This is a genomic window from Belliella filtrata, from assembly GCF_022549775.1.
GTDB lineage: Bacteria > Bacteroidota > Bacteroidia > Cytophagales > Cyclobacteriaceae > Belliella > Belliella filtrata.
In genome coordinates this window covers 1-55,040 of record NZ_JAKZGP010000031.1, presented here as the reverse complement: position 1 = coordinate 55,040, position 55,040 = coordinate 1, and the positions used below count along the sequence as shown (strand labels likewise).

Sequence of the window (55,040 nt, the reverse complement as noted above, 5' to 3'; positions counted from 1 at the left end):
ACATCATTGAAGTTCAGACACCTAAGAGGTATGTGGGCTTGACCATTTCAGAGACAAAAATTAGACAAGATTATAATATCAATATCTTGAGCTTGATTAAAATGGAAGAGAAGTTGAATATTTTCGGAGTAAAATCAAAATCTAAGAAGGTTACTGGAGTAGTCACAGCCAATACCGTGATTGAAGAAGGGGACATTCTGCTACTTTTTGGGCATATCAAGGATATCAATACGATATTGAATTTGACAGATTAGAAGCATCTATATTAGAAATAAGGTTTACTAAAGACCATTTCTACAGAATATATAACTTTTTAAGTGTGTTTAAATAATTAGATGGATAGTGATAGTTTATATTAGTTTTTCATTTAAGTTCAATAAATTAGCGCATCACCCAAAGCAAATCTTATGAAAAAAAATCTATCTAGTCCTAAATTACTTAGTAGTAAATTTTGGGACGTAAATAAGATTCTTAGCGTTTCAGCTATATTTATTTCTTTTATGACTTTTTTAGTGTTGATCTATCAGACTAAGATTCTTAGGGAGCAACAGTTATTGTCTTCCATGCCTTATATAAGTGTTTCTAATAGGGGATCTTATACCCCAAATTACAAAGTCGTATTGGCAAATCATGGAATAGGCCCTGCAATATTAGAAGAGGTCAATATTTTCTATGCTGGAGAGAAATCCAATTTTAAGGATTTGGTTGGTTTTGTTTTTGATAAGAGTGATACTATTCGTGAGTTAAATTATTTGCTTCATTCAAATATTTATCCTGGTATGTTAGTTCCAGCTGGTGAAGCTATTTCTATTTTTGAAATAGAAGACGATGTAGAAGAGTCAATTTTACTTCGATCAGAAATGAACCGACTCTATGAAACTGGTTTGACGTGGGAACTGGTATACTCCTCTGTGTATAAGGAAAAATGGAGGATTACACAGGAATCTCTTGCGCCAGAGAAGTTATAGAAGTCTATAATTGAGTGGAGCTAGAATAAATAGTAGATTTTTTTATTCTTATTGAGCTTCTTAGAATCCACGATTTCACGATGCTTCAAATGATTTTGATTGCATCAATAAGAGGATCAAACTGCTCAAAATAAACAATTTGAAAAGGAATATAGGGTCTTATAGATTCAGTCATTCCTGCACTATGCTGAGCAAATTTTTGCAATGACCCTTATAAAAATAGTCATCATATCGACTTTTAAGGGCGTATGTGTAGTAAACATCATTCATGTTTGTTGAAAAAATACTTTGAAACAATAGTAGTAGCCGCGCTAGGGCTACAATGAAGCCTTATGTTATCCAAAATAGCCCTTATTTGGCTAAAAAGGGGTGTACGTGTTGTATAATTTTGTTTTTAAATGTTGTACATTTGTATAAATCATAAACTATGGCATGGACAATTAGCTTATTTCGGCACAAAAGAAAAAAAAAGGATGGTACTTTTCAGATAAAATTGAAAATTCGTAACCGTGATTTAAAATTTCAATATGATTTTCCTATAGAATATAAAGTTGCGGGTAAAAAAAAGAAGCTTTCATTATCCTTAGATTTTTGGAATAATTTGTCGAAAAACAATAAGAAAATTATATATGTGGCAGAACACAGATACAAAGAGATTCTCTTTTTTTTGGAAAACAACAATGTTCCTATTACACCCAAATCAATTCGAAATCTTTACATTCAGGAGCCATTTGATATAACTAAAGAAAACGAAATAGAAAAAATCAAACATTTGCTTTCATATGAATTATCTGAAAAGGAAATAAGTGAATATAGTGGCGATCAATTAATTGGTATAGCAAATAGCCTTGATGATTTGCAAATTGGTAATGATGAGATACTTCAAGAAGATCAAGTTGGAACCCTCCTTATACTAGCTGAGGAACATAATCGAAAAAAAGAAGAATTAAATAAAGCTCGTAATATCGAAAATAACTTAGATCGCTGTGATGCTCAATACAAAATCACTGGTTATTATGATTACACAAGAATTATAGATGCATTTGGGTATTATTGGACTCTCAAAAGAATTAATGATAGTCGTTACTTGACAAAATATGATGGAAAGATAGTCTTGCGAGTTGCCCAATTTATCTTTCTGACTGGAGCTTCAAATAGAGTAGAAGACCTCAATCACGAATGGGTTAAATCTTATTTTTTGCATCTGAAAAATTATGGTTTTTTAGATACTAGAAAAATAAGAAATTATACTCCCTTAGAATTGTACGATTATAAAGATTTAATAATCGAAAATCAACATAGGAACAAGATTTATAGTTTGGAAAGTTACGTTGACCAAATTAAAAAATTTAAAAAATATTTTAGAACGCTTAGAAAGAAAACCACTTTTTTTGACTCCATACCCAAATTGGATTTAGACGATTTTGACATTAATTCTCTTAAAAATATTGAAGCGGATTATGAGCAAGTTAAGACTCAAAAAGATCATTATTTAAATGTAGAAGAGCTTGAAATAATGAGCGGTTTTAAAAGTGATAATGAAGAATTAAACTTAACTAGAGATCTTTTTTTTATTCAAACATTCTCTAGTGGCAATCGAAGTATAGAAAAAGACCTTGTGGCTATTAAGGTTCATAAGGGAATAACCTATTTTGAAGTCAAGCATAGTAAAACAAAATCAAAGAATGTTAATGGTCAATTTAAATATTTGAGAGAAGTTCTAACGAGGTACAATTATATATTACCAGAGATTAAGATGAATTCTCGTCAGTACAATGAAAATTTGAAGAAAATTGCAGAAGAATTAAATTTTAATCGAAAGATTGAACACGTTGTGAATAAAATCAATTCCAAAGCGACAGTTTATAATTATATACCTCTAAAAAAATGTATTTCTCAGTATTATTCGAGACACACATTAGTTAATTATCTTGTTGATGGTGGAACTAAAGATACTGACATAATTAAAATCACAGGACATGTAAACACTGATATTCTTGATCACTATAAGAAAAATGTGACCGTTCAGGAAAAACAAAAAATTATTGATATTGCTGATAAAAATAATCAGAGTAAATCTTAAAAGGGGAATAGTATTTTTTTCAAATGTTACACAATTAGAGTATACTCTAAATAGTAACAAAATCTTTATTCCTAAATATCTAATATCCTTGTTTAATCAAATTATTGTTACTAATTTAGGGTATAAATTATACACCTATGAATAGTAACAAAAAAGTGAATGTTTTTTATTCAAGAGTATCGACATTAGATCAGAATGACGCAAGGCAGTTAGATAATTTAAGTGGATTTGATTTCGTATTTGCTGATAAATGTTCTGGATCTATACCAATTTTTGACAGGCCTAAAGGGAAACAGATTCGGAAGCTTATTGATAATGGGCAATTAGAATCCCTAACAATTCATTCAATTGATAGGCTTGGAAGGGACACACTTAGTGTTTTGGATGTCTGGAAGCAATTGACTGAATATGGTATTAAAATAATATGTAGAAATCCTAGTTTTCAAAACTTGAATGAAGATGGTAGTATCAACATATTTTCAGATTTGATGTTATCCATTTTATCAATTATGGGTGACTTTGAAAAGAAATTGATAAAAGAGAGGCAAATAGAAGGAATTGAAAAAGCAAAACTTGAAGGTAAGTATACAGGACGAGTCGTGAATTCAAAAGAATCAGTTGAACAATTTTTAAAAAAGCCAAAAATCAAAAGAATAATAAGAGATATCAATAGCGGTTATACAGTTCGTGAGATAGCGGAAAATGCTAACTGTAGTAATACAACAATTTTGAAAGTAAAAAAACTCTTACTGACAAAGCCCAAATTGTGATTATTATATAATCTACAAGGTATCCCGCCCATGCACCCACCTGTGGGGAGAGGGTTTACAGTGCATATAGTGCATTCATTCATATTATTTTTTAACTATAAAAATTTTAGATTAAAAAAGAATTTGGCAAAAATATTTTTATAAAATTTTATAGTTTTTTGTAATAATTCCTAATATTTAAACTGGGTCTTTTAACTATTTCTGTTCCCTATTAATCAACTTAACAATTGTAGAATCACTTATGTAGTTTAAATAAATTACATAATTTATTTATAGAATAATATTTTTAAATATAGTAAAAAAACAGAATATTAATTAAGTTAAATAGTATAAATAACTTTTTAGTAATTATATATGGATTAATTTTCAGAATAAAATTTTTTTAAATAATTTTGAGAAATATAATTTAAATTAAAAAAAAATGGAAAAAATCAAATTACACCATAATGAGCTTGAACTAATTGGACAAACCAGAATAAGCGGAAATATGTATTCACTTTATCATTATGAGCTTAATGAAAATGACCAATTTGATTCTGGCTTATATTATCCAAATAGTTTACATGACGACGAAATTAATAGGGAAGTTTTGAATTCAACGTTTAGTTTATTACTTGAAACCTTAGGAACACACCAACTTCAGGTTGATTATGACTACTCAACTACATATTATAGTGGCGCTTTTGGAACTAAATATTTCACCTATGATTGTCCTGAGCTTCCTTTTATGTTGATTGATTGGATTCATGATAAAAGGCATTCAATTTTGATACATTTAGAAGAGTGTGATGATGAAGACTTTACATTAATAGAAGTTGAAAATTCTATATTAAATGAGTGTTTTGAAAATTTTCTTCAAAATGAAGTTTTTAAAATAAATGATGTAGATTAAAAGTAGTTGGGATTTTCAATATTCAAAATTAGCCGATTCTATTTTGTTTCGGCTAATTTCGTTATATCTATACTTTAGACCTTATTAAAACTCTAAAATTCATTATAATGTAGTCAATAAGTTCCTCCTAGTTTACAGATTTTTTATTGTTTTATCAGATCCACTATGCTATGTATTGTTCATTTTTGATTGAAGTGATTTTACCCTATTTGTAACTTCCCTTATTTACAAGATCAAAAAAATTTTTTGCTAAACACTCAGACGAAATGTTTTGATGAACAACTCAAAAAGTGGAAGTCAATGAATTTCATCCTTAATTATCACAAAAAAAATTCCAAATTTTATATTGTTTTTGGATTTTTATATTTTAACTAATTTACTTCACTTTTTTTCTACCTATTTTTAGTTTTTTAAAAGAAATTAAAATGTGAAATGAGTAAAGGAAATATTTAATGAGTGAAGACCAGAAAAAGATACTAGAACAACAACTTTGGAATATAGCCAATACGCTGAGAGGCAAAATGAATGCGGACGAGTTCCGTGACTATATTTTGGGCTTCATTTTCTACAAATACCTGAGCGAGAAAATGGAAATTTTCGCTAATGTTATTTTGAAGCAAGACAAAATCAAGTTTCGAGAAATAACGCCAAAAACAGCACAAGCCAACGACTTTTTGGAAGCAATCAAAGAAGAAGCACTTGAAAAATTGGGTTACTTCCTTAGACCCGAAGAACTTTTTACCGAAGTGGCTAAAAGAGGAATGGGCAACAATGAAGACATTGACCAGTTTGACGAAAGCAAAACAAATTTCATACTTGAAGACCTTCAAAAAATACTGACCAACATACAGCTGAGTACAATGGGTACTGACAGCGAAGAGGACTTTGACAACCTCTTTGAAGATATGGATTTGAACAGTACCAAACTTGGTAAAACACCCGAGGCAAGAAATACAATTATTGCAAAGGTGCTAACGCACCTTGACAAGATTGATTTCAAATTGGAGAACACGGAATTAGATGTTTTAGGTGATGCTTATGAATATTTGATTGGACAATTCGCCAGCGGTGCAGGGAAAAAAGCGGGTGAATTTTATACACCACAAGAGGTTTCTAAAATATTGGCAAAGATTGTTACCACAGGAAAGCAAAAACTAAAATCGGTTTACGACCCTACTTGCGGTTCAGGCTCTTTGTTGTTGCGTGTAGCCCGAGAAGTTAAAGACGTGGCAATGTTTTACGGACAAGAAATGAACCGTACAACTTACAACCTTGCCCGAATGAATATGATTCTGCACGGTGTGCATTATCGCCAGTTTGACATTAAGCAAGAAGACACTTTAGAATATCCGCAACATATAGAAGACTTGCCTTTTGAAGCCATTGTTGCCAATCCGCCTTTTTCTGCCAAATGGAGTGCGAACCCTATTTTCACAAGTGATGACCGTTTTAGCCAATACGGAAAATTAGCTCCTGCAAGTAAAGCAGATTTTGCCTTTGTGCAACATATGATTTACCATTTGGCTGAAAATGGAACTATGGCAATTGTATTGCCACACGGTGCATTGTTTAGAGGTGGAGCAGAACAACACATTCGTAAATTCTTGATTGAAAACAAAAACTACTTAGATACAGTAATTGGCTTACCTGCCAATATATTTTATGGTACAAGTATTCCCACTTGTATAATGGTTTTTAAAAAATGTCGTGAAAATCCTGAAGATGTTTTATTTATTGATGCAAGTAGCGATTTTGAAAAAGTTAAAACGCAAAATGTATTGCGTGACGAACACATTGATAAAATTATTGACACGTTCAGAAACAGAACCGAAACGGAGAAATACAGCAAAAGAGCCTTATTAACAGAAATTGCCACAAACGATTATAATCTGAATATTCCTAGGTATGTAGACACTTTTGAAGCAGAAGCGGAGATTGATATTGAAGCCATTGCCAATGAAATTAAAGCCATTGATGAAAGCATAAAGGAAACAGATAAATCCATTGCCGATTTTTGTAAAGAATTAAATATTTCAACGCCTTTCTAATGAAGCAAATTAAAGACATACCACTATTTGTTGGCGTAAAAGAACAATACACCATTGCCAAAAACAAAGGAATGAAAATCGTTTGTGCCTTGAATAGAGCCAATGGTTTTGTTACACATCAATCTATGGTGGGTTGGCAAGGAAGAGGTTGCGACCCAAGACACCCACATTATTTATTTAGACGTGATGAAGATGCCATTTACTTGAATATGATTGATGGTGACGACCCTAAATATGTTAATGATGCAATGATTAATCCTGCATTGGATTTTATACATCAAAATTTGAGCAATGGCAACGAAGTTTTCGTGTATTGTAGTTTGGGTGAGTCACGAAGTCCATCCATTGCCTTGATGTACTTATTGGAATACAACTTGATTGAAAAATCTGCGAATACTTTTAGAATTTTCCAAAACGAATGTTACCCGAACTACCAACCGAAGAACGGAAACTTACTTTACATAAAAAGAAGATGGGGAATTTAAAAAATATACCAAAATTACGTTTCCCTGAATTCAAAAAAGTTTGGGCTGAAAAAAGTTTGGGCGAACTCTTGGAATTCAAAAATGGGATAAACGCATCCAAAGAGCAATATGGAAAAGGCGTTAAGTTTATCAATGTTTTAGACATTCTTAATAATGATTTTATTATCCACGATAGAATTATTGGAAGTGTAGATGTAGAAAAAAATATTGTTGACAAATACCCTGTTAATTATGGAGATATTTTATTTCAGAGAAGTTCTGAAACTAGAGAAGAAGTCGGTTCCGCTTCTGTTTATCTTGATAAAGAACATACCGCAACATTTGGTGGCTTTGTAATACGTGGAAGAAAAATTGGTGAATATGACCCAATGTTTTTAAACAAGTTACTCAAAACTGATGCATCAAGAGATTCTATTACCTCTAAATCAGGAGGAAGTACAAGGTATAATGTTGGACAAGAAACATTATCGTCTGTAAAATTGCTTTTCCCTGAAATTTCCGAGCAAACCAAAATCGCCAATTTCTTCACAGCAGTAGATGAAAAACTCCAAGCCCTCAAAAAGAAAAAAGCTCTTTTGGAGCAATAAAAAAAGGCGTAATGCAAAAACTCTTTTCGCAGGAGTTACGCTTTAAAGATGAAAATGGAAATGAATTTCCTGATTGGGAGGTGAAAACGTTGGGAGATGTTTTGATTGAATCAAATGAAAGAACTAATAAATCTAATCAATATAGAATTTTGTCATCAACGGCCAAAGGACTTTTTAATCAAGATGAATATTTTACTAGAGATATTGCAAGCAAGAACAATAAGGGCTACAAAATTTTAAGAAAAGGACAATTAGTATTTAGTCCTCAAAATCTATGGCTAGGTAATATTAATGTAAATTTGGAATTTGAAATAGGAATTGTTTCTCCTTCTTATAAAATATTTTCATTTTCGAGAAATGAAGCAATTCCAGACTTTTGCCAATATTTTCTTTTAACTCCTAATATGTTGTTTGAATATGAGCAGGCATCAGTTCAAGGAGCAAGTGTGGTTAGGAGAAATTTAGATATGGATAGATTTTTAAACATAGAGGTTATTCTTCCCTCTATTAAAGAACAGGAATTAATTTCAAAATTTATCCAAGCAATTGACGAAAAAATCAATAACATTCAAGCACAGATTTCAAAAGTTGAAACTTGGAAAAAAGGACTTTTACAAAAAATGTTCTGCTAGTTAAATGACTGATATGGCAACAAATAGAAAAAATAGTTTGAAAATGTTTACAGAATTCAAAAATAGTTGTACCTTTGCACCAACAGTACCCGTTCAGCATACCGTAAGATCTGCTAGCGGGTCATTCTTTTTTTATAGCTATGGCAAATAAAGTTCCACACTCCATAGCTGACCAAATTGCCTTGCTCAAACAGCGAGGAATGCTCTTCAAGGATGAGCCTACTGCACACCATTTTTTAGAAAACATCAGCTACTACCGTCTCAAAGGTTATTGGTGGGATATGCAAGCCGATTATACGCTTCATACATTAAAACCCAACACCTACTTTGAAGATATATTAGACCGCTATACTTTTGACAGGCACCTGCGTTTGATTCTATTTGATGCTATTGAACGCATAGAAATTGCCCTACGCACCAAAATGATTTACCACCTTTCAATGTCGTATGGTGGTTTATGGTATTTGAACCCAAATCTATTTGAAACTACGCCTCTACCATCAGACCCAAACATAACAATTTATCAAAACACCATCCTTGAACTCAAAAAGGAATTTTTCAGAAGTCAGGAAATTTTTATCAAAGACCAAAGACGAAGATATCCCAATCAGGATGCAGATGCTTGGAAAATAATGGAAGTAGCTTCTATGGGTACATTATCAAAGCTTTACAAAAATTTGAAACACCAATTGCCCGAAAAAGCAACGATTGCAAATGAAATGGGATTGAACCTTCATAACGAACTTTCAAGTTGGTTAGAAGCTATTACTTATGTCAGAAACATTATTGCCCATCATTCCAGGTTGTGGAGTAGAAATATGGTAAAAGTACCAATTGCCAATTTGAATAACCCACTTTCCATTTGGTTAGACAAACCGCTAAACCCAGTTCAAAGCAAGAAACCTTTTCTAATTATAAGCACAATGGTTTACTTATGTAACGAAGTAACGCCCAATCATCAAATAAAAAGCAAAATATTAACCCTTTTTGCCAACAACCCCAATATACCTATCTACAAATTAGGATTTTTGAACAATTGGCAGAACCAAGGTTTATGGAAATAAAATGAGTAAACAAAGCGAACAAATATTAGAAGAACAATTGATTGCCCAGTTACAAAAATTGGGTTATGCTTACCTGCCTATTGCAGACGAAAAAGCACTGATAGCAAACCTTAAAAGTCAATTAGAAAAACACAATCAAATTTCCCTTTCAGATGCTGAATTTGACAAGGTAATTAATCTCTTAAACAAAGGTTCAATTTTTGAAAAATCAAAAACGCTTCGCCAAAAACAACACATTGTAAGAGATAACGGAGATAACCTCTATTTTGAATTTCTGAATACCGAACATTGGTGTCAAAATCAATATCAGGTAACCAACCAAGTAAACCAAGAAGGAAAATACAAAAACCGCTATGATGTTACGATTTTAATCAACGGTTTGCCATTGGTTCAAATAGAACTTAAACGCAGAGGTTTAGAACTCAAAGAAGCCTTTAATCAAGTAAACCGCTATCAACGCCATTCATTTGGTGCAAATTCGGCTTTGTATCAGTACGTTCAAATTTTCATCATCAGCAACGGATTAAACACAAAGTATTACGCCAACAACCGCAACCAAAGTTTTAAGCAAACTTTTTATTGGACAGATTTTGAAAACAAGCGATTGACCAATATTCTCAACGGTTTTACAGATGCTTTTTTAGAGCCTTGCCACATCAGTAAAATGATTTGCAAGTACATTGTACTCAATGAAGCCTATAAAATTCCAATGGTACTCCGTCCTTATCAATTTTATGCGGTAGAAGCATTGATTGACCGAGTAAAAAACTCCAACAAAAACGGTTATATATGGCATACGACAGGTTCGGGCAAGACCTTAACCAGTTTTAAAGCCAGTCAAATTTTGATGAATTTCCCAGAAGTTCACAAAGTTGTTTTTGTGGTGGACAGAAAAGATTTGGATTACCAAACCACCAAAGAGTTCAACAGTTTTAGTGATGGTTGCATTGACGGCACAGATAACACAGCCAATTTGGTAAAACAGTTTATTGGCACATACAAAGACAAAAAAGGCGAAGCCAAAAACACCAAACTGATTGTTACTACCATTCAGAAACTCAATACAGCCATCAGCAAATTGAAGTATGAAAAGAGAATGGCAGACTTGAAAGACAAGCGAATCATTTTCATTTTTGACGAGTGCCACCGAAGCCAATTTGGAGAAACACACAACAGAATAAAAGAGTATTTCAACAATGCTCAAATGTTTGGCTTTACAGGCACACCCATTTTTGCCGACAATGCCAACAAAAACGAATTGGGCAAACGAACAACCAAAGACCTTTTTGAAGACTGTTTGCACAAATACGTCATAACAGATGCCATCAAAGACGAAAACGTATTGAAATTTTCGGTTGAATATGTAGGCAGATACAAGCAAAAAGACACAGCAACCGAAATTGATATTGAAGTTGAAGACATTGACACGCAGGAATTGATGGAAGATGAAAAGCGATTAGAAAAAATTGCCGATTATATCATCAACAATCACAACCGAAAAACACACAGCAAGGATTTTTCGGCAATGTTTTGCGTGGACAGCGTAAAGTCATTGATTCGCTATTACGATATTTTTAAACGAAAAAAATTAGCAGGAGAACACAATCTAAATATTGCAACCATTTTCAGCTATGCAGCCAACGAAGATGATGCAGATGCCAATGGCTTTATTCCCGAAGAAGTTTCTGTAGTTGAAGAACCGAGAGCTTTGTATGGCTTGCAAGCCCACAGTCGTGAAAAATTGGACGAGTACATTGAAGATTACAATCAATTGTATGATGTAAAATATTCCACCAAAACCAGTGAGGATTTTTACAACTACTACAACGATATTTCAAAGAAACTGAAAGACCGAGAACGCCAACCCGAAAATGTAAACAATCGGATAGATGTTTTATTGGTGGTGAATATGTTCCTTACAGGTTTTGATGCCAAAAAAGTGAATACGCTTTATGTGGACAAAAACCTTAAATATCACGGACTGATTCAAGCTTTCAGCCGAACCAATCGAATTTTAAATGAGCAGAAATCACAAGGTAATATTGTCGTTTTCAGAAATCTGAAAAACAGAACAGACGAAGCCATTACCCTATTCAGCAACAAAGAAGCGATTGAGGTTATCATAATGAAACCTTATGAAGATTATGTCGCCAAGTTTGATGAAGCCTTTGAAAAGTTGTTGGAAGTTACACCAACAACAGACGCAGTTAACGACCTTGAAAGCGAAGATGATGAACTGAATTTCATAAAGGCATTTCGTGACTTGATGAGAATTAAAAACATTCTCACAGCCTTTTCAGACTTCAAATGGGAAGATTTGAAAATGAACGAGCAATTGTTTGAGGACTTCAAAAGCAAATACCTTGACCTTTACGACAAAGTAAAAAGCAACCACCAAAAAGAGAAAGTTTCCATCTTAGAAGATGTTGACTTTGAATTGGAGTTGATTCACCGTGACGAAATCAATGTTTCTTATATCATTCAGCTTTTAATCAAACTGAAATCTCAAACACAAAAAGACACGACAAAAGCAGAAAAGGAAATTTTCAATTTATTGAGTACAGAAGCTACGCTAAGAAGCAAACGAGAGCTAATAGAGAAATTCATTTTAGAGAATCTTCCAGTCATAAGCGACCCCGACAACATTACAACTGCCTTTGAGGAGTTTTGGAACGAAGAACAACAAAAGGAATTTTCTAAAATCGTACAAGAAGAAAATCTATCAGCCGAAAGAACAGAAAAACTCATTGAAGATTATCTGTTTGCTGAAAGAGATCCACTCCGTGATGAAGTTTTAGAACTCATTGAAGGAGAAAAACCAAATTTACTTCAACGCAAAAAATTAGGCGACAGAATTTTAAAGCGAATAGTGGATTTCGTGGATACATTTATTAACGGAATGAATTTGGACTAAACGATGTTTTCAAATCCAAAAATCTAGATTTTGTGTAATTGAAATCTAAGGCTCTAAGATAAATTATCCTGATCATAAGGTGTTAATATTGTGATTTATGTGCTTACAAGAAATGGAATAAATCTGATTTTTTATCATTTAAAATTTCCATCTAAACATAGAAACTCGTGAGACACTTAAAAAAGTATTATTTCTTTTGGTCGTGCGACATTTAAAGATTCTGTATTCGTGCGACATAAGGTAATATATATTATTTATTATATATTACATATAATATTTTATATATTAGGATTGTACTACCAAAGAGATTTCCTTTTGATCCATTCCTGAAAATGCTTTTTAGAAATTCACCAATTCTTATTTAAAATAGGTTAATTGATTTATTAATTTTTAGTTATAAAATAAAATTATCTATTAATTTTTATATTAAAAAATTATATCAATTATTGAAAATATTATAATTGTAAATAAAAATGTGTATATTTGAAAATATTCATTTAATAATTTAAACTGGATAGAGAGGAATTAGTATCTTCTTGTTCTTTTATATTTTAATAATGGGTATAAAATTATATTTAGTTTAACCACTTACTTTAAAGTGAAAAAAAATGAAAATTCAATTGAATTATTCTCCACTATTTCTCCAGAAAATCTAAATCAAAGACTTCTAGAAATAGGTGTTAAAGAGAATTTTATCAAAAACCACTTTGTTAAATATTTTTATATCATCCATAGGATTTATTCCCATGATGTATTCAATAAAAATGAAAATGAATGTAGGTTACATTCAGAAATATTAAGAAGTCTTTTGGGGAGTTATTATTCTTCTATCTTAAATCACTTAATTACTATTGGTATTGTTCAGTTATCTTCTAACTATTTGGCAGGTGGAAGGAGTAATGGATATTCTCTAGTGGAGGACAAGGGCGCTATACTTTATCAATTTGAAAATAAGCATAGGTTCGTAAAAAAAATACTAAAGATAGATCAACCTAATGTACAGAATGGTACACAAACATTAAGTAGATTATACAGATCCCTATCAAATCTTGAATACGACCATATTGATAAAGATTCACTATCAGAGTCTGAAAAGAAATTTATTCATTTTTTGGAAAACGATCTTTTTCAAACTGTTGGAGAAAGGGGAAAAAGAATTTACAATAATTTCTGCAATCTACCTAAAACCCTAAGAAGTAAATTAATGCTCAATAATGAAGAGCTCACATTTGTAGATATTGTTAATAGTCAGATGATATTTTTAGGTTCTGTGATCAAAGAAACATTAGAAAAGCAAGGTAAAAATATTGATAGTTCAACAAGTGTATTCATAAAAAATGCAAGTACTGGAAAGCTTTATGAACTTCTGATGCATGAATGCGAAGTTGTAAATCGTTCAGAGTTAAAAGATCAGATATTCAAGATTATTTTCGGTAAAAATTCTTTTTCAAAAATAATAAGCAAAAAATTTAATAAATTATTTCCGCAGGTAATTGAGGTCATCAAATACCTAAAACAAGAAGACTATAGGATCCTTTCACATCAGATGCAACAGATGGAAGCTAAGGTGGTTTTTAGAGCCCTAGATTCAATAGATTTCGAAAAAGACATACTGACTGTCCACGATTCACTATATGCCCCCAAAAGCGAAAAAAATACCATTCTAGAAGCTTTGGTCAATTCATTTAAATGTGAAGGATTAGAGGCAGTAATAAATGTCAATGACGAATATTCAACAAGGGTATTTGAGTATGATGATTTTGCCAATAAAATTGACAAGATTTTATCTGGTACACCAAGAATGAATGATGAAACAGAAAATAGAACAATAATGGTCGATTTTGGCTCCGATGAATATGACGCAGTGGAGGATGAGATGAAATTTCTAAAGCATTGTTCTGTAAAGGAGATCAATTTTTATTTAGAATTTTATAAGTTTAGTGAACGAATCACTTCAAGAAGCGATATTGATATAATACGAAAGCTTGCTCGAAAGAAGGTGATGGCATTATTAGATACCTCCATTAATTCACTAGGTTCAGATGATGATTTTGATGACTTACCTTTCTGATTGCAAAATTCATTTAGTTCAATTATAGACTAAAGACTAGATTAATTTATGGAAACTGTTATTGGATTGCTTGCATTTTTAATAGGTGTACTACTTGTTTATTGGAGGGAAAATAAGAAAACCTTTCAAGAAAAAATTTTTGAATACAAGTTTGAGGCATATCGAGAAATTCTTGAAGCAATAGGAACATACTATCAAGATGTATATAATTTTTTAGAACGTTTTCAAAATTTTGATGGTAGTGAAAAGGAGTGGGAGCTAATCTTTTTAAAAGAGTCTGGAACTTATACTTCAAAAGCTATGAGACTCGAATTATTATTTTATAAATATTTAAGTACTTTACCTCAAAAACAACTAGAATTGTTTAGAGAGATAACTTTATTGGCTCAGGGTCATATTACGAATCATTTTCATTGTAGATCATCTTTCCCTCACGATAGTTATGATAGGCTTTGGGATTTGTTTATTGACTTTTCGGAAGAAGCTAGAAAAGATCTAGGGTATGATATTTTAAACTCATCATTAAATAAGAGACTAAGCCAACAATTCTATCCAGTAGAAATTCCAAGGAAAAAATCATGATAATAACCAAACATGGAAAATGTATTTAAATAGGCTAATAAAAATACTTGGTAATCTAAATTTAGCTTATGATTACTATACTATATTAAATGAGCTTTTTAGAAAAAATGGTCATTTGCCATTTATGGTTACTAATTATGGTCAAGGAAAATCTTTAATGCGGGCAAGACCCATGTATCCAAATGAACCTAGATTTAAAAATGTTAGTGACTTCTCCTTCAAGCCACAAAAACTAAATCATACCTACCAAAGAGCAAGTACACCTTATCAATCTATGTTTTATGCAACTACCACTAGAGAAAGCCCGTCTGATGGTGAATTTGATTCTGCTAGATTAATTAGTGTTGAAGAATCAATGCCTTGGGTTCGAGATGAAAATAGTGTAGGTGTTAGGAAAATAGCTTTTGCAAGGTGGCTTGCTAAAGAATCATTAAATTTAATTACAATAGTTCATAATAGTGAGTATCATAAAGTTAATTCATATACAAAAGAGGTGTATGAAGACTTTAATAAAACAATTTCTGCAAGTCCCAAAGATTATCAAGATGCGGTAATGAATTTTCATAAGGCATTGGCATACGAGTTTTCAAAAGAAGTAAATAATCATTTAGAATATCAAATTTCAGCAATTTTTTCTGAGATTATGTGTGGAAGGTCTGATATTGATGGTATTTTATATCCAAGTTTTAGAATGGAAGGAAATGGATTAAATGTCGCAATTAAACCTCAGTCTATGTATAAACTAGGTCTTTATGTAGCAGGTGAATCAATTATTTATAAAAATAAAAAAGAATTAGTACTTGGAAATACTGCAATAGTTCAACTTGAAGAGGGGACTGAAGCATTTGAAATGATTGATATAGAAAACCATGAAGAAGAGTGTTTAAATAAAATAGGGGTTAGTTCAATCGAAGAGCTTTTGTTATAATGTTTAATTTTGAAAGCCAATAAAAATGTTATGTTCTAAATATGGAATATTAAATTTTATGATTATTCGCAATGACACCAGTATGGATTTTTCTCTATGTCAATAATTGAACAAAGTCAAATTAAAAGAGATATTGATTTATGTTAAGCTAGGGTTACATATAGTGATATAATCATGGTTGAATGTCAAAATTGATATTTAGATTTTTTTGGTGAAAATGACGTCATAAACTAATTATTTGATATAAGAATAAGAATTAAACTAATTTTTAGTTATTAATTAATAGTAAAAAATTATAGCTTTTTACAAGCTATTTTTGTTGTACATTTATTTGTAAATTTGTTGTACAATTTTACAAAAATCCCTTTTAAACGTCTTAAATAAAGATAAAAGTAGCCGCGCTAGGAATCGAACCTAGATCTAGCGTTTAGGAAACGCTTGTTCTTGACTATATATTCAATCTATTGAAAAACAACGTTTTAAAATTTTTATTTGCAGTAAATACATCCGATATAATACCCCAACTGCAAAGTTTACTGCAATGGAGTTCTCTATTTCTAAAAATAAATTACACTTAAAACTAATTGCAAATACAATTTCTCCAAACGTAGATCCTATAAAAAAAAGCAAGTTAAATTAATATTTTACTTTCAGGTTATTTATGAAAAGGTCAATTTTATTGGTCATTTCAATGACATCGTTCGCTTTCGATGGTGATGTATTCTCAGGTAATTCTTTTACTGTTAGCTTCAATGTACGAACAGTTTTAGGTTCGATATCAATGTAAATGTATGCTACATCATAGTTCTGGTAAGCTTTTTTGGATTGTTTGATTAAGTTTTGTCCAGATGTTGGTTTTATCAATTTGTTCTCGCTGTCCCATTTCCCATTTTTAGTGAAAATTTTATAGTTCAAATCTTCAAAAATTTCAAGAACATCAACATCATTAACATTAAAATCAAAATACTTTTTAAATACCAATTCAAGGGTTGATGATATGTAATCTATTTCATTGCCAGAGTTCTTCCTTTCATTCCCTCTAATTGGAAGAAAATGTTCTATAAATGATTTTAATATTTGATATTCTGTATCCTTTAATTTTGACCTTTTCACATGCAATATTTTATCAACCTAACTAATTTTAACTAAAAGTAACGAAAGTATCTGAGTCCTTATAATGTCAAAACTTCATTTAGCCTTTTTGACCTCAAGTAAAGTGTTACAAAAGTCTATATCAATAATATTCTTAAGAGTGTTTTCCCAAATGCTATCATTAACAAGAAACGTAAATCTATTATTTTCAAAAATTTCTTTAAATTCGGAGAATTGAAGACAATCATATTTTTTAGTAAAACATTCATCACTTACTCTGTCTGATTCTGAAAACTGTAAAAAATCTTTTGACTTCAAATTGCGAGTTGTTACCTCACTCCAATATAGAAATGATGTGTAGTTCCTTATTTGAATTTCTTTCTCAAAATCAAGCGGTATAATAATATCTAAATAATCTTGTTCATCATATTCTACTGGATCAAATCCTGTCCCTTCCACCCTGCCGATGTATAGGTTTCTAAACCCATAATTATACTTAGCCCTTAACTTACTGTTCCATCTAATATTTTTATTATATGACAATCCAAAGCTTGAGTAAAAAACAGATTCAATATCAGAAATAAATACTGAGTAATGAGCAGATCCATGTTCAAGTAATTCCCAATTTTCAATTAAATAACTGTAATCAAAAGGATAATGAATCGAAATATATTGAATAGCTAAGTCTATGTTATTCAAAAAAATTGTCTTGTAGTTGTTGTAAATTTCCGAAGTAAAACTATCAAGTAAATTATAGGGTAAAATGTTATCATTTTTACTATTCCATATTTCAGTGAAAGGTTCTGAATTGTAATTCTCTGATTTAAATTTCCTTGCAAAAATTCGATATACAATTGTTTTAAAAAACGCTAATTCGTCTTTAATTTCTTTTCCACTTAGGTATTCTCTCTCAAAGATTCTTTTAAAATATTTCCCAGGATATTTTACCCAATCATACCCTCGTACTTCTCCATTTGTAAATTCGACGACTATGTCTGTGCCACCTGGTTCAAAAGACAATATATTCAACCTATATTCTCTATCTATCCAAGAAATTTTGGATTTTAATTTTTCAGGGATACCAATATTGACTCTTTCTACTTTCATTTAAATTAATTTTGTTTTAGAATCTTCTTGGTTATCATATAAAATTCAATAATTACTAAATAAATACCAAAAAACCTTATTCTTTATTTTTTTAAAACTAATAATACCATTGGACATTATTAGTTTTAAAAGTAAATTAATCTATATTTAATTCTTTTACTCTTTGGAAGATATATACCTATTCCTTTAAGCCTTTCACTTTTTCAATAAACAACTTCAATTAGTAAAGGGAGCTTTAAAATATTTAAAGGGTTAAATCTATATTTTTCGGCAAAGTTAAACTAATGAAGAATTCACCTTAACAAAATAACTTCTTAGCGAACTAGGAATATCTACTTTTTTTGAGTGTTTATAAATGTTTATAATAAATAAAGTATTTCTCTAATTTTCTTATTCCAGGATTTTGTTTAAACAAAAAATAAACTGAAATTAGAGGTTAATAATCAGGTAGTTGTGAGTTAAAAATGTTAAGTAGAAACGTTAAAATATATTATTAAGATAATTTTTGTAATCAAGTTCGAAAAAAAATATTTTGGTGAAACACATAAAATTTTACTTAATTAAATTAAAATGGAAAAAATCAAACATGATTTATTATTAGCAGTCGAAATATTTATATTGAATTGTACAAAAAAACGACAAATGCTATTGCAGAATGCAATATCAAAAGCCAAAGTAAGAAAAAGATTAGCAGTAACTTCAGGTATATTAGCTTTACTATCTGCAGGTGCAATTACGTCAGTCCTTATTAAATTTCTCGGTAATGAAATACTTCAAATTGTCGGAGCTTTTTCAGCAGCTCTTTCTGGGTTTATTTCATTATTAATTACCTCAAATTACAAGGAGGAAGAAACATCAATAATATTTGAAGGCTCTTCAAAATATTTATTATTAAGAGATAAAGCATATCGAATTCTTATTAATCCAAATATTTCTCAGAAATTAATATTTAATAACTTAGATGCTCTTCAAACCGAGTATGGAAATCTTGATGGGATATACTCAAAATATTTTATTCTTACTGGTAAGTACGATAGATTAAGGTCTGGAGGTTTTCCAATCCCAAAATTTGAAAAGGATATAGATGATGCACTGGAAATTGAAATGACAAAGTTTGATGAAAAATTTGATATAAAAGAAGACAGAGCTTGGCAAGAAAAAAAAATGATTTTAAGAAGATTTCTCTTATTGGTCAAATGATTTTTTTTTATTCACTTTTAGTGCTTTATAGACCTTTTGACTTAAGTGGACTTCCTACAAAAATGTTAATAAATTGTGTAAAGCCAGATAGATCATTGTTCAACGGCCAATGTTTTATTAATGTAACCTTTGACTAATTTGAAACGTGTTAGATATGTTAATATAAATACCATGTTAAATCGTCTTTTTTCAAAGAACAATCCTTTGAAAGAGGATTAAAAAATTAACCTATTGGAAAGATGTTTTTTCAATAGGCGGTTAGCTGATAAAAATTAGCAATCCGGTTTAAAATTAAATTCATTATCATGAATTTAGACATTTTTTTCTTGGTTCTAGCAATTTATTTCGTTTCAAGAATTAAGAAGATTAAACTAAAATAATTCCTTACGAGGATTATAACGAGTCAATTGAATTGACTCGTTTTTTAATTTAAAAAAACTTTTATTTTTAAATATGAACACCTCTAGGAACAAATGAAAACCTGTTCCTCCAATTGTCTACTGAATTCTTTTTCTAAATCTCTTCGTGGTTTAATCTTTCTTTTATTTAATGATAAAAATTGAAAGTTACTTTTGCAAATCTTGGTTATTATTGAGAACCCTATTTCCCATAAAAAATTTCCCAAAAAATTTTTCCCCCACCATCGTCCCCCCTCCTAGAACACCAAGATTTGCCCCAGGGGAGGGGGGATACTTATACATCTCCCTCAAGACTTCAGGAGCCCAGGGGACCGCTTACTTGAGAAATCTTACCGGCAATTGAACACCTCCTCTCAAAAAAAGTAGGTCAGAAAAAATGTCGACTCAGGTCCACACCGGTGGACCTTCAGACCATATTCTTACTGGCAACAATAAATAGCTGGGAGGAATGTTAACTTCAGTCAACATCGGGAGGTCCACGAGTGAGAATTCAACTGGCAATAGGATATGACTTTTGCCAGTAATATTTATTGTAGCGAATGCGCCCGGAGCATTTTTTAGCGCAATTCAGCATGCTGGTGTAGCAATTTTCACTTTTGATTTGTTATCATGTTTTCATTTATATCAATATATAAATAAACGCTGATTTTAAGCTAATTAGATACTGAAACAGGAGGCAGATTGAGGATTTGGCTGTATTTTTATTCTTACATTTTAATTAAAACAAAATGAAGGTAAAGTATAATCGGGTTTCGACCTTAAATCAAACAGGTGACCGCTTTCAAGCAGACACCGACCAGTACGACTTAACTTTGATGGACAGGGTATCAGGAACAGTGAAGTTCGAAGAACGTCCAAAAGCCAAAGAACTAATATCACTTGTTGAATCTGGAAAACTAAAAATTTTGGTAATAGAGGAGCTTTCAAGACTTGGAAGAAGTATGGGAAATGCGATCCAAACTTTGGAGTGGTTAGAAAAACATGAGGTTAATGTAGTGGTCAGAAACCTAGGAATCCAATCAAGACCTCAGGGAAAAAAGAATCCAATTTGGAAGATGATTTCGGCAGTGATGTCAAGTTTATATGAACTTGAATTGGAGAATATTAAAGAGAGGACAAAAACAGGAAGGATGATTTATGTTCAAAAAGGAGGAGTACTAGGAAGGCCTACAGGTACAAATGAGACTGAAAAGGACTTTTTACAAAAAGAAGGGAGTGCTTCGATTTTAAAATATCTAAGCAGAGGTATGACAATTCGAGAAATATCAAAACTCACCAGCTCATCAACCCGAACAGTAATCAAAGTGAAAAAACTAGCCACCAAACATCAATTGTTAAATTAATAACAAATGGATTCTATTAAATTCATCGCAAACTATAATTATTACCTAGATGAACTCTCGGATGTCATACGGGAAGAATATCAACATGTCTTAGAGGTACTTCGAAATAAAGACCCACATGATATAGTTACCCCTGACAGGTGGTTTTCAAACGAAATCGAGGCAAGAGGATTGGTTTGGGTGATGTTTTTAAACCAATTGAAAAAATCAAAGACTATTTCAGCCAAGTGACAATCCCTTAGAAAGAATTATGGAATACACTTTCACTAGAAAAACACCCTCAGAGGTGTTTTCTTTGATGGATTTGACAATATTGAGAGTTTTCATTTGTATCATGTTCGGTACGACAAAAAATGTCAAAAAATCAACAAAATATTACGACAAAAATTCAAATAATTGTTTAATATTCAGATTGGCATAGACTTCAATTTCAGGTAATACATCATGTTTCATTTTAATACAAATTAAATCCTCAACTTCCTTTCTTTGTAGTAACAAATTACCAAAATGAATCATTGGAAGTGGTTCTTCATTAATAGAATTCCTAAGGATTGCCAGTTGATTTTCAATTAAATATTTCCGGGAGTAGAAATCCTGAAGAGAATTTCCATTGATTTCATTCATTAGGTTGTGGTAAAAATCAATTACCGAATTTAATCTCGCTTTAGTCGATTCTTGACCAAGTCGAGCATAAAAACTTTTATCCTCTTTACCAACTATGTTGTTGTAGTACAAGTATTGATATATAATCCATTCTAGACTTCTTTCATTTTTAAAGTTTTGTCCGAAAATATACTGGTATCTTTCTATATCCATGATTTCATTTTTGGCTAATATCTAGCCATTTATGAAACCTTGCTGCATAGGTTAGACAATATTTACACCCTTCGTGACTCTGTTATTATTCTAGCGAGAAAGCCAAGAAATTCATTGGTTGTACAGTGAATAATAACTTCATTATCCTCTTCTGGATCTATGTAAAGGTCATCTAGTATCTTAAGTCCGATCTTTCGCTCTATATTATTGATAGGTTCTGCCTTATCTCCATAATCCTTAATGTCTAGGTAATAAGTATCTCTATTTGTCTCTTCCATTATTTACTTTTTTAGTAATGTAATAGTTTATTGATTTTCGCACTAGGTCCGATTTGGTGGTATTCTCCTTTTTTATGTAATCATGAATCATTTTTTCTTGTCGAGTAGTGATTCTTATTCTCAAAGGAATTTCTTTCATGTGCTTCTTCATATTTAATAAATATCTGATGTATTCCAAAAAGTCATATTGTATAAAAATAAAAATGTTATATTGTTAAAAATCATTACATGAAATTAAATTCTGTATAAATTTCTTTTTACGACTTTTTTTTGATATATTATTTAAACCCCGAAATCTGAAAAATCACCAAAGGATGGGGTTCACTTTGGTTAACTTAAAATCATATTTATCATGAAACAAAATTCTAAGAGAAAAGGAATTTGGATTCCGCTTGAAATCCTTGGGAACAATAATCTGGACCCAACAAACAAAATCTTACTAGCAGAAATACTCTCACTCACAGAATTACCAGAGGGTTGTTTTGCGTCCAATCAGTACTTTGCAGAATTGTTGGGGCTGACCAAGTCTTCTGTATCTAAACGAATATCATCCCTTCAAATATTGGGATATATCAACACTGACAACATCTACAAAAACAACCAATGTCTTGGAAGGATAATCACTAAAGGGCATGTAGTATCTCAGAAGACGACTACCAGTTCCACAAAGAAAAAGGGTAGTTCACTGAAAGATAGGGAGGTTGTTCCTCAACGAATTGGAGGTAGTTCTTCATTGGATAGGGGGGTAGTTCTTGAAGAGATAGGGGGTATTTCCGAGGGGAAGCCAATTAATACAACTACTAATTCAAATAAAATAAATACAAATATTAATAGAATTACTAATACAACTAATAATACAGAAAATGAATTAAATATAGAATGTAATAGCAATAATTTAAAGAATGCTAATACTATTGCAAATATTAAAATTAATGAAAATGATAATTCACAAAAAGATGCTTTTGCTTCAGAGCAAGAAACTGATAAAATGTCTTTATATCAATATTACATTAAAACACGTGAATACGATAAGGCAAGAGAACTCTTGTAATGTTTTTGTTTCTTATAATCAGAGGAAGTGGAAATAACTTAAAAATAGAGTCCCCTCAACTTATGTGGACGTAGTCCAGCTTATGCCGAGGGGAACCCACACCCCCCAGTTGCGCTCACCCCCCTCTCCCGAAATCTTTTGGGAATATCTGAAATTGATGTTGATATTAATGATTTTAATAAAGTTTACTCAATTTTTGCTTAACTTATTATTTACTACTTTTACCCTTAGAATATTCCAAAATTTAAAGAAGTACATGTCCATCCAATTCCATATATCTGATTTTTTCAGCAAACTATTTCCTGAAGTTGATGCTACCAATCATGATATCGTCAAACAGAAGTTGAAAGAATTTTACAAGCCCTTTAATGTCAATATTGAAATCCAAGGAGATAAAATTCATGTGGAGTTTACAGATGATTTGAAGGATACCAAATCGAATGATTTTTATAAGGCGACTGATTTCTGCACCAAAAAAAGATATCAAGAAGCTATTCCTATTTTCATCAAACTGATAGAAGAGAACCCAACTGACTCAGAAGTTCATAGAAATCTAGCTCAGGCGTACGAGGAGTCTGGAGATTATGAAACCGCCATCAATCATATAATAGATGCCTTGAAATGGAATCCTTCAAACCCTTGGGCGTTGATTTTAATGGGAAATATCTACATCCGGTATTATAATGATGTAAATAGCGCCATGACTTATTTTGACCAGGTGATGGAAACCGACCCGAATAATTATGTGGCCTTGAATAATATTGGAGGAACATTTCTACAATTGGGTAAACTGACCTTAGCAGAAAGATTTCTATCCAAGGCTTACAAGGCGAATCCTAAATTTTCCCATATTACCCTAGGTTTGGGTTTGGTGAATTTCGAAAAAGGAGAATTCAGAACAGCTTTTGATTTCGCCATCGATACTTTTAAAAACGAAGAGCATGTTGGTAGTCCAGTATACCAAAAGTCCTTACAACTTGCCTTGGAATCAGCCAAATCTCTTGTCAAACAACAGGTGGGAAAAGAAACATTGGTAGACTATATCCAAGAGATTGAAAACCTAACTGGCAAGGAAGTTAGAATCGAAGAAGACTCAACCATTGCCACAGCGGCCAAGGTAGAGTTTGCGGAGAATTATGGAAGGGATTTCCACTTGGTCAAAACCAATCCAAAGTACCCGAATACCGACCACTTGATTGCACATGAACTTACCCACCTCAGACTGGCAGAAGATGCCCGTAAAGAAGGGGTAAACAAGTTGTTTATTGGTAAAGACAGTAAAATAGAACAATTCAAAAAATCTATTCAATCTTCATTAAATAAATTAGAAAAAAGACGGATTCCACAGACTAGCATAGAGAAATATTCCCATGATTTGTTTCATGGAATCCTTGGACAAGTCTTCAATACTCCAATCGATCTTTTCATTGAAGATTATCTTTTTAACCATTTTCCTGAGCTGAGATACGTTCAATTCATTTCATTATATCAACTGAATGTAGAAGCACATAAAGCGGTCAATGATCCTAAAATCATTGAATTGTCACCTCCTGATATTTTGACAAAAAGTAAAATTTTCAATATGGTTTCAGCCAGACATTTCGAGTCCTTGTTTGGGTTGAAAATGGAAAAAACCTACACTATCAAGCCTTTTGAATTGGAGCAGGTTGATGCTTTTTGGGAGGAGTTCAATGAATATCGGAACGATAAGAAACCTGGAGAGGAATACGAACTGATTCAACACTGGGGAGAAGACTTGGAACTGGATACATACTTTAAGCTAGAGGAAGAGAAATCCTATAAGTCAACTAATAGTCCTTCATCCAAGTCTCCTGAGGATGTTCTGGAGGAGATAGAAAATGACCCATTCCAACAAGATGGTTTGGATGATGAAGAGTCAGAGGAATTGAAAAAATTCAAGGAACAACATTCAGGAAAGGATATCAATATGGCCGTAGCCATGTATATGGTGGGTGCCTTGGATTATTTCAAAAACATGTCCAAGGAGAAGATAAAAGAAATCGCCTTTGAAATCGCTATGTTGGGTAGAACTGGTATCAATCCACAGAAAAAAGGATATAAACTCAATCTAATTCCCAATACCTCCTTCTCAGGCTACAATCTCCTTGCCTATTACTATGTCAGCTGGGCTATCGCCATGCCTGAGGTATTGCCGGACCTTCAGATTCCTTTTGATAAGGAATTTGAACTGGCAAGACAGATTTCGGGAATATAATACTCCGCCAACTACTGTCAATAATCCAATCAACTGAAAGTTTATCCGAATTATTTATTAAGTTTATTAATCATTGGAAAATCCATCAATTTATAAATTCTCTTTTACGGCATTGTCTCTAAAAGTAAGAGAGACCATTTCGCTTGCCCAAAAACTGAAGGATGAAAATCTCACCTTGGAGGATTTGTCACCAAAGGATTTACCAGACCAGAGGGGAGCAACGAGTAAAAGGAAATTTCAGGAGTTGATTAGAAGATTGAACCAATTATCAAAAGAAGAATTGAACTTATTGGCTGAAGGAAATCCATCTGAACAAAAACAACTTTGTTTATTGGGATTTGCTCGCTATTATAGGTTTTTCTATGAGTTTGTAACGGAATCTATGGTGGACAAAATCATGTTATTCGATTACGAATTAACCGATAGGGATATCAATTCCTTCATTAGTAGGAAATCCATAGATCATCCTGAACTGGAATCTTTGGCGGAGACAACAAGGAAAAAGGTGGTTCAGGTATTATGGAAAGTCTTGGAGCAATCGGAGTTGATTAATTCGGTAACTGATAGAAAAATCACTCCTCCTTTTTTGGAAAAAAGGTTGGAGAATTTAATTGTTAAAAACAACCCAAATGACCTAAAGGTCTTTATGTATACAGAGGACAAAATCAAGTCAAATGACAGAAACTGAACAGATACATCATAAATTCTCTCACATATTTCAGGTAGTCAGTTCGGAGAGTTTTTTGAAAATGGATGCACTGGGTGGTGAAATTCCATTTTGGATTGCCCCTTTTGAAGTGAGTGCTACCAACCTGGTCGAAATAGAAATCAAAAATTTACAAAAAAAACTACTGGCAAAAGGTATAAAACCTTTGGTAGTAGACTTATTTGAATTGTCTGTTCAAATACTAGATGACCATGTGGGACTGGACGATGTCTTTTTCATTGAAGAGGATAGTGATAAGGATTACTTCAAGGAAACACTTCAGTCCATGTTGAATATCCATGAAAGATTTATTCCCAAGATGATTGAACTTAAAAATAGTAAAAAACCCCAAGTCTTCATGATTAAGGGAGTTGGATCGGTGTATCCATTTATCAGGTCACATAATATACTGAATAACATTCAGGTAGCCATGAATGATATCCCAACCCTGATGTTCTTCCCTGGAGTGTACAATGGCAAATCATTGAATCTATTTGGGCAACTTATGGATGACAATTACTACAGAGCATTTAACATTGATAATTTTAAAATATGACAGCATTTAAAGACCTTTTTCGAAAAAATTTTTCAAGACCAATCGAGACTGTTATTAAGGCAGATGATACTGACCATGTATATCAAGAGGTAGATGAATATGTAGTAACTAGGGAGGTAGCCAAAAAACTAGCGGATTTTTTTGAGTCTTACAATGATTCCGACAACATCAACGGGGTTTGGATTTCAGGTTTCTTTGGTTCAGGTAAATCCCATTTACTTAAAATATTGAGCTATGTATTGGAAAACAAATCCTTAAATGGAGATCACTTAGGGGAATTATTTGCCAGCAAAATTTCTGATGAACCTAAACTCAAGGGTGATATCTTGAGTAGTACAAAGAAGTATAAATCGGAAAGTATTCTTTTCAATATTGATCAACAAGCTCAGATTACAAATAAAACCGAATCCAATGCTATTCTTCAAGTTTTTTATAAGGTTTTCTATGACCATTTAGGTTATTATGGTTTCAGACCCTTCATCGCCAACTTTGAAATGTATTTGGATAAGGAAGGAAAATATGAGCTTTTCAAAGAAAAATTTGAATCAGCTTATGGTAAACCTTGGAAAGAGGGTAGAATGGACTATCCATCTAGAAGAGTCAATGATGCGGTTGCCAATTCATGTGGAATAATTTTTTCTGAACCAGAATCTAAATTCGAAACACTTCTGAAAGAGTACAGAGAAACTCAAGTGTTTTCAATTGAAGATTTTGCTTTGAAAGTGAATGCTTATATCAAAGATAAAGGGCCAAATTTCAGGTTGAACTTCTTTGTTGATGAAGTAGGTCAGTACATCGCTGAGAATACTAAATTGATGTTGAACCTTCAGACTATTGCAGAATCTCTCAATACCAAGTGTAATGGGAATGCGTGGGTAGTTGTGACTTCTCAGGAAGATTTGGAAAATTTAGTAGGTGATGACAGTGGGATACAATCCGATGACTTCTCAAAAATTCAAGGGCGATTTCGGGTTAGAATGCCACTTACTTCTGCAAACGTAGATGAAGTAATCGAAAAAAGACTACTTGAAAAAGATGATTCAGGTACTGAGACTCTTGTACAACTTTTTAGAAAAGAAGGTGAAAATCTAAAAACTTTACTCTCTTTTTCCGAAACTGGAATGCAATTCAAAGGATATAGAGACGAGAATGACTTTGTCAATAAATACCCTTTCATACCCTATCAGTTTGATCTATTCCAACAATGTATCAAAGCACTTTCAAGACATAATGCCTTCCAAGGGAAGCATCAGTCAGTAGGTGAGAGATCTATGTTAGGTGTATTCCAAGAGGTTTTGAAAAACACCTCTTTTCAAGGTCTAGATGGGATAGTTTCATTCGATAAGATGTTTGAGGGGATTCGTGCTACTTTGAGAACAGAAGCACAAAATGCGATCATTGTTGCAGAGAATCAACTCAGTGATTATCCATTTGCTCTCAAAGTTCTGAAAGTTTTATTCTTGGTGAAGTATTATGATAATTTCAAGACGACTTCAAGAAATGTCAGTGTACTACTTCTTGACTCGATGGAGGTCAATCCTGCCAAGCATCACGAAGAAATAGAAAAAGCACTTAACCTTCTTGAGCAGCAGACCTATATCCAAAGAAAAGGAGAAGAGTATGAGTTCTTAACTGATACAGAAAAGGATATAGAAGAGGAAATTAAGAACACTCAAATTGATGAAATAAAAGTATCTGAATTGCTGGGGGATTTGATTTTTGATGGGATTATTAAAGACTCTAAAATAAAATATACCGCCAATAAGCAGGAGTTTGAATTTGCCAGAAAGATTGATGGTGACTCGTTTGGAAGGGATAAGGAATTGAAGATTGAAATCATCACTCCTAATGCCAGTAATTACAATGATTACAGTCAGCTGTCAAGTTCCACTCTTGCAGACCCTGGATTGATGGTGGTGAAACTCCCTGAGGACAAGCGTTTGATTATTGAAATCAGGATGTCTCTAAAGACAGACAAATACATCATGCAGAATAGATCCCTGTCCAATGATGATAACATTATCAGAATATTGGCAGAGAAAGGGCAACAGAATAGTGAAAGGAAAAGGCTACTTGAGAACAACTTGAATGGATTACTGGCCAAAGCGACATTCTTCTTAGCAGGTAAGGAACATGCAGTCGGAACGAGTTCTGATGGAAGGTATAAAGTTTTGGAGGTAGCTCAGGATATGATAAAAGTTGCCTATTCTAAATTGGAGTTACTGGGTTCTGCCAATTTGGATGAAAGTCAACTACGTCTGATCATGAGAAGTGGTCAATACGGTTTGTTTGATGGAAATGAAGCAACATTATCTGCACCTGAAAAGGAAATATCCAACTTCATCGAAAGGAGAAAATTACAACACGATAGAACCACTTTAACTGACTTGAGAGAACACTTCTCAAAGAGGCCTTATGGTTGGACACAAATGGCGGTTTGGTGTATTGTGGCTCAATTATTCAAGAGAGGAAAGTTAGAAGCCAAACAGGATTCTAATTCACTAGAAGAGAGTGATTTTCTAGAAACACTCAACAACAATAGACTTTGGAGTAATACGCTTCTTGAACCTCAGATTGAATTCAGTGGTGTTCAGATAAAACGTCTTAAGGATATCCATGTAGAGATGTTTGATGAAACCAATGTCGCTACAGAAGCCAAGGATGTGGCTAGACTTTTTAAGGAAAAAGCAAAATCACTTGAGTCAGAAATCAGAGGATACTTGTCTCAAGCTAATCAATATCCATTCTTATCATCAATGGGTAATCTGGCCATATTACTCAGAAAGTTGGGGAATATGGACTATGCTGATTTACTAACCAAGTCAAGTGACTTTGAAGATGATTTGCTTGATGATAAAGAGCATTTTCTGGATCCAATACGTCAATTTTGGAATGGAGAGCAGAAAAAGATCTTTGATAGACTACTTCAATTTCTACAGGGTAATCAGGCAAACTTCGATTATATAGATCATCAAGAACGAGGTTTTCTATCTGAACTAAGGGAAGAAAAAGCTCCCTACAAAGGAGATTTAATCAAGAAAGCTAAGGAGTCTATGGATGCCCTAGAGGCTAGATTGATTAATAAAATCAAGGAAGAGAAAGATTTTACAACTGCTTTTGCAAATGAAAGAATAACCCAAATTCAAGTACAAGAGGATTTTGCGGAGCTTAAACTTCAACAACAAGAAGAAATATTGGCTCCTTTTAGAGAGATTGTTTCGAGAGCGAAAAGTCAAAATTATATCGCCAACCTCAAAGTAGATAGAGAAAGATTAAGTGATCTCTACACGGAACAACTGAATAAAATAGGCAATTTTTTAGCTGAATCTAATCCACCTGCAACTGGGGAACAAGAAACCGCCCCTGTAGATCATTTTATCAATATAAAAGAGGTAGAGAAAAAGATAAGAACTACCAAAGGTCAATTGAAGTCAGCTGAGGATGTAGAAGATTACATCAATTCTCTTAAAAAAGCGATGATGGATGAAATTCATTTAAATAGAAAGATTACTTTGAATTGAGTTTTAAATTAACAGTTGGTTATGGGATCTATAAAAGACCTTATTTATTTTGATTTTGAGAAGGCACGTTCTCTGATTAGTCAGCTTAATGGCGGATTAGTCAGTGAGATTTCAAGAGCTATTGAAAATGAGGGAGAATTGAAATCTAATGTAGGGTTTAACCTTTTTTTAAAGGGAGGGATTGAAGGAAGAGATAAAGAAAAAAATATAAAAGTTGAAAAAATCGATCTTTATCACGAGTTGTTAAATCAGATTGAAAAAGAGCTTCAAGAGAAAAAACTTTTAATAGATATAAATGAATATTTTATGTCTGCTAAAGGGAGTTTTAATGATTTTATTGAAAAATTACCATCATTCAGTTTTATAAAATCGAATGGTTGGTCTCAATTTGAGGATTTCGAGAGATTCAAAAACATTTTTTCAAACTTTAATGAAATTCAAAGAATGGTTTATTCATCAGGGTTACTGGATAATCCTGAAATAAAAAAAATTCAAGAACAAATAAGTGACGAAAGAAAGAATATACAGTTAATGGGAGATAGAAATGTTAAAAACAAAGAATTTGGAAAACTTAAAGCCTATGAAAAAAAATTTGACGAATTATTGAAGAGCCATACTGAAATTGGTACGCTTGATGAAGTTTTTATTGAAAGGATTAAGATGTTTATGGATACCTTTTCTCCCAATAGATTAAATTTCAGACAAATTCCGTTTGATGATTTTAATGATTTTCAAATTCTTGCAAGTCTCAAAGAGAAGTATCTTGTCGATAGTAGTTTAGAAAACATTATTTATACATATGGTACTAGACCAAATATAAAATTATCTGTTTTCGGAATTATAACTTCTTGTCCAAGGAAAGAAGAAAATAGAGTTGATTTGAGTGACGAATATCTGGCTTTTGATGATAAAGAACTTGATGAAGTAAAATCATTTGATAAAGCATTAAGAAACGTTTTTAAATCATTTGAAGAATTTGAAAAATTCTTTTTTGTTCCAACATACCCAAAATTCGCTATAAGTCCAATTGCAATTTATAGAGAAGTTATTTACAAATAATAGGCAGTAAAATTTAAAATTTAATTTTTATACTAAATCCCAATGAACACCAATAACCTCAAGAGATTCGCTCAGGATGCGAGAAGAAAACTTTTAGAACAGGTATCTTCCAAATTGGATTATGTCTTATCACATGATTCATCAACTTTAAGAACTAAGGCTGAAACACTCAAAAGATTAAATGATGAAATAGAAGCCACTGGACGAGATACAGTAGTAGATAAGGTGGCCTATACTTGGTTTAATAGATTGGTGGCTCTCAGGTTTATGGATGCTAACAGTTTCCAGCCTATGGGGATCAATGTCCTTACACCTGTATCCGGTATAAGTCCTCAGATTCTGGATGAATCTCATGCTGGTCATATTCCTGAAGAACTTCCTATCCGCAAAGAGGAAGTAATGGATATTTTGGATGGCAGGGTAGCTTCTGTTAATCCAGACAATGATGCTTACAGGATCTTATTAGTGGCTTCATGTAATCAAATCAGTACTGTATTTCCATTCTTATTCGAAAGGATAAACGATTACACCGAATTGCTTTTGCCTGATGACCTTACCTCCTCCTTTAGTATCATCAAGGATATCCTCAATGGAATGTCTGATGAAGATTGTCAAGAGGTGGAGATAATTGGATGGTTGTACCAGTTTTATATTTCTGAGAAGAAAGACGAAGTTTTTGCCTCGGGAGAAAAGGTCAAAAAAGAAGATATCCCAGCTGCCACTCAACTTTTCACACCAAGGTGGATAGTTGAATATATGGTGCAGAATACCCTTGGTAAATTGTGGTTACAGAACAGACCAAATTCCAAATTGAGGGACTTTATGCCCTATTACATAGAGAGTCCTTCCTCACAATCAGATGATTATCTTAAGGTGGGTTCCGTAGAAGAAATTACTCTCCTAGACCAAGCTTCTGGGAGTGGTCATATCTTGGTGTATGGGTTTGAACTCTTTTCCAAGATTTATGAGGAGGAAGGATATACTAGCAGTGAGATTCCGCAACTGATAATTGAGAAGAACCTATTCGGGTTTGAAATCGATGAAAGAGCGGCTCAATTGGCAGGATTTGCTCTTATGATGAAGGCAAGGTCTTATCATAGAAGGTTCTTCAAAAAAGAAGTTAAACCCAATATCCTGTGTTTCCAAGACCTCAAAATTGCCGAAGAAGAAATCAAACCACTTTTCAAAGATTTAGGGATAGCCATTTCTGATATTTTGTTTCATGACCTCAAAACAATGAAACAGGCTACTAATTTTGGGTCCTTGATTCAACCCCATACCGATATCAAAAGCTTAGAGAAAACCAGAAATTCTCTTCAATCCAAAGTTCATGGGGCTGATATATTCTCTAGACCGAAGATTGAAAATTTGATTCAGACCTTGAACCAATTATTTCTACTTAATATGAAATACCATTGTGTAGTGGATAATCCTCCTTACATGGGCGGAGGTAATATGAACAAGGAACTTTCGGAATTTGTCAAAACCAACTTCCCAAGAGGTAAGGCAGATTTGATGGCCTGTTTTATGGAGGCAGGATTGAATTCACTTATTCCTAAAGGTTTTTTAGGGATGATTAACCAACATTCTTGGATGTTCCTGAGTAGCTATGAAGAATTAAGGAAAGATCTAATTAAATCCATCTCATTTGATACTCTGCTTCACTTGGGACCAAGGACATTTCCCGAGATTGGAGGAGAAGTTGTTCAAAATTCAGGATTTAGTTTTTGGAAAACCCAATCAAATTCCAAAGGATCTTATATAAGGTTGCTGGATTATGATCGATCAGATCTTAAAAAAGATAAAACGATTGAAGCCATAAAAAATCCTGCATGCGGATGGATTTTCTATTCTGACCAAAAAGACTTTGAAAAGATCCCAGGAAGTCCGCTTGGGTATTGGTTGAGTGATAATTTTATCAAAAACTTTGAAACAGATATTGTTTTTGAAGATTTAGGTGTTCCAAGACAAGGCCTTGGAACAACAAACAATACACGTTTTGTAAAAAGTTGGAATGAAGTAGAATTTGATAAAATTAAATTTGATAGTCAGAATGCTAATATTGCAAAAGAAAGTGGGTATAAATGGTTCCCCTATATAAAGGGCGGTGGATTTAGAAGATGGTATGGAAATTATAATGATGTTGTTAATTGGCAAAATGATGGAGAAGAAATTAAATCAGCATTAATAGGAAAAAATCCAAATATTCCTAGGTCTGAAAAATTATATTTTAAGACCGGAATTACTTGGGGATTAATATCTAGCTTTGGATTTAGCTGTAGGAGAGTAGATTACAATTGTATTTTTGATGTGGGAGGATCCATGGCATTTCCTAATGATAAGTATATTAATTTCTTAATTGCATTTTTGAATAGTAATCTAACAGTAGAAATATTAAAGGTATTTAGCCCAACTTTGAATTTTCAAGTAGGAGACTTAAAACAATTACCTATAAAATTTTCAGAAGAAATAAACAGGTTGGTGGAACCTATTGCTACAAAGTCAATTGTAATTTCAAAAGAAGAGTGGAATAAAAATGAAACATCTTGGGATTTTAGTAGAAATGAATTATTAAGAACTAAAGCCTTTACATTAGAGGAAACTTTCGAACAGTATCAAGAATATTGGAAAAATAAATTTTACCAGCTTCATAAAAACGAAGAGGAACTCAATAGTCAATTTCTTAAAATCTATGGTTTGGAAGATGAACTTGATCCAAGAGTCCCATTAAAGGAAATCACTCTGCTTAAAGAAGAAACAAGTATCGTTCAGGAAAACCTTGTCTTTCATTCAGATGAAGTATTTGCTCAATTTCTATCCTATTCAGTTGGTTGTATGTTTGGTCGATATTCCCTTGACAAGGATGGTTTGATTTTAGCTAATCAAAGAGAGACAATTGGTGACTATTTCAAAAAAGTTGAAAAATCAGAAAATGAAGTTTCATTTCTACCTGATGAAGACAATGTATTACCTGTATTGGATGATACATGGTTTGAGGATGATATCGTTTCGCGATTCCATGAATTTTTAAAGTCTAGTTTTGGAGAAAAAAACTTTAGGAAAAATCTGTCCTTTGTGGAAGAATGTTTGGGAAAAGATATCCGTAAGTATTTTGTCAAGGACTTCTATAAAGACCATGTAAAGAGGTATAAGAAAAGACCTATCTATTGGTCCTTTTCTTCTCCTAAGGGACATTTTAATGTATTGATTTACATGCATCGATATACACCTGATACGCTGAACCGGATATTGAACAATTACCTCAGAGAGTTTATAGAAAAACTTCAAGCCCACCGTAAAAACCTCCTACACATTGAAGTAACTGGTACTCCTGTAGAACAAAACAAGGCCAGAAAAGACATCAATAAAGTGGATGAAATGATAGCCGACTGCCGTCAGTATGAAACTGATATCTTATATCCTCTGGCTACAGAACGTATCTCCATTGACTTGGATGATGGGGTATTGGTGAATTACAATAAGTTTGGCAAGGCAGTAACCTTAGTCCTTGGACTTAATGATAAGAAAGCGAAGGATAAGGTAAAAAAGTTTAATTGGATAGATAGTTCAAATATAAGATAATTTATATGAAGGTTTTAGGCAAAGTGGGTCACGGTTATTTCTGCAATGTAAAGTCAATAATTAATGAAGATTTAAAAGAAAAATATGCATTTAAAGAGTTAAAAAAAGAGCATTACCATAATCAAGATTATAGATACAGGTTTAATAGAGAGATACATTTGTTAAAGAAATTACAGGGATGTGAAAATATTATTGAACTTTTAGATGAAGGTCATAATGAGGACAAAGAAAGTTTATGGTACTTAATGCCCTTAGCTGAATTTAACTTATTCAATTACGTAAAAAAATATAATGGTAGTTTAGGTGATGAAGAGAGATATGAATTAGCAAAACAAGTTATAAATGCAATTAAATTTGCACATAAGAAAGGTATCATACATAGAGATCTTTCTCCAAGTAATGTTCTTATTTTTAAGAATAATGGAAAAATTGTTGTTAAAATTTCTGATTTTGGACTTGGTAAGGACTCAGAATCTCTTTCCCATTACAGTGCTTCGCATGTAAATGGCTATGGACAATATTTATATATTTCTCCAGAGCAAAAAGAGAAACTTAAAGACGCCACCTTTCGAAGTGATATATATTCTTTAGGGAAGGTAATTTATTTCATATTTACAGGGAAAGATCCTGAGAAATTCAAACCTTTTGACCTATTAAGTTTAGTTGAAAAAGCAACCAATGAGCTTCCTGAAGATAGACATGAAGACATTGACTCTTTTGAGGATCACTTTTCTGCTCTCAAAGAATTTAAGCTTAATTCCAAGCTATCAATTGAAAATTTGACTTTATCTGAAATTCTTGAGTTAAAGGATGATTATTCTTGGTTAGAAATACATGAGATTTTGATTCAAGGAAACTATTCAGAACATGTTTTTCAAGATTATATAGAACCTGTCTTAAAGTTATTTAGTGATACTGACAAACTGATTGGATATTATTCTGAAGTTAAATCTTCTATAAGCGGATTCGTCAAGAAATTTTCAGAGAGATTAAATGATTGCTATAAAACTACAGGCTGGCCATTTAGAAAGTTAGATGATTTTGGTTCATTTTTAATTAATATTATTAAAATAGTTGATGACGATGAGGTTAGATTAATTTGCTTTAAGCAATTATGGTACATAGCCTATGAATCTGACCAGTGGGCGGTTCAGACCAAAGTCAAGGAAGTATTTAATGAGAAATTTATTTCACCTAATATTTCTACTCAATTAGGCGAATACATTATTCAATCAGAAATTGATGTTAATTTAAAATTATTCAGTGGATTAATCTTACCAATGAAGGTAAAGCAAGCCATTCATTTGTCTAAGGAAAATGCTCAAAAGAGCAAGACCAAGGATATTGATTGGTAGTTTCTTGAAAAATTAAGATATGAATAAAATTGAAGAAAGTTTAAACAGGTTATTTTCTAAGCATCGAATCATTATTTGGTACGATGGAGAGAAGGATTTTCAGGAAGATTTTGATTCCCTCTCACTTCCCGATATAGAGAAGCGGAAGGTGAATAACAATGAGTTCTTTCTGAAACATGAACTTTTGATCTTAAAACCGAACCAAAAATTCTTACTTTTTGCTCCATTTCCTAAGCCGAGAAATGAAGACAATTGGCTGTTGGATATAGAATTGAGTCACCAAGTATTCCATACTGATCAAGAAGCCATGATCCTTCAAGAATTGGATCTTGCTTTTTCATATCGGAATTGGGTACAGAGACATATAGAATTTTTCAAAAGTAAAGATCGGGTCAATAAGCTTAAACAATTGATTGAGGGCAAAGAAACTGAATCTGAGTTGACTTTGAAGATGCTACAATTGGTTCTAGGAGACGAAGGACTCTCTATAGAGGGAATGGTAAAAGCGTATACCCAAGGATTTTTGAATGGCAAGGAGGAGACCAATAACAAAGAATTGGATAGGTTTGGTCTGAAGGATCCGTTTTGGTCTATGATTGAGAACCATTTCAATTACAAATCTGCTAGTCCTTCCATTTATGACTTCCTTTTGGAGTCATTTCAAAAGAGTTTTCACCCACTAGCAGCAAAAGCTCAAGTGAATAATTCGGCTAAAGTCTTACTTTCCACATGGAAAGATACCAGGTCGTTTGAAGATTCTTTTAAGTTACTTTCTGAGCGTGTTCAGGGGGATTTAAATATCAATAATTTACTCAATAAGTTTCCAGTAGAAGATCTGATTCATGAGGATGTATTTGAGGAGATAGATCGTAAAACGATAAAAGAATTAGCTCAGCATATACGCAGTGAGACTTTGTCATTGGATAAAATTGAGAGTTATATTAAAATTAGGGAATCCAAATTTTGGTACCCAAGATACCGTCCATTTTATGATACTTTATACTATGGTGCTCAGTTGGTGGAACAAATCAAAAGAAACCTTGATATTACAATCAAGGACTATGATGACGGCTTTAGACTATACACTGAAAAGTGGTATCAAATGGATCAAAACTACCGCCTATTCCTTCAAAATTATCGAGAGACCAATCAGAATAATGCCCTCAATGCACTATATCAGAGAATACATAAGATGTATTCAAATACTTGGTTATTGAAATTAAGTGAGAAATGGCAGGAAGTTATTGATAAGCAAAAGGATTGGTATTTTGGGGTGAATTCTCAAAAGATGTTCTTCAAGAGAGATGTGCAAGCACCTTATTTGGAGAAAAAGATTAAGGTTTTTGTGGTTATATCTGACGCCTTACGATATGAATGTGGAAGTTCACTTCATGAATTATTTCAATCCCAAAGTAGATTTTCCTCTAAATTGGGATATCAAGTAACAGGATTACCTTCTTATACTCAATTAGGAATGGCTTCACTTTTACCACACAAAACATTGAGTTTTGGAGAAGGCGATGAAATCCTAATCGATGGAAAAAGCACTAGAGGAAGTCAACCTCGGAAAAAAGTCCTGGAAGAACATTCCAAGGTAAGGGCAACAACTATACTGGCAGAGGACTTAATGAAGATGGCTTCAAGAGGTGAAGAATCTAAATTGTTGGTTCAGGAACATGACTTGGTCTATGTTTATCACAATAGAATTGACAAACTTGGTGATGACAAGACCCAAGAGGACAAGGTAATTGAAGCCTCTAGAGATGAAATTAACTTCTTGGTAGAGTTGGTGAAAAAGATTACAAACATGAATGGCAACCATGTGGTGATTACTTCTGACCATGGATTTATCTATCAAAATGAAGTATTGGAAGAAAGTGACTTTGCTGATGCCAACGTACAAGGTGATGTCATTAGAGATAACCGGAGATTTGTACTTGGTAGAAACCTTACCTTCAATAATAATGTGTCGAAATTTTCGGCTGAGTCATTAAGTATCAAGTCAGATGTTGATGTCTTGATTCCAAAAGGAATTTCTAGACTTAGAAAGCAAGGAAGTGGAAGTAGATTTGTACATGGAGGAGCCACACTGCAAGAGGTAGTTGTGCCAGTATTATTTGTGGCAAAGAAACGAATTGACACCATTTCAAAGGTTGACATTGATGTAATTAATAAAGCGAATAATCGAATTACCACGAATATCCATACCATTAAATTCTACCAAGAACAACCTGTATCAGATACCGTCCTTGCGAGAAGTATTAAATCCTATTTTGCCATATTCGAAGGTGGTGAAGCCAATAAGAAAGTTATCAGTGATGTAGTTACCTACACATTCGATTCCGAGTCCAAGCGAGCAGAAGAACGAGAGGTAGTTAAGAAATTTACAATTTCAACCAGTCAAAAAACTAGTTCTAGCACTTTCTTGGTGATTGAAGAAAAGGTAGAAGGGACAAACAAATGGAATATCATTTCCAAATTCCCATACACTTTAAAAATAGGAATGGATAATGATTTTGATGACTTTTTTTAAAATGAATAAAGTATGAAAGAGCTAGATGTTTTGATTAATAGACACTTTGGAGGTAAAGTAGTCCGCAAAGACTTAACCAGTCAGGTTAAAGGAAATGCCAGTGTACCTACTTTCGTATTGGAATACCTTCTTGGACAATATTGTGCTACTGATGATGAAGAGACCATTCAACAAGGTATAGAAACGACCAAACAAATCATTTCCAAACACTTTGTTCATAGAGATGAAGCTCAAGTTATCAAATCCGTAATTAGAGAGAAAGGCTCACACAGAATTATTGATAAACTGTCAGTTAAGCTAAACGACAAGGAAGATAGATTTGAAGCTAGTTTCGCCAATTTGGGATTAAATAAAGTTCCTGTCAGAGATGAATTGGTTAAACAATATCCAAAGTTGTTATCTGAGGGTGTTTGGTCATTGATTACCATTGAATATGTTCCTTCAGATGAAAGAAACACCCTACCGTGGGTTATTGAAACTATCAAATTGATTCAGGTATCCAAAGCGGATTTGGAGGAATACAAAGTATTGAGAAGTCAATTTACTAAAGATGAATGGGTTGATTTGTTGATGCAATCTATTGGGCTGAATCCTGATGAATTTACGTTCAGGTCAAAATTGATGGCACTGACCAGACTGGTTCCATTTGCAGAAAACAACTACAACCTGATAGAACTAGGCCCCAAAGGAACAGGAAAATCACATGTCTTTTCTGAATTATCACCCCATGGTATCCTGATATCCGGTGGTGAAGTATCCAAGGCAAAACTATTCGTCAACAACTCCAATGGAGAGATTGGATTGGTGGGATATTGGGATGTGGTAGCCTATGATGAGTTCGCAGGTAAGACCAAAAAGGCGGACAGAGGATTGGTGGATATCATGAAAAACTACATGGCCAACAAATCCTTCTCCAGAGGAACCAATGTCTATCAAGCAGAGGCGTCTATGGTATTTGTAGGAAACACTGACCATTCTGTTCCACACATGTTGACCCATACTGATTTGTTCGATGCACTTCCAAAGGATTATTATGATACTGCTTTTTTAGATAGAGTTCATTGTTATTTACCTGGTTGGGAGGTCAAGAAATTGAGGAATGAAATGTTCACCTCTGACTATGGGTTTATTGTTGACTACTTAGCCGAAATATTAAAACAACTTCGAAAGGAGGATCATTCTCAGGACTACAAATCATACTATGAACTTTCTTCTACTATCACTACAAGAGATAAAACCGCTATTGAGAAGACTTTCTCAGGATTGGTTAAAGTGATTTACCCCAATGGGATCATGGATCCTGTTCAAATCAAAGAACTCTTGGATTTTGCGGTGGAAGGAAGAAAAAGGGTGAAAGATCAACTTCGAAAGATGGATGAAACCTTCAATGATGAAGTGGTCAATTTTGAATACACCTCAAATGATGGGAAAGTCCATAAGATTGAAACTTTGGAGGTACTGGAATACGGAGACCCTAAATTAGGGATCGAAAAGCAGACTGAAATCAAACAAGAGTCTTTGCCTGATGCAAACATTCCTGTAGACCCTATTAAGAAGACCTTGGCGGGACTGCACCGAACAATAAGGGACAATCAGACCAATGTTAGCTACAAAGGTCTATTTGGGGACTATTTGGTGGGTGCAACAAATGTCATTATCAAAGATCCTTACATTAGACTACCCTACCAAATGAGGAACTTCATAGAGTTTTGCAGATTGATAGCGGAACTGAAACAAGAAGATCAAGAAGTTAGGATCCATTTGGTAACAAATAACAACGAGGATTATATTGAAAATGCCAAAGGTGCTTTCAATGAATTAATAGAAAGTCTAGCCCCAATAGGTATAGATCTATCCTATGAATTCAGCGACATTCAGCACGATAGAAGTATAGAACTTGACAATGGATGGAAAATCATCCTAGGAAGAGGGTTGGATATCTGGCAGAAGACAGGAGGAAGGTATGATATCTCAGAGTATTATCAAGAGAAGCGGATTTGTAAGGAGTTTGAGGTGACTGTAGTGGAGAATGGATTATTAATATCGAGAAACTTGGATTTCTAAGCAAATAAGTAACACGTAACTAATTAATCTAAAAGTGCGTAGAAGAAAAAATATGTCAAGTAAAATTAATTTTAAAAAGGAAATTTGATGGGAAAAAAAATTCTTTCTAGTTATCTCCAAAATAAGAGTGGGCTAGATGATGATTATCGCTTGTTTGAAGATGGTTCGATCGAAAGAACCTATGATAGAAGTACCGCTCCTGGAAATTTCAACATTCAGCAAATCATAAAAATTGAAGATTTGAAATATGAGATTAAATTAAAACTATTTGAAAACGCCCTTGAAAATGATAAAATTAAGGTTAGACAACTTTTAAATATTTAATTTTTTCTGCAAATCCCTGTAATTGTGTTAAAGATTTAAGAAACGAAGAGGTATTTCAATTCAGAGATTTATTTTACAAGATAAAAATATATTTAAAAATGTTGTCAATATTATTTGCATGACATTTATCTTTTTGCTAGCTTTGTTGTGTAATAAATAAGGTCAACATGGATTTATTAATTGAAGTCACAAATACCCCAGTCATTGAATGCTTACTTCTTCTCCTATCGGCTGGAGATAATGGTAAAATTAATTGGTCAAATAATCTTATTAAGGATTATATGTTACAATTCATGGAATTGAAAGAGAAGTCTGAGGCTACTGAATTTATTAATCTAGTGCTTGAAAATGATATTGAAAAGGAGGTTATGGAAGATAAGTCATTGACCCATCTTCATATTCGTTTAGAAAAACTAAAAAAGAAACTACTAAAAATTTATTTTACCTCAGTTAAAAAAGAAAAAGAATTCTTGGATGAATATGAATATGTTGGTGATTTCAATTCATTAATTTCCAAACACTTTCTCCAAATGAAAAGACTGCAATTGGTCATTCAACCAGATCTCCAAATTGCGACTAGTGTTCACTCCAAATCAAAGATCACTTATCTTACTGCTAGAGGTTTTTGGTTAAATCAAAGGGGAGAAAGGGAAAGGAAATATGTCAAATCTCTAGGTAGGTTGGATGAATTTGAAGGAGGTAAAAAAGACCCTCAGGTTTTGAAACTTGGTATTGAGAAAATCCGAGAGGAAAGTCTCAAAGAATACAACCAACAATACCCGGATTAATGGGTGTTTTTTTGAAAACCTTGTTGACCTTAAAAAACTAACAACAATCTAAATAAATCAATTATATAAAACATTGTTAGAGGTAAAATACCTCTACTGGGATTCCTATGCCTACATGGTTGTCCCAGAAATATTCACGACAAGTCTAAATTTTAAATTCAATTATTATGAAAAAAATGAAAATCACCAATACCCACGAGGTATTAAACCCTACTCTCAAAGTAGAAGAGGTATCTGAAAAGAACCTAGCTATGTTGAACAATCCACAATTAACTTGTACTAAGGTGATTGGTGATTACGGATACAAGTTCCTACCTGTAGTTCCTCAGAAGTTCCCTGAAAATCTAGACCTTTCCAAATTGAGACCTGTGAAAGTTAGACCTGTCATGGAGGTGTCTATGGACAAGGTTAAAATTCATCCATCCTCCGAGGTTACCTATATCAATAAGGATCTTAGAAGTCTGAAGTTTGTGATTTCTAAGATGGGTTTAATTGAACCAGTCTCAGTAGTTCAAAGAGGAAAGGAATTCTATGTTTTCGATGGGATATCTCGTTTAAAAGTTTTCCAGGAATTGGGCTGGGAAAACATCATGGTGGAAATATTTGACCTGACTGATGACAAAGTAAGTGATCTTCATGTAATCAAGAACATGAAGACTAAAAGGTCTTTGCAAGAACAAGTCATGAAGGCAGAGGCAGTCCTTGGTGTACTTGGTAAATCTCAAGGAAAAAGAAGGGAACAGATTGGTGACCTCAACCTCAAAGATGATGATTATGGACTAGTTGGTAAGGACAGGTTTCAATTAACCTGTGCCTTACTAGGCCTTGACTTTTCTTCTTCTACTCTTAGAAAGATTATCGAAATCAAAGAATTCGAAGAGAGTGGAAACGAGGAGGTTAAAGGATTGGCTCTCTTAGATAAAATCGAAAACAAGGGAATGTCTATTTCAAATGCCTTCAATCTGATGAAGAACTACAAGGAAGCGGTCGACGAAAGAGCAAAATCTAATCCAGTAATTGAGTCTTTGGAGTATGCTGAGAACAATAGGGTGAAGTTGTACAATAAGTCCTCTCTGGACTTATCTGACCAAGAGGATAACTCTATACAGGTTGCTATCACTTCTCAACCTTACTGGTCCATGAGGATATATCCTGATGGAGTTTCAAAAGATGAAATCCAATTTGGGAGAGAACCGAATGTAGATGACTTCGTCAAAAGAAGTATAGAATTCTACAGAGGTATCAAAAGGGTACTGAAGGATGAAGGTTCTCTTTTTGTCAATATCGGGGAGTCCTACAAAAATGGGGTAAGTTCTTTAAGTACACACAAGTTGGTCGTAGAAATGGTGAATGATGGATGGTACTTGGTTCAAACAATCAAATGGAAGAAAACTAATGCAAAACCACAGGGGAATATCAAAAGACTAAGACCTGTAACAGAGGAGATTTTTCACTTTGTTAAAAACTCTACAAACTTCAAATACAAGGAACTGGTCTTCTGGTCTGAGGGTGAAAACATCGAAGTTCAAACTGGTTGTAACGATGAAATCTCTGGAGACAAGAAGGTAAAAAGCCCAAAATACTCCTTGAAAAGACCTAGGATATCACTGTCTGACTTCTTGGATAGTCAGAAAATCAAAGGAGTCATTGAAGGTTCGATTTTTAAATGGTCAAAATTGAAAAAAATTGACCCAGATTATATTCATGTAGCTCCTTCACCTGAGTATCTAGGTATCATCCCTATACTAATGACGAGCGACCCAGGTGATACTGTTCTGGACATCTTCAATGGTAGTGGGACATTTGTAGATACAGCCCTATGGTTGGGTCGAAATGGTGTCGGTTACGATACCGACTCAAAATCCATAACCTTCTCTTACAACAGATTCCTAAGAACTCTAAAAGAGGAAGTTCCTAGCAATTACTTATTCCAAATTGAAAATCAATATTTTAAAAACGTAGCTTAAAATTGAAAAACATGAAAAGTTATATAAATAACGTAGATATTCTTAACAAAGAAGACAATCTAAGATACCTTAAAGAACAAATCTGTCCGATTACAAATGTGAAAATAAAACAATCTCCATATCTGGCGAAAGTATTTCAATCTGATGAAAAAACGCTTTGGATAGCTAATCTAATTACTCACTATAGACATAATATATATGCTAATTGGTATGTGAGTTGCATTTGTAGGAGAGATTGGACTGAAGATTTTTACGAGGAAAAGGACAAAGTAAATGAAATAGCCATGAAGCAAATCATTAAAAAAGCTCATAAAATACTTATTGATTGTGGAATTACTCCTGAAGTATTTGGAAACCTGGAAGGAACAACTGAGGAGACAATGAAAGTTGCTAAAAAGTTTTTGACACCAAAATCTCAAAAGTAGTTTAAATAGTCACTTCCTCGATATGAATATCTTTATTAATTCCATACCGAGGAAGTTTTCTTTTAAAATCTATCTCTCGCCATGAAAAACAACTATGAGAATAACCTTGAATACCTTGATATTGAAGAAATCATCATTCCAAAAGGTATCATGCTAACCATCAAGGAAGTTGAGTCAGAAGAAAACTTAGGGTTTATTAAGGTTAACAAAGACAATGAGTTGGTTGACGGTATTATTACTTACCTCCGATATGTTAAAGAAGGGCGAAGCAAAATACAAGTTATCCGAATCAATAAGCTGCAAAAAATAAATATAGGCTTAGCTTCGGCATCCTAAAAATTGACTTATGGCGACGAACTACACCTTCATATTGTTTCCTACGAAATCACCGGATATTAAAACGATTTACGAAATTGTGACTAATGGCAGCCAGGTGATTCATCGTAAATCTCTTGGAATACGGATTCTTGAAAAAAATTGGGACAAAATTAAAAAAAGAGTAAAGCAGAAGGAACCTAATTCAAATGAAATTAACAAAACTTTACGTGAGAAGGAACAAAAATTTCAGTTTGAAAATCCGAAATCAACAAAACTAAATACCGATGAATCCTGTGCTTTACAGTATATGGAAAAGGAGTTGGAACGGGGATATCAAGATGGTACTAAAAAAGTTTCTACTTATAATAAGTACAAAACCGTTCTGTCAACATTAAGAAAAGTGGTCATTGAACGATTCGGAACCAAGTACCTTCCTTTCTCTAAACTTAGAGATTTGAACACAATCCGTGAAATCACCATAGGTTTAAAACGTGGATATGGCAAATCAGGAAAACCTAAAAGTCCAACAGTGATATTCAATTACTTATCTATTCTGAAATCTTTTATTGACCATTGGAATAAGTTTTCGGGCACTCAAAGTCCAGTAAATACCACGTCCTTTTTTAACTTCACTCAAAGGACACAAGTTAAGAAGTTGGCACCTTCAATTTCAAGGGATCAGATCAAGGAATTGGAAGAATATGTACCTATTAAACGGAGGAAACGTTGTTATACCTCTCAGAATCTAGCTAAGGATATATTCCTTTTTCAGTATTACTCTGCAGGAATCAGACTTATCGATGCAGTTACCTTGACTAATTCAATGATTATGGTAGATAAGCTTATAATACCGATAAGAAAGACTTCCGATGTTTTGTCCGTGCCTTTTTATTTCCCAATGATTCAAGTGTTGAAGGATTACTTTCCTGATCAATATGATCAAGCCATCAATGATGTAAAGTTGGGTAATGTGATTCTGGACGCTCGATCAATACAACAGTTATTCAGGATTGATGGAATTGATTTTCAAAACTTAAATCTTGAACTACTGACTGACGTCATTAAACAGGTCGCCAATCAACAATCTCACTATGAGCTTACAACTTACCTTAAGGACACTCAAAATCGATTAGAAGATCAAATAATAAGATATTTCTTCAAATTAGTCAAAGACCTTCCAACCCAGTTTCTTTTCCCGATGCTGAATTATGATGATTTTAAGGATTCCCTAGAAAATGGAAAAGACTTTTCTCAAGAACAGGAATACCAAATTCATAGAGCTAGGACCAGACATAACAGTGCATTGAAACGAGTGAGTGAAACTATGGGAATACCCACTTTGACAGGACATGTGCCGAGACATACACTGGCTAATCACATGGCTTATTCAGGAAATTCTGAGGAAGAAATCCGTCAGGTTCTTGGTCATTCAAATATTCGTACTACCAAAATTTATCTTCGAGAGCGACATGGATTTTCAGGCTCATATGGTATTATGAAGAGGTTTCATGAAGAAAAGAAGTGATTGCCCTTCCTTTAATTTAAACTAGGAATGATCAAAATTTACAAATCGGAATACCCTAATTTAATGATTTACGATAAATTCATCACTATACATGTTGTTAAAACTAGGTTTGTAATCCATTTTTTCTTTTGTATTTTTATAAACATTAAGACATAAAAAAAAATGGAAGCATTTTTAGCAATAATAGGTTTAGTTTCAATTGTATTTGTAATAAAATTTTTGGAAAAAGCCTTCAAGACTTATAGCGACGACCGGTTAGACAACATAATCAAAAATTCACAAAAAGAATATGATGCAGAACTAGCAGCACGAGAAGCAGCAATGACCCCTGAAGAAAAAGCTAATAGAGAAAAAAGAAAAAAAAATCAGGAGATAATGAACGTGATATTGCAGAATATGCGAAGAAGTTATGAAATTACTGAATTGAAACAAAATGCTGAAATAGAAGCAAAAAAAGCAGCAGAGTTGGCTGCTATCCCAAAATGGGAATGGACAAGAAAACCAAGAAAGTCTATAATATTTAAGGCTGAACGGGACGCTTATTATTCTAGCCCTGAATGGCGAGATAAAAGAATTATAATGTTAGCTCGTGCTAAAAACACATGCAATAGATGTCATGTAATGCAATCATCAGGCCTTCATGTTCATCATAAAACTTACGAAAACTTTGGAAATGAAAAGATGTCAGATTTGGAAGTTTTATGTGAGCCGTGTCACGAGAAACATCATAACAAAAAGTTTTACTATGATTAACTTAACCAAGAATCGACTTTTTCTCCTAAGTAGTCAAGTAGATATTACTAAATCAAGATTTAGAGTTAAAGAGTATTTAATTTTTTTCAATAACTATATGCCAAAAGTTCCCATTTCAACTGCAATTTCAACTGCAATGTTGGTGTTTTGATAGTTGAAAAGTAAATTACTTTACACTTAAGTCACTGAAAAACAACTAAGTAGCCGCGCTAGGAATCGAACCTAGATCTAGCGTTTAGGAAACGCTTGTTCTATCCATTGAACTACGCAGCCATAATTTTTTTGAGTGTATAACTTTTATTCAACTACTTGAAAACCTTGATATAAAGGTATTTTAATGCCTTTCAACCCCCAATTTAAATCAAAATTTGTCATCAATGCAAATAAATTTCTGACAACTTGTGAGTTTCAAGATAAAAGACATATCTTTGCAGTCCAAAAATCACGATGGACGGGATCCATCAAAACACTAAATATCAATAAAATATGGCAGTTAAAATCAGATTAGCGCGTAGAGGTAGAAAAAGATTAGCCATCTATGACGTAGTAGTAGCTGATGCTAGAGCTCCACGTGATGGACGCTTTATCGAAAAATTGGGTACATACAACCCGAACACTGACCCCGCATCTATCAACATCAACAATGAGCGTGCGCTTCAGTGGTTGTTGAATGGTGCTCAGCCTACAGACACTGTGAAAGCTATGCTTTCTTACAGAGGTATTTTGCTTCAGAAGCACCTTCAGATTGGTGTGTTGAAAGGAGCTATTACACAAGAAGTAGCTGATCAGAAATATGAAGCTTGGAAAGCATCAAAAGACCAAGTGATATCTGGAAAAGTAGATAAATTGACTCAAGCGAAAGCTGAAGCTCGTCAGAAAGCATTTGATGCTGAAACTGCGAAGAATCAGGCAAGACTTGATGCGATCAAAGCGAGAGAAGAAGAAGCTAAAGCTGCTGCTGAAGCGGAAGCTGCTGCAGCTGAAGGTTCAGCTACAGAAGGTGAAGCTGCTGAAGGCTCTGCAGAAGGCGAAGAGACTCAAGCATAAAATCAAATACAGCCATGAACAAAGATAAATGTTTCCAGTTGGGATATATTTCCAAGGTTCATGGGCTTCATGGAGAAGTTACTGTAGTATTGGACGTGGATTATCCAGATGCATATGAAGGCTTAGAACACGTTTTCATCGAGCAGAAGTCTAGATTGGTCCCCTTTTTTATTGAGTATTTCGAAGTTCAGCCAAGCCAAAAGGTTTTGGCCAAATTTGAAGAATATGACTCAATGGATGATGCAGAAAAGCTAGTAGGGTCTCAACTTTACTTGCCGCTTACAGCATTGGAAGAATTAGGAGATGATCAATACTATTTCCATGAATTGGTAGGTTATGAAGTAGAAGATGAAAAGCTGGGTGTCATAGGCACTGTCAGTTTTATCTATGATCTTCAGACACAGGATTTGCTAGGAGTTGACCATAAAGGAAAAGAAGTACTCATCCCCATACAGGATGGTATCATTCAAAAGGTCGATAAGACTGCTAAAAAAGTTTACAGTCTGCTCCCAGAAGGCTTTCTTGAAATATATTTGGAGGATTAATCCATGATGCGAATAGACATCATTACAGTCGTTCCAGGTTTGTTAGAGGGACCATTTTCACACTCGATTCTCAAAAGAGCGGAGGAAAAAGGACTTGCGAAAGTTCAAATTCACAACCTAAGAGACTTTGCTGTAGGCAAGCAAAAGCAAGTAGATGATTACGCTTTTGGTGGAGGTGCTGGAATGGTCATGATGATCGAGCCAATAGCCAAGTGTATCGAATCACTTCAGGCTGAGCGCGCTTATGATGAAGTAATCTATCTCACACCAGATGGAGTGACATTTGATCAAGTAATGGCCAATGAGTTGTCACTCAAGGGTAACTTGATCATGCTTTGTGGTCATTACAAAGGTGTTGACGAAAGGGTAAGGCAAAAATTCATTACCAAAGAAATTAGTATTGGAGATTTTGTTTTGTCGGGAGGTGAGCTTGCAGCAGCTGTTTTGGCAGATGCTATTATCAGGCTCATACCAGGAGTCCTCAATGACGAGACTTCTGCCTTGACAGATTCCTTTCAAGACGGATTATTGGCACCACCAGTATATACTAGACCTGCAGCTTATGATGGTATGGAAGTTCCAGACATCTTACTCTCAGGGCATCAAGCCAAAATCGAAGATTGGAGGTTTGAGCAATCGGTTCGCCGAACCAAAGAAAGAAGACCTGATCTACTTGACGGGTAGTAGCTTTGGAAGGCGATGACAGCATAATGCGATAATATAAAGAATTCAATAGAAGATTACTCTAAGGAGTAGTTGCTACAAGCACATAAAATATAAAGCTATGAGCGAACTAATTAAATTTGTAGAAGCGGAATATAAAGAAGTAAGAGCTTCATACCCTTCTTTCAAGGCAGGAGATACAATCAATGTTCACGTAAGGATCAAAGAAGGTAACAAAGAGCGTATCCAGCAGTTCCAAGGTACTGTAATCCAAAGGAAAAATGTGAATTCCAATGGTGAAACTTTCACTGTAAGAAAAATATCTAACGGAATCGGAGTAGAAAGAATATTCCCAATCTTGTCCCCTTCAATCGAGAAAATCGAATTGTTGAGAGAAGGTAAGGTAAGAAGAGCGAGATTGTTCTACTTGAGAGGTCGTCAAGGAAAGTCTGCGAGGATCAAAGAAAAGATCAGGGTAAGAAAAGACTCATAATGAGTTCAGATTACCAACAGAAAAAGGAAACTCGCAAGGGTTTCCTTTTTTTGTTGGTACATAATGATTGATTGGTCTTATTTCTAGAAAAATATGTCGTTTTAGTCAGAATTATTCCATGAAAACTTAAGCGCTTTGTGGTCTGTATAATAGCGAGTTAAAAGAATGAAATAATGCTGAATAAAAATAATTGTTTTTAGAATAAAAAATGGTCTAGAATCTCTAGACCATTTTTTTAAATACTTAATTGTTAACATCCCACCAAATCCTCGTATCAAGAGTGTCTTCACCTTGTCTTGCAACTGATTCGTTATAGTTTGTTGTGTTGATGTCTCTTTCAGTGGTAGGGTATGCTTGTCTTCTAGGGATTTGTCTACTTTGATTCAAAGCGTCTACAGCTGGACTTAGAGAAGGGAAGTCAAGCCTTCTCCACTCAGACCATGCTTCAAATCCTTGTAGGAATAAAGCAACCCATTTTTGATTACCAATCAATTCAAAGGCTCTATTAGTATCCCAAGCAACTTCAGGTTGTGCAATGTAAGCGTTGTAATCATTTGTATTGAAAACCCCAAATTGAGTGAATGATTCAGCGATTCCATTTAGATAATGTGCTGATGCAGATTCAGCTATAAATCCTCTGTGAGCAGCTTCAGCAAGTGAAAACTCCAGTTGAGCTAAAGTCATAATAGCTAAAGGTGAATTTTGTTGTCTAAATTCCATGCCTAAATACGATACAGCATCATTGGTGATTGAACCGGCAACAGTATTAGAAACCCCATAAGACATTGGGTTAATTGCGCCTGAAGCAGCTGCTGGATCAGCAAATACTGGTAGCCTAGGATCATTTAATGGGTCTAGAAAGTCAAACATTGTATCACTAATAGCATAGTCAACTCTAGTTAAGTACCTACCAAACCAAGGATTTTGATTGTTGGCATCAGCCAAATACGGGTACATAAAATTCTCCGTAATTAAACCTCCAGCATATGCTTCTTGAATATTTGTTTGTGCTATTGAAGGAGCAACGTTACTTAACCTTAAGGCAAGTACCAACCTTAAAGAATTTGCATACCTTCTCCAGTTTTCCATGTTACCGCTCATGAGGAAATCACCAGTAACACCAGGTTGATCTACCTCAATCTGTGCAGCAGCTTCTTTTAATTCATTAAGCAAATCATTATAAATGAATTCTTGTGTGTCATAAGTTGGAGAAAAATTGTCAGCACCTTGCAAAGCTTGGCTATAAGGAAGTTCTCCCCACCTGTCTGTTAGTACGGAAAAGAATAAAGCTCTCAATATTCGTGCAACAGCAATTTGATTATTGTTACTACCTCCAGCCAAAACATCACCACTTGTTTCTTCATTCGTATTTAATTCAATGATTCTTTGCAAATTCATCAAAGGACCAGAATAGAAACCATTAAAGTCAAAATATATAGTTTGATAGCGTGAAGCTTCTGTGTACTGTTTTTCTGATAGGTGTTGAACATATAGTGTGCTAGTAGCATCTCCTATTAGTGAAGAAACGTTTCTTTCTGCACCAGTTAAAAGGCTAGACGTCAAGGGTGTTGACGGTCTATTTGGATCTAAATTGAGGTCTCCAAATTCACCACATGATGTAAACAACATAGATGCGGTAAAGCATGTGATTAATAAATTATATATATTTTTCATTTTTATCAAAATTATAGTCCAAGTCTGATGTTGAAACCAATTGATCTTACACCGGGTAATTGACCACTTTCAAAATAAGCAAAACCATTAGCACCTGATCCAAACTCAGAAGGATCAAACCCGTCTATTTTTGTATGGATCAACCAAAGATTTCTGGCAATGATGCCAACGTTAGCGGTATGGAATGGGGTCTTATCTGTTAGATTTTTTGGTAAGGTGTATCCAATTCTTAATTCTCTTAATTTGAAGAAAGTAGCATCATAAATCCAATTTTCATGAAGTGCAAACATTCCAGAGAAGTGGTCGTAAGGGTCAACATATACCGTAGTAGGAGTACCATCGGCTAATACGCCATCTACTCTTACACCACCACCGTCTTCAACTGCATCTCTGATAGGGAACCCTCTATCATTGGTACCTACAGTTTCAGCAGAAAGTCCTGAATATGCACTAAACATTTTAGATACAGAATAGAATCTACCACCCAATTGGTACTCTAGGAAGACTGTCATGTCCCAATTTTTGTATCTAAAAGTATTTGATAACCCACCTGTAAAATCAGGTAATACACTTCCCAATAGTTGGTTTTGTTGTGTTACAAAACTTCCATCTTCATTAATAACTTTTCTCCCACTATCATCATATGTAAAGCCTGTTCCAATCAAAGTTCCCCAAGGTTGATCTACTCTTGCATTTAGAGTCATTCCCCAATATGCACTTTGGAGTTGTCTGTTTTCAAGACCTTCAGCTAGTTCAATAACTTTGTTTCTGTTTCTTGCAATGTTGAAGTTAGCATCCCATGAGAAGTTTCTTTTTTGAATCAAAGATGCACCTAACATTACTTCTGTTCCCCAGCTTCTAATTAGTCCAGCGTTTACTATTGCTCCGGTATAACCACTAGAACCAGGGACTGTCAATGTCATGATTTGATCTTTGTTATCATTTCTGTAATATGTAACATCCAAATTTACCCTACCATTGAAAAATCTCAAATCAACACCAGCTTCATATGCAGAAGAAAGTGCAGGTCTTAAGTTTGGATTTGGATAAGTGGTCGGTACAGAAAGATTTGGTAAAGAACCATAAGGTACCCCTACGGTGTAGATGTCAGCTATAGCATAAGGTCCGATATCAGATCCAACTTGAGCATAACTTAATCTTGCTTTACCATAACTAAATACCCTTCCAGTATTATTTAATAGTTCACTGAATACAAAGCTTGTTGAAAGTGATGGGTACAAATAGCTGTTGTTTTGGACAGGAAGTGCAGAAGACCAATCATTTCTTAGCGTAGCATCTATGAATAGTGTGTTTTGATAACCTAAAGAAGCACTACCATACAAACTTCTGACAGTCTTAAAACTTTTGAAACTTGTATTAGTCGGACGATCAATAGAAGCATCAATATTATAGAAATCAGGTACTGATAAACCGCCAACTGTTCCTTGGAACATTCTATCATAAAAATCTCTTCTGATATTTCCTCCTCCATTAGCAGATAAAGTCCAATCACCAAATGTTCTGTCATATTGAATCAAGAATTCATAGTTGTCTTCTCTCCCTACAATTTGCTGAACACCATAGTAGTCGAGATCTAAGCCTCCAGATGCTACCCTTTCTTCAATTTTTTGATTGAAAAAGTCTGTTCTTAAGAAACCTGTTACTTTTAAATAATCATTGATTTTATAGCTTAGGTTAAAGTTTCCATAAATTCTGTCCCTTTTATCCAAAGGAGCATTTTCAAATGATTCATAAAAAGGGTTGTCCCAGTATAATGGTCTTGTATCCAAAGGAGATCGAATATTCCATGTTCTGTATGTGCCATCTGGATTTTTATATTGTCTTAGCACATCCATGTCAATCTGTCTTTGAAACCATTGATTAAATGAGTTTGCAGGGTTTCTTCCTGTGTACCCAGATGCAGGACGGCCAACACCTTGTATGCCTGTATAGTTAAAGGTTATACCAGCAGAAAGTCTTTTTGTTAAATTTTGATTTCCATTAAAGCTGACATTGTTTTTGATTATATTACTATTAGGCATTACCCCTTTTTGATCCACGTGGTTTAATGACAATCTGAAATTAGAGTCGTCATTACCTCCTGAAAAAGCTACCCCAGTATTCATGGTGACCCCAGTTTCAAAAAAGTCTCTTACATTGTTTGGCTGAGGTACTAGTGGTCGCAATTCACCAAATGATTCACCTGGATACCAAGAGTCCCAATGTCTCACTGGAGTTCCATCCATTCTTGGTCCCCAACTTTCATCAGCTGAATAATTCAACATCTGATGTCCATCAAATGAAGCCCAAGACGATGGGTGTATTGCAGGGTTGTAGTTAAAGGTTAATAGATCTTGAGTATAACCTCCCGCATATTCATTTTGATAAGAAGGTAAGACATATACTTTATCGAAAGTGGTACTTTGATTAATGTCTACACCTATTCCTTTTCTAGAGGTTCCTTTTTTTGTTGTAATTATAATCACACCATTGGCTGCTCTATTTCCATATAATGCAGCTGCAGTTGGCCCTTTTAAGACAGAGACACTTTCAATATCGTCAGGGTTAATATCACCTGCCAGATTACCATAGTCTCTCCCAGGCTGGTCATTGTTTGGAGAAAAACTTTGATTTGAAATTGGTGTACCATCTACAACAAATAAAGGGGAACCTCCTCCTAGTGAATTCACGCCTCTTAGACGTATGTTTTGTGTTCCTCCCAAGGCTGCTCCTGAAGCACCAATTACTTGAACACCAGCAATTTTACCAGCTAATGAACCAACTACATTGGTTTCTCTGACGCTTGAAAGCTTGTCGCCCGAAACAGACTGAATAGCATATCCCAAAGACCTTTCATCTCTAGATACCCCTAAAGCCGTTACAACAACCTCATTTAATGATTGTACGTCTGGCATTAATTCTACATCGATGACAGTCCTGTTTCCAACATTGACTTCAATAGCCCCCATACCTACAAATGAAAATTGCAATATGTCATTACTTCCCATGACATTGATTGCGTATGTCCCGTCAATATCTGTGACGGCACCTCTTGTTGATCCTTTCAGGACAACACTTACACCCGGAATTGGCTCACCATCTTCTGAAGAGGTGACTGTTCCGGTAACTTCTCTTTCTTGTGCATAGGCAAGTTGCAGTGAAAGGAGAAGAGTGAAACATAATAGTAAAGTTTTCTTCATATTACTTAATTGTTAAAATTTTGAGAAAAACTAGATAAAATAGGTCTCAATTAAAACCATATTTTTAATATTAGGTATAAATTGTGGTCATTTTGGTTATATTATTGTTCAAATGGAAAATTGTGTTAATTAAAATGTTTATAGATTTTAATTCTATAATGGTTAATTGAGATTCTATTAAAAATGGTGATTAATTAATTTTAAATGTAAATATTTTAAAATTTATCTAAATATATTAGGTCAAAAATTGAGACTGTTCATTTAAGTGTGTCTGCTAACTTTACAAAAGATGAACAAGAAAAAGAGAATTGAGGATATTTTAAATGATCCTGAGATGAGTGAACGTTTGAAAGAACGTCTTTACAGTAAAAAAGGG

At 33.7% G+C, this 55,040-nt stretch carries 44 protein-coding genes and 1 tRNA gene; 38 read left to right on the top strand and 7 right to left on the bottom strand.

Features of this window, described 5'->3' with window-relative positions; all coding sequences use genetic code 11:
* The 14 genes from MM239_RS12440 to MM239_RS12375 all read left to right on the top strand — a co-directional run.
* Nucleotides 1-254, top strand: a 254-nt coding sequence (locus tag MM239_RS12440) for a TrkA C-terminal domain-containing protein (protein ID WP_241348572.1), incomplete at its 5' end; no start/stop codon positions are given.
* 153 nt (nucleotides 255-407) lie between these two features.
* Nucleotides 408-968, top strand: a complete 561-nt coding sequence (locus MM239_RS12435) for a hypothetical protein (protein WP_241348571.1) — start codon at nucleotides 408-410, stop codon at nucleotides 966-968.
* 427 nt (nucleotides 969-1,395) lie between these two features.
* The gene (locus MM239_RS12430; RefSeq protein ID WP_241348570.1) at nucleotides 1,396-3,051 is read left to right on the top strand and encodes a site-specific integrase; all 1,656 of its coding nucleotides are present in this window, start codon (nucleotides 1,396-1,398) and stop codon (nucleotides 3,049-3,051) included.
* A gap of 137 nt (nucleotides 3,052-3,188) precedes the next feature.
* On the top strand, nucleotides 3,189-3,821 hold the full coding sequence (locus tag MM239_RS12425) for a recombinase family protein (protein ID WP_241348569.1): 633 nt from the start codon (nucleotides 3,189-3,191) through the stop codon (nucleotides 3,819-3,821).
* A 421-nt stretch (nucleotides 3,822-4,242) separates the two neighbouring features.
* Entirely contained in the window at nucleotides 4,243-4,713 is a 471-nt protein-coding gene (locus MM239_RS12420) for a hypothetical protein (RefSeq protein WP_241348568.1), read from the top strand.
* 452 nt (nucleotides 4,714-5,165) lie between these two features.
* Nucleotides 5,166-6,761: a type I restriction-modification system subunit M gene (locus tag MM239_RS12415; protein ID WP_241348567.1), complete on the top strand. Its 1,596-nt coding sequence runs from the start codon at nucleotides 5,166-5,168 to the stop codon at nucleotides 6,759-6,761.
* Nucleotides 6,761-7,246 (top strand): dual specificity protein phosphatase family protein, encoded by a 486-nt coding sequence (locus tag MM239_RS12410; RefSeq protein ID WP_241348566.1) that lies wholly within the window; start codon nucleotides 6,761-6,763, stop codon nucleotides 7,244-7,246. The genes MM239_RS12415 and MM239_RS12410 overlap by 1 nt, the downstream gene beginning before the upstream one ends.
* A complete protein-coding gene (locus MM239_RS12405) occupies nucleotides 7,234-7,833 on the top strand; it encodes a restriction endonuclease subunit S (RefSeq protein WP_241348565.1) in 600 nt (199 codons plus the stop codon). Before MM239_RS12410 ends, MM239_RS12405 begins: the two co-directional genes overlap by 13 nt.
* Before the next feature lie 11 nt (nucleotides 7,834-7,844).
* Entirely contained in the window at nucleotides 7,845-8,465 is a 621-nt protein-coding gene (locus tag MM239_RS12400) for a restriction endonuclease subunit S (RefSeq protein ID WP_241348564.1), read from the top strand.
* 140 nt (nucleotides 8,466-8,605) lie between these two features.
* Nucleotides 8,606-9,529 carry an Abi family protein gene (locus tag MM239_RS12395; RefSeq protein ID WP_241348563.1) on the top strand — a complete coding sequence of 308 codons (924 nt, stop codon included), beginning with the start codon at nucleotides 8,606-8,608 and terminating at the stop codon, nucleotides 9,527-9,529.
* A 1-nt stretch (nucleotide 9,530) separates the two neighbouring features.
* Entirely contained in the window at nucleotides 9,531-12,443 is a 2,913-nt protein-coding gene (locus MM239_RS12390; RefSeq protein ID WP_241348562.1) for a type I restriction endonuclease subunit R, read from the top strand.
* A gap of 598 nt (nucleotides 12,444-13,041) precedes the next feature.
* A complete protein-coding gene (locus MM239_RS12385) occupies nucleotides 13,042-14,514 on the top strand; it encodes a hypothetical protein (protein WP_241348561.1) in 1,473 nt (490 codons plus the stop codon).
* A 48-nt stretch (nucleotides 14,515-14,562) separates the two neighbouring features.
* The gene (locus MM239_RS12380; RefSeq protein WP_241348560.1) at nucleotides 14,563-15,096 is read left to right on the top strand and encodes a hypothetical protein; all 534 of its coding nucleotides are present in this window, start codon (nucleotides 14,563-14,565) and stop codon (nucleotides 15,094-15,096) included.
* Between the two features lie 19 nt (nucleotides 15,097-15,115).
* Nucleotides 15,116-16,024, top strand: coding sequence for a hypothetical protein (locus MM239_RS12375; RefSeq protein WP_241348559.1), 909 nt, complete (start codon nucleotides 15,116-15,118; stop codon nucleotides 16,022-16,024).
* A gap of 636 nt (nucleotides 16,025-16,660) precedes the next feature.
* Here the strand turns inward: MM239_RS12375 and MM239_RS12370 are convergent.
* Both MM239_RS12370 and MM239_RS12365 read right to left on the bottom strand, forming a co-directional pair.
* Nucleotides 16,661-17,137: a hypothetical protein gene (locus MM239_RS12370; protein WP_241348558.1), complete on the bottom strand. Its 477-nt coding sequence runs from the start codon at nucleotides 17,135-17,137 to the stop codon at nucleotides 16,661-16,663.
* Nucleotides 17,138-17,212: 75 nt separating this feature from the next.
* Nucleotides 17,213-18,223, bottom strand: a complete 1,011-nt coding sequence (locus MM239_RS12365; RefSeq protein ID WP_241348557.1) for a hypothetical protein — start codon at nucleotides 18,221-18,223, stop codon at nucleotides 17,213-17,215.
* Between the two features lie 570 nt (nucleotides 18,224-18,793).
* Here MM239_RS12365 and MM239_RS12360 point away from each other — a divergent pair.
* The 3 genes from MM239_RS12360 to MM239_RS12350 all read left to right on the top strand — a co-directional run bounded on the left by MM239_RS12360 (nucleotide 18,794) and on the right by MM239_RS12350 (nucleotide 21,416).
* Nucleotides 18,794-19,423, top strand: coding sequence for a hypothetical protein (locus MM239_RS12360; RefSeq protein WP_241348556.1), 630 nt, complete (start codon nucleotides 18,794-18,796; stop codon nucleotides 19,421-19,423).
* Between the two features lie 1,147 nt (nucleotides 19,424-20,570).
* Complete coding sequence (locus tag MM239_RS12355) at nucleotides 20,571-21,185, top strand: recombinase family protein (protein ID WP_241348555.1); 615 nt, start codon at nucleotides 20,571-20,573, stop codon at nucleotides 21,183-21,185.
* A gap of 6 nt (nucleotides 21,186-21,191) precedes the next feature.
* Nucleotides 21,192-21,416 (top strand): hypothetical protein, encoded by a 225-nt coding sequence (locus MM239_RS12350; RefSeq protein WP_241348554.1) that lies wholly within the window; start codon nucleotides 21,192-21,194, stop codon nucleotides 21,414-21,416.
* A 144-nt stretch (nucleotides 21,417-21,560) separates the two neighbouring features.
* Here MM239_RS12350 and MM239_RS12345 read toward each other — a convergent pair whose 3' ends face one another.
* Both MM239_RS12345 and MM239_RS12340 read right to left on the bottom strand, forming a co-directional pair.
* Entirely contained in the window at nucleotides 21,561-22,001 is a 441-nt protein-coding gene (locus tag MM239_RS12345; RefSeq protein ID WP_241348553.1) for a hypothetical protein, read from the bottom strand.
* A gap of 62 nt (nucleotides 22,002-22,063) precedes the next feature.
* Complete coding sequence (locus MM239_RS12340) at nucleotides 22,064-22,279, bottom strand: hypothetical protein (protein ID WP_241348552.1); 216 nt, start codon at nucleotides 22,277-22,279, stop codon at nucleotides 22,064-22,066.
* A 352-nt stretch (nucleotides 22,280-22,631) separates the two neighbouring features.
* Between MM239_RS12340 and MM239_RS12335 the strand changes: the two genes are divergently transcribed.
* The 17 genes from MM239_RS12335 (at nucleotide 22,632) to MM239_RS12255 (ending at nucleotide 47,042) form a co-directional block, all read left to right on the top strand.
* Complete coding sequence (locus tag MM239_RS12335; RefSeq protein ID WP_241348551.1) at nucleotides 22,632-23,330, top strand: helix-turn-helix domain-containing protein; 699 nt, start codon at nucleotides 22,632-22,634, stop codon at nucleotides 23,328-23,330.
* Nucleotides 23,331-23,586: 256 nt separating this feature from the next.
* On the top strand, nucleotides 23,587-25,566 hold the full coding sequence (locus MM239_RS12330) for a tetratricopeptide repeat protein (protein ID WP_241348550.1): 1,980 nt from the start codon (nucleotides 23,587-23,589) through the stop codon (nucleotides 25,564-25,566).
* A gap of 73 nt (nucleotides 25,567-25,639) precedes the next feature.
* Complete coding sequence (locus tag MM239_RS12325) at nucleotides 25,640-26,254, top strand: DUF1819 family protein (protein WP_241348549.1); 615 nt, start codon at nucleotides 25,640-25,642, stop codon at nucleotides 26,252-26,254.
* Nucleotides 26,241-26,828, top strand: a complete 588-nt coding sequence (locus tag MM239_RS12320; RefSeq protein ID WP_241348548.1) for a DUF1788 domain-containing protein — start codon at nucleotides 26,241-26,243, stop codon at nucleotides 26,826-26,828. Before MM239_RS12325 ends, MM239_RS12320 begins: the two co-directional genes overlap by 14 nt.
* Nucleotides 26,825-30,349, top strand: a complete 3,525-nt coding sequence (gene brxC / locus MM239_RS12315) for a BREX system P-loop protein BrxC (protein WP_241348547.1) — start codon at nucleotides 26,825-26,827, stop codon at nucleotides 30,347-30,349. The genes MM239_RS12320 and brxC overlap by 4 nt, the downstream gene beginning before the upstream one ends.
* A 21-nt stretch (nucleotides 30,350-30,370) precedes the next feature.
* Nucleotides 30,371-31,408 (top strand): DUF6414 family protein, encoded by a 1,038-nt coding sequence (locus MM239_RS12310; protein WP_241348546.1) that lies wholly within the window; start codon nucleotides 30,371-30,373, stop codon nucleotides 31,406-31,408.
* 42 nt (nucleotides 31,409-31,450) lie between these two features.
* Nucleotides 31,451-34,990, top strand: a complete 3,540-nt coding sequence (gene pglX / locus MM239_RS12305; RefSeq protein WP_241348545.1) for a BREX-1 system adenine-specific DNA-methyltransferase PglX — start codon at nucleotides 31,451-31,453, stop codon at nucleotides 34,988-34,990.
* A gap of 5 nt (nucleotides 34,991-34,995) precedes the next feature.
* Nucleotides 34,996-36,345, top strand: a complete 1,350-nt coding sequence (locus tag MM239_RS12300) for a serine/threonine-protein kinase (RefSeq protein WP_241348544.1) — start codon at nucleotides 34,996-34,998, stop codon at nucleotides 36,343-36,345.
* Between the two features lie 19 nt (nucleotides 36,346-36,364).
* Nucleotides 36,365-38,878, top strand: coding sequence for a BREX-1 system phosphatase PglZ type A (pglZ, locus tag MM239_RS12295; protein WP_241348543.1), 2,514 nt, complete (start codon nucleotides 36,365-36,367; stop codon nucleotides 38,876-38,878).
* Nucleotides 38,879-38,890: 12 nt separating this feature from the next.
* A complete protein-coding gene (gene brxL / locus MM239_RS12290) occupies nucleotides 38,891-40,942 on the top strand; it encodes a BREX system Lon protease-like protein BrxL (protein ID WP_241348542.1) in 2,052 nt (683 codons plus the stop codon).
* A gap of 87 nt (nucleotides 40,943-41,029) precedes the next feature.
* A complete protein-coding gene (locus MM239_RS12285) occupies nucleotides 41,030-41,266 on the top strand; it encodes a hypothetical protein (RefSeq protein ID WP_241348541.1) in 237 nt (78 codons plus the stop codon).
* 167 nt (nucleotides 41,267-41,433) lie between these two features.
* The gene (locus MM239_RS12280; protein WP_241348540.1) at nucleotides 41,434-42,054 is read left to right on the top strand and encodes a hypothetical protein; all 621 of its coding nucleotides are present in this window, start codon (nucleotides 41,434-41,436) and stop codon (nucleotides 42,052-42,054) included.
* 167 nt (nucleotides 42,055-42,221) lie between these two features.
* On the top strand, nucleotides 42,222-44,021 hold the full coding sequence (locus MM239_RS12275; RefSeq protein WP_241348539.1) for a DNA methyltransferase: 1,800 nt from the start codon (nucleotides 42,222-42,224) through the stop codon (nucleotides 44,019-44,021).
* An 11-nt stretch (nucleotides 44,022-44,032) separates the two neighbouring features.
* On the top strand, nucleotides 44,033-44,446 hold the full coding sequence (locus tag MM239_RS12270) for a hypothetical protein (protein WP_241348538.1): 414 nt from the start codon (nucleotides 44,033-44,035) through the stop codon (nucleotides 44,444-44,446).
* 81 nt (nucleotides 44,447-44,527) lie between these two features.
* Complete coding sequence (locus tag MM239_RS12265; RefSeq protein WP_241348537.1) at nucleotides 44,528-44,782, top strand: hypothetical protein; 255 nt, start codon at nucleotides 44,528-44,530, stop codon at nucleotides 44,780-44,782.
* A gap of 10 nt (nucleotides 44,783-44,792) precedes the next feature.
* Complete coding sequence (locus MM239_RS12260; RefSeq protein WP_241348536.1) at nucleotides 44,793-46,289, top strand: tyrosine-type recombinase/integrase; 1,497 nt, start codon at nucleotides 44,793-44,795, stop codon at nucleotides 46,287-46,289.
* 162 nt (nucleotides 46,290-46,451) lie between these two features.
* The gene (locus MM239_RS12255) at nucleotides 46,452-47,042 is read left to right on the top strand and encodes an HNH endonuclease (protein WP_241348535.1); all 591 of its coding nucleotides are present in this window, start codon (nucleotides 46,452-46,454) and stop codon (nucleotides 47,040-47,042) included.
* A 201-nt stretch (nucleotides 47,043-47,243) separates the two neighbouring features.
* Here the strand turns inward: MM239_RS12255 and MM239_RS12250 are convergent.
* Nucleotides 47,244-47,315 (bottom strand) — tRNA-Arg (locus MM239_RS12250).
* Between the two features lie 213 nt (nucleotides 47,316-47,528).
* Here MM239_RS12250 and MM239_RS12245 point away from each other — a divergent pair.
* The 4 genes from MM239_RS12245 (at nucleotide 47,529) to rplS (ending at nucleotide 49,790) form a co-directional block, all read left to right on the top strand.
* Nucleotides 47,529-48,089: a 30S ribosomal protein S16 gene (locus tag MM239_RS12245; RefSeq protein WP_241348534.1), complete on the top strand. Its 561-nt coding sequence runs from the start codon at nucleotides 47,529-47,531 to the stop codon at nucleotides 48,087-48,089.
* 14 nt (nucleotides 48,090-48,103) lie between these two features.
* The gene (gene rimM, locus MM239_RS12240) at nucleotides 48,104-48,634 is read left to right on the top strand and encodes a ribosome maturation factor RimM (RefSeq protein WP_241348533.1); all 531 of its coding nucleotides are present in this window, start codon (nucleotides 48,104-48,106) and stop codon (nucleotides 48,632-48,634) included.
* 6 nt (nucleotides 48,635-48,640) lie between these two features.
* Complete coding sequence (trmD, locus tag MM239_RS12235; RefSeq protein ID WP_241348573.1) at nucleotides 48,641-49,318, top strand: tRNA (guanosine(37)-N1)-methyltransferase TrmD; 678 nt, start codon at nucleotides 48,641-48,643, stop codon at nucleotides 49,316-49,318.
* A gap of 100 nt (nucleotides 49,319-49,418) precedes the next feature.
* Nucleotides 49,419-49,790 (top strand): 50S ribosomal protein L19, encoded by a 372-nt coding sequence (gene rplS, locus MM239_RS12230; RefSeq protein WP_241348532.1) that lies wholly within the window; start codon nucleotides 49,419-49,421, stop codon nucleotides 49,788-49,790.
* 243 nt (nucleotides 49,791-50,033) lie between these two features.
* On the opposite strand, the gene MM239_RS12225 is transcribed toward rplS, so the two are convergent.
* Both MM239_RS12225 and MM239_RS12220 read right to left on the bottom strand, forming a co-directional pair.
* Nucleotides 50,034-51,464 carry a SusD/RagB family nutrient-binding outer membrane lipoprotein gene (locus tag MM239_RS12225; RefSeq protein WP_241348531.1) on the bottom strand — a complete coding sequence of 477 codons (1,431 nt, stop codon included), beginning with the start codon at nucleotides 51,462-51,464 and terminating at the stop codon, nucleotides 50,034-50,036.
* An 11-nt stretch (nucleotides 51,465-51,475) separates the two neighbouring features.
* Nucleotides 51,476-54,664, bottom strand: coding sequence for a SusC/RagA family TonB-linked outer membrane protein (locus MM239_RS12220; protein WP_241348530.1), 3,189 nt, complete (start codon nucleotides 54,662-54,664; stop codon nucleotides 51,476-51,478).
* Between the last annotated feature and the right edge of the window lie 376 nt (nucleotides 54,665-55,040).

Coding starts and splice junctions, on each gene's coding strand:
- MM239_RS12435 (WP_241348571.1), top strand. CDS start 408: ATGAAAAAAAATCTATCTAGTCCTAAATTACTTAGTAGTAAATTTTGG.
- MM239_RS12430 (WP_241348570.1), top strand. CDS start 1,396: ATGGCATGGACAATTAGCTTATTTCGGCACAAAAGAAAAAAAAAGGAT.
- MM239_RS12425 (WP_241348569.1), top strand. CDS start 3,189: ATGAATAGTAACAAAAAAGTGAATGTTTTTTATTCAAGAGTATCGACA.
- MM239_RS12420 (WP_241348568.1), top strand. CDS start 4,243: ATGGAAAAAATCAAATTACACCATAATGAGCTTGAACTAATTGGACAA.
- MM239_RS12415 (WP_241348567.1), top strand. CDS start 5,166: ATGAGTGAAGACCAGAAAAAGATACTAGAACAACAACTTTGGAATATA.
- MM239_RS12410 (WP_241348566.1), top strand. CDS start 6,761: ATGAAGCAAATTAAAGACATACCACTATTTGTTGGCGTAAAAGAACAA.
- MM239_RS12405 (WP_241348565.1), top strand. CDS start 7,234: ATGGGGAATTTAAAAAATATACCAAAATTACGTTTCCCTGAATTCAAA.
- MM239_RS12400 (WP_241348564.1), top strand. CDS start 7,845: ATGCAAAAACTCTTTTCGCAGGAGTTACGCTTTAAAGATGAAAATGGA.
- MM239_RS12395 (WP_241348563.1), top strand. CDS start 8,606: ATGGCAAATAAAGTTCCACACTCCATAGCTGACCAAATTGCCTTGCTC.
- MM239_RS12390 (WP_241348562.1), top strand. CDS start 9,531: ATGAGTAAACAAAGCGAACAAATATTAGAAGAACAATTGATTGCCCAG.
- MM239_RS12380 (WP_241348560.1), top strand. CDS start 14,563: ATGGAAACTGTTATTGGATTGCTTGCATTTTTAATAGGTGTACTACTT.
- MM239_RS12375 (WP_241348559.1), top strand. CDS start 15,116: ATGTATTTAAATAGGCTAATAAAAATACTTGGTAATCTAAATTTAGCT.
- MM239_RS12365 (WP_241348557.1), bottom strand. CDS start 18,223: ATGAAAGTAGAAAGAGTCAATATTGGTATCCCTGAAAAATTAAAATCC.
- MM239_RS12360 (WP_241348556.1), top strand. CDS start 18,794: ATGGAAAAAATCAAACATGATTTATTATTAGCAGTCGAAATATTTATA.
- MM239_RS12355 (WP_241348555.1), top strand. CDS start 20,571: ATGAAGGTAAAGTATAATCGGGTTTCGACCTTAAATCAAACAGGTGAC.
- MM239_RS12350 (WP_241348554.1), top strand. CDS start 21,192: ATGGATTCTATTAAATTCATCGCAAACTATAATTATTACCTAGATGAA.
- MM239_RS12345 (WP_241348553.1), bottom strand. CDS start 22,001: ATGGATATAGAAAGATACCAGTATATTTTCGGACAAAACTTTAAAAAT.
- MM239_RS12340 (WP_241348552.1), bottom strand. CDS start 22,279: ATGGAAGAGACAAATAGAGATACTTATTACCTAGACATTAAGGATTAT.
- MM239_RS12335 (WP_241348551.1), top strand. CDS start 22,632: ATGAAACAAAATTCTAAGAGAAAAGGAATTTGGATTCCGCTTGAAATC.
- MM239_RS12330 (WP_241348550.1), top strand. CDS start 23,587: ATGTCCATCCAATTCCATATATCTGATTTTTTCAGCAAACTATTTCCT.
- MM239_RS12320 (WP_241348548.1), top strand. CDS start 26,241: ATGACAGAAACTGAACAGATACATCATAAATTCTCTCACATATTTCAG.
- brxC (WP_241348547.1), top strand. CDS start 26,825: ATGACAGCATTTAAAGACCTTTTTCGAAAAAATTTTTCAAGACCAATC.
- MM239_RS12310 (WP_241348546.1), top strand. CDS start 30,371: ATGGGATCTATAAAAGACCTTATTTATTTTGATTTTGAGAAGGCACGT.
- pglX (WP_241348545.1), top strand. CDS start 31,451: ATGAACACCAATAACCTCAAGAGATTCGCTCAGGATGCGAGAAGAAAA.
- MM239_RS12300 (WP_241348544.1), top strand. CDS start 34,996: ATGAAGGTTTTAGGCAAAGTGGGTCACGGTTATTTCTGCAATGTAAAG.
- pglZ (WP_241348543.1), top strand. CDS start 36,365: ATGAATAAAATTGAAGAAAGTTTAAACAGGTTATTTTCTAAGCATCGA.
- brxL (WP_241348542.1), top strand. CDS start 38,891: ATGAAAGAGCTAGATGTTTTGATTAATAGACACTTTGGAGGTAAAGTA.
- MM239_RS12285 (WP_241348541.1), top strand. CDS start 41,030: ATGGGAAAAAAAATTCTTTCTAGTTATCTCCAAAATAAGAGTGGGCTA.
- MM239_RS12280 (WP_241348540.1), top strand. CDS start 41,434: ATGGATTTATTAATTGAAGTCACAAATACCCCAGTCATTGAATGCTTA.
- MM239_RS12275 (WP_241348539.1), top strand. CDS start 42,222: ATGAAAAAAATGAAAATCACCAATACCCACGAGGTATTAAACCCTACT.
- MM239_RS12270 (WP_241348538.1), top strand. CDS start 44,033: ATGAAAAGTTATATAAATAACGTAGATATTCTTAACAAAGAAGACAAT.
- MM239_RS12265 (WP_241348537.1), top strand. CDS start 44,528: ATGAAAAACAACTATGAGAATAACCTTGAATACCTTGATATTGAAGAA.
- MM239_RS12260 (WP_241348536.1), top strand. CDS start 44,793: ATGGCGACGAACTACACCTTCATATTGTTTCCTACGAAATCACCGGAT.
- MM239_RS12255 (WP_241348535.1), top strand. CDS start 46,452: ATGGAAGCATTTTTAGCAATAATAGGTTTAGTTTCAATTGTATTTGTA.
- MM239_RS12245 (WP_241348534.1), top strand. CDS start 47,529: ATGGCAGTTAAAATCAGATTAGCGCGTAGAGGTAGAAAAAGATTAGCC.
- rimM (WP_241348533.1), top strand. CDS start 48,104: ATGAACAAAGATAAATGTTTCCAGTTGGGATATATTTCCAAGGTTCAT.
- trmD (WP_241348573.1), top strand. CDS start 48,641: ATGCGAATAGACATCATTACAGTCGTTCCAGGTTTGTTAGAGGGACCA.
- rplS (WP_241348532.1), top strand. CDS start 49,419: ATGAGCGAACTAATTAAATTTGTAGAAGCGGAATATAAAGAAGTAAGA.
- MM239_RS12225 (WP_241348531.1), bottom strand. CDS start 51,464: ATGAAAAATATATATAATTTATTAATCACATGCTTTACCGCATCTATG.
- MM239_RS12220 (WP_241348530.1), bottom strand. CDS start 54,664: ATGAAGAAAACTTTACTATTATGTTTCACTCTTCTCCTTTCACTGCAA.